Genomic DNA, 54,886 nt, shown 5'->3' on the forward strand with positions numbered 1-54,886 from the left:
TGGGACCCGGCGGCGGCGACCTCCAGGGCACGGCGGGCCTGGAACTGGCCACGCACCTCGGCGAGATCGGGCAGCGGCTGGGTGGCTGCGGGTGGGCGCGATAGCCGGTGGGGAGGGATGGGGGCCTGGCCCAGCAGGTGGGCGACTACCTCCAGCAGGTGGTCGGCGGGCAGCACCTCGAGCTCGCCGGCCAGGGCAGCCTCGTCGGCATTGGCCCGGGGCACGATCAGTTGCCGCCCGGCGCGCCGCGCGGCCAAGGCCAGCGGCAGAACACCCTCCACCGGGCGCAGGGCACCGTCCAGCGCCAGTTCACCGACACTCTCGGTCGCTTCCAGGCAACCGGGCGGCAGCTGGCCGGAAGCGAGCAGCAGCCCCAGGGCGATGGGCAGGTCGAAGCGGCCACCCTCCTTGGGCAGGTCGGCGGGGGCCAGGTTGAGGGTGATGCGCCGCAGCGGGTACTCGAAGCCGGCGTTGACCAGGGCGCTACGCACCCGCTCACGGCTCTCCTTGACCGCCGTCTCCGGTAACCCGACCAGCGTCATGCTGGGCAGGCCATTGGAGAGGTGCACCTCCACCTGCACCTCGGGTGCCTCCAGGCCGAGACCGGCCCGGGTGTGCACGATCGCCAGCGTCATGGGCGCTCCCTCGCGAATGGACTGCTCTCAGGCTAGTCCAGAGCGCGGCGAGGCGCCCGACGCGACCTCAGGAGGCGGCGTCCTCGCCCTTGTGCTCGTCGCGCTTGCCTTCACCGCTCGGGTCGCTCTCCGCCGGGGCGTCGGCGCCCTCGGCCGCTGCCGCGGTGCCGCCGGTCTGGGCTTCCACCAGCGCCTCCAGGGAGGCGACCTGCTTCTCCAGAGCCTCGACCCGTGACCGGGTGCGCTGCAGTACGTCCATCAGGATGTCGAAGTCCTCGCGGGAGACCAGTTCGAGACGGTCGAAGGCTCCCCTTACCACCTGCTGGATACCCTTCTGCACCTCTTCGGGGGCCTGGGAGGCGCCCTGCAGGCGCTCGCCGATCTGCTGGGCCAACCGACCGATTCTATCGTGGGTCACCATGACGCTTCTCCTGGTTGGGGATGACGACCTACAGGATACGCGTGGCACCCATGAGACGCATGCCCTCTTGCAGGGCGCGTGGGACGTGCACAGGCACCATCGGAGTGCATGGAGCCTGACAGCAAGCCGATGCAGGAGCTGTTCCCATCCAGGAAAAGTAGCTCAAGGCTCAGATATCAAAGGGTTTTTCTCATCACTGGCACGCCGCGCGCATTGTGCAGGTCAGCCGCCCCATCGGGTCGCCTCCCATCGCAACGAGGAGACAGGACATGAAGCTGATCACCGCCATCATCAAGCCCTTCAAGCTGGACGACGTCCGCGAGGCGCTGGCCGACAACGGCGTGCAGGGCATCACCGTCACCGAGGTCAAGGGTTTCGGCCGCCAGAAGGGCCACACCGAGCTCTACCGCGGCGCCGAGTACGTCGTCGACTTCCTGCCCAAGGTCAAGGTCGAGATCGCCGTGGACGACGGCCGCCTGGAGAGCGTGCTGGACGCCATCTGCGAAGCCGCCGGCAGCGGCAAGATCGGCGACGGCAAGGTATTCGTCACGGCCCTCGAGGACGTGATCCGTATCCGCACCGGCGAGCGCGGCGCCGATGCCGTCTGAGCCATGACCGACTGCCGCTTCCCCGACTGGAGACTCCACCATGAGTGAACTGACCGAACTGAGCTATGCGCTCGATACCTTCTACTTCCTGATCTGCGGCGTACTGGTGATGTGGATGGCCGCCGGCTTCGCCATGCTCGAGGCGGGCCTGGTGCGCGCCAAGAACACCGCCGAGATCCTCACCAAGAACATCGCCCTGTTCGCCATCGCCTGCACCATGTACCTGCTGGTGGGCTACTACCTGATGTACTCGAGCCCCGAGGGCGGCATCCTGCCCAACCTCGGCGTGCTGCTGGGCAGCGAGAACGGCATCGACGCCGTGCTGGCCGGCGGTGACGACGCCCCCTACTACTCCATGCGCGCCGACTACTTCTTCCAGGTGGTGTTCGTGGCGACCGCCATGTCCATCGTCTCCGGGGCGGTGGCCGAGCGCATGAAGCTGTGGGCTTTCCTGGCCTTCGCGGTGGTGATGACCGGCCTGATCTACCCGGTCTCCGGCTACTGGACCTGGGGCGGCGGCTGGCTCTCCGCGGCCGGCTTCTCCGACTACGCCGGCTCCGGCATCGTGCACATGGCCGGTGCGGCTGCGGCACTCGCCGGCGTGCTGGTCCTCGGCCCACGCAAGGGCAAGTACGGCAAGGACGGCAGCATCTACGCCATCCCCGGCGCCAATCTGCCGCTGGCGACCCTGGGCACCTTCATCCTGTGGATGGGCTGGTTCGGCTTCAACGGCGGCTCAGAGCTCAAGGTCTCCGACGTCGCCTCCGCCAACAACATGGCCCAGGTGCTGGTCAACACCAATGCCGCCGCCGCCGGCGGGGTAATCGCCGCCTTGGTGATTGCCAAGCTGTGGTTCCGCAAGGCCGACCTGACCATGACCCTCAACGGCGCCCTGGCCGGCCTGGTGGCGATCACCGCCGACCCGCTCTCCCCCTCCGCCCCGGGCGCGGCGCTGATCGGCGCCATGGGTGGTGTCATCGTGGTGGCCGCCATCGTCGGCCTGGACAAGCTGAAGATCGATGACCCGGTGGGTGCCATCTCGGTGCACGGTGTGGTCGGTATCTGGGGCCTGCTGGCTGTGCCGCTGACCAACGGCGACGCTACCTTCGGCGCCCAGCTGCTCGGCATCGTCGGCATCTTCGCCTGGGTCTTCCTGGCCAGCCTGATCGTCTGGGGCATCCTCAAGGCGGTGATGGGCATTCGTGTCAGCGAGGAGGAAGAGTACGAGGGGGTCGACCTGACCGAATGCGGCATGGAGGCCTACCCCGAGTTCAGCGTCGCCAAGAAATGAAGGCAACGCGTAACGAGTGAGCTGGCGTGCTCCACTTGGCCCCCGCAAGGGGGCCTTTTTTCTTCCCCGCCGGCGGGGTGTATCCTAGGGACAATCCGCCTATCGCCGGCGGCATGCCCGCCCCAGAATCGACGAGGAACCGACCATGAAACTGGTGACCGCCATCATCAAGCCCTTCAAGCTCGACGACGTGAGGGAGTCCCTCTCGGAGATCGGCGTGCAGGGTATCACCGTGACCGAGGTGAAGGGCTTCGGCCGTCAGAAGGGCCACACCGAGCTCTACCGTGGCGCCGAGTATGTAGTGGACTTCCTGCCCAAGGTGAAGCTCGAGGTCGCCGTGGACGACGAGATGGCCGAGAAGGTGATCGATGCCATCACCAGCGTCGCCAATACCGGCAAGATCGGTGACGGCAAGATCTTCGTCACCCCGCTGGAGCAGGTGATCCGCATCCGTACCGGCGAGACCGGCAAGGATGCGGTATAGCAGCCGTAAGCCATAAGCGCCGAGCTCGGCTCGGCAGCTGATCCAGACAAGGAAACCCCATCCGACGGAAGCCGGATGGGGTTTCTCTTATCGCTTAAGGCTTACGGCTTAGAGCTCCGGGCGCAGCCCGGTCACTTCTCGACGAAGGCCCGCTCGATCACATAGTCCCCGGGCTCGCCCATGCGCGGCGAGATCTTGAAGCCCAGTTCATCGAGCAGTTCGCTGGTGCTCTCCAGCATCGCCGGGCTGCCGCAGATCATGGCGCGATCCTGCTTGGGGTCCAGCGCCGGCAGGCCGGTGTCCTCGGCGAGCTTGCCGCTGCGGATATGGTCGGTCAGGCGGCCCATGGTGTGGAACTCCTCACGGGTCACGGTGGGGTAGTAGACCAGCTTCTCGCTGATCTCCTCGCCCAGGTACTCGTGGGCCGGCAGCTCCGTCTGGATGAAGTCGGCATAGGCCAGCTCGCTGACGTTGCGCACGCCGTGCACCAGCACCACCTTCTCGAAGCGCTCGTAGACCTCGGGGTCCTGGATCAGGCTCATGAAGGGCGCCAGGCCGGTGCCGGTGGAGAGCAGGTAGAGGTTGCGCCCCGGCAGCAGGTCGTCGGTGACCAGGGTGCCGGTGGGCTTGCGACTGACCATGATCTGGTCGCCCACCTGGAGATGCTGCAGACGCGAGGTCAAGGGGCCATCCGGCACCTTGATGCTGAAGAACTCAAGGTGATCCTCGTAGTTGGGGCTGGCGATGGAGTAGGCACGCATCAGCGGCTTGCCGTTCACCTCCAGGCCGATCATCACGAACTGACCGTTCTTGAAGCGCAGGCTGCGCTCGCGGGTGGTGCGGAAACTGAACAGGGTGTCGTTCCAGTGGTGGACGCTGAGCACCTCTTCCAGGGCAAACTTGCTCATGCCGGCTCCTCTATGCGGTCGAAGGCTTTATATGCCTAAAAAGAATAAAAGCGATTCCAAGATTTGCATTGAATTCTAAGCCAGGAGGCGTTATCTGTTAAATGGATTGTATGGATAACCGTTATCCATAGTCTTGATATACGTCATCGGAGTTCGCCCTCATGCGCTTCACCCTGCGCCAGCTGGAGGTCTTCGTGGCGGTAGCCCAGCACGAAAGTGTGTCACGGGCGGCTCGCGCCCTGGCACTCTCCCAGTCGGCCGCCAGCAGCGCCCTCGCCGAACTGGAGCGCCAGTTCGACTGCCAGCTGCTGGACCGCCACGGCAAGCGACTGCGCCTCAACGCCCTGGGCTTCCAGCTGCTGCCCAAGGCGGTGGCACTGCTCGACCGCGCCGAGGAGGTGGAGGAGCTGCTCCACGGCCAGCAAGGCATCGGAGTGCTGGACGTCGGCGCCACCCTGACCATCGGCAACTATCTGGCCACCCTGCTGATCAGCGACTTCATGCAGCGCTACCCGGGCAGCCGGGTGCGCCTGGCGGTGCGCAATACCCGCGCCATCGTCGAGAGCGTGCGCCACCATCGGCTGGACCTGGGGTTGATCGAGGGGCAGTGCGAGGAGGAGGACGTGGTCACCCAGCCCTGGGTAGAGGATGAGCTGGTGGTGTTCTGCTCGCCCCGCCACCCCCTGGCCGGGGCCGGCGAGGTGGAGCTCAGCCGCCTGCTGCGCGAGGCGTGGATCATGCGCGAAGAGGGCTCGGGCACGCGACTGACCCTGGAGCAGGCAGCACGCCACCGGCGCGGGCGCTTCAACGTGCTGCTGGAGCTGGAGCACACCGAGGGGATCAAGCGCGCGGTGGAGTCGGGGCTGGGCATCGGCTGCGTCTCGCGCCTGGCGCTGCGTGACGCCTTCCGCCGCGGCAGCCTGGTGCCCATCGCCACCCCGGAATTGGACCTGAGCCGTCAGTTCACCTTCATCTGGCACCGCCACAAGTATCTCGCCACCGGCATGCGCGAGTTCCTCAAGCTGTGCCGGCAGATGACCGAGGGCGTGACCCGCAGCGACCAGATCGACCTGCCGCCGGTGCCCTGACGACGTGGCACGAAGCTGGCTCCGAACGGCATCGGGCCCGGCAGTGCCGGGCCCGATGCCGAAGGGAAAGCCAACCCGTCAGCGCATATCGCTGACCGCCTCCTGGATCTCCTCGAGGCTCGCCTTGGTGAGGTCCTTGGTCAGGGAGTGGATCACCAGCTTCGCGGTGGGGCCGTCGAGCTTGTCGCGCAGCTGGCCGAGGAAGCGGGCCGGGGCGACCAGGATCAGCTTCTCCATGCTGTTGTCGATGCGGGCCTGATAGAGACGATCGGTCACCTCCTTGGCGAACACCTGCTCCTCATGGGTGCGCGCCGTGCTCTCGCCACCGGAGGAGCGCGAGCTGTTCGACGTCGACTCATGCACATCGGAACCGCGATCCGTCACCAGGTCGCCCTCGTGCAGCCGACTCGCCGAATGCACCAGGCTATCCTGTTCGACCAGCTTGAGTGCGTCGCGGGTGAAGATCCGCGCCCGCGCCGCATCCGCCACCACGATATAGGTTGTCATAGCCACTCCTCGATACCGGTGGTACGGCGGCCGGCGATGCGCCGGCCGCTTCTGGATCAACCATGGCAAGTGCCTTGACGCGGGTCAACCCGCTACCGACGTCGATCGGCGACAACTGCAGGGAAGCTTGATCTGGGGTAGCATCCCAGCTGGCCGGCAGGGATGTCGGCACGTCTCATCTCCACGATGTGCCCCCCGGGAGGACCCCGATGCGTCAGTTACTGTTTCCCCGCCGCCCGTTGTCACGCGGCACCCTGCTCACCTGCCACCTGCTGCTGCAGGTCGGCCTCGCGGCGGGTGCGGCACTATGGCTTGCTCCGCGCACGCCATGGCTGGCGGCCACCACCTGGCAGGCGGCCTGGCCCAGCCTGGCGCTGGGCGGTGGTCTGTGGCTGCTGGCCGCCATGCTGCTGCGCCTGATGGCCGAGCTGTGGCTGCTGCCCCACCACCTGGCCGGCCAGCTGGGCGCCGGGCCGGTGATCACCCGCTCCTGGGAGCGCCGCCCGGCGGTGCATGACCCCCAGGCCGCCTGGACCAGCGAGGCGCGCCCCCTGTCCAGCGAGGGCGAGGCGGTAGGCAGCGCCCGGGTAACTCGTCCCGCCGAACCGCTGCGCTCCCGCGGCGGCCGCGAGCCCTCCCTGGACCTCGCCGGCGCCTCCCCTGCCGAACCGAGGGCCGGGGAGCCACGCCTCTAGGAGACTGCCCCTTCGCGGCGGAGAAGCCTGGCGTCAGGCGCGGCGAGGGAAACGCATGAGCCGACGCAGGCCGGCCAGCAGCAGCACGGCGGCGCCGGCGCCGAGGCCGTTGGCCAGGATATCGGCCCAGTCACCGCCACTACGCCCCGGCACCGGAACCTGGGCGAACTCGACCATGCCGCCGTAGCCCGCCGCGAGCAGGAAGGCCAGCGGCAGGCGGACTCCGGCCAGGCCGATCAGGCCGCCGAGGCCGGCATAGCCGACGAAGTGATTGAGTTTGTCCCAGGGCAACTGGCTGGGCATCTCGTCACCCGGGGTCAGACTGCCCAGGGCGATGACCAGGGCCGCCACAACGGCCAGCGCCGCCCACAGGCGGCGCCGGTCGTGCAGGCGTTGCAGCCAAGCGAGCCCGAGCCATTCAGGCATGGGCGATATTGCGGTGATAGGCCGGGCTCAGGTCATGCAGCGCCTCCATGAAGGCGGTGACATGATCGGGATCGGTGAACTGGCTGATGCCATGCCCCAGGTTGAAGACGTGACCGGGGCCCTCGCCATAGCTCTCCAGGATGCGCGCTACCTCGGCACGAATCGCCGCCGGGCGGGCGAACAGCACGTTGGGGTCGAGGTTGCCCTGCAGCGCCACCTTGTGACCCACCCGGGCGCGGGCATCGGACAGCTCGGTGCTCCAGTCCAGTCCCACGGCGTCGGAACCCGCCAGGGCGATGTCCTCGAGCCACTGGCCGCCGTTCTTGGTGAACAGGATCACCGGCACACGTCGCCCCTCGTGCTCGCGGATCAGGCCGGCGACGATCTGCTCCATGTAGCGCAGCGAGAACTCCAGGTAGGCCGGCGTGGTGAGGGCGCCACCCCAGGTGTCGAAGATCTGCACCGCCTGGGCGCCGGCACGGATCTGGGCGTTCAGGTAGTCGGTTACCGCCGTGGCCAGGGTGTCGAGCAGGTCATGCATCACGCTGGGCGTGTCGTAGAGCATGGTCTTGATATGCCGGAAGTCCTTGCTGGAGCTGCCCTCGACCATGTAGGTCGCCAGCGTCCAGGGGCTGCCGGAGAAGCCGATCAGCGGCACGCGTCCGTTCAACTCGCGGCGGATCGTCGAGACCGCGCGCATCACGTAGTCGAGGTCGCGCTCGGCATCGGGAGCACTCAGCGCCGCTACCTCCTCGGCCGTGCGCACCGGCTTGCGGAACTTGGGCCCCTCGCCGGTCTCGAAGTAGAGCCCCAGCCCCATGGCATCGGGGATGGTGAGGATATCCGAGAACAGGATCGCCGCATCCAGCGGATAGCGCTCCAGGGGCTGCAGGGTCACCTCGCAGGCCAGCTCCTGGTTGCGACACAGGTCCATGAAGTTGCCGGCCACGGCGCGGGTGGCGCGATACTCCGGCAGGTAGCGTCCGGCCTGGCGCATCATCCAGACCGGGGTGCGGTCCACCGGCTGACGCGCCAGGGCGCGCAGAAAGCGATCGTTCTTGAGTTCCATGCAGGCGGTCATCCACGGGAAATGTGTCCGCCATTGTACCCGATGCTTGCGTCCCGGTCGTGAGCCTCGCCGGCCTTCCTGATAGAATACCGCCCACTCCTGCGGCGCCGCCCGCGGCCTGATACCGAGGTAACCCGTGACGATTCGCTTTATCGCCGCCTCCCGTCTGCCCACCCCCTGGGCCACCTTCACCATGCACGGCTTCGAGGACGAGGCCACCGGCAAGGACCATATCGCCCTGACCCTGGGCGACGTGGCCGACGGCGAGCCGGTACTGGGACGGGTGCACTCGGAGTGCCTGACCGGCGATGCGCTCTTCTCGATGCGCTGCGACTGCGGCTATCAGCTCCAGGAGGCCCTCAAGCGTATCGCCGAGGAGGGCCGCGGGGTGCTGCTCTACCTGCGCCAGGAGGGGCGCGGCATCGGGCTCCTCAACAAGATCCGCGCCTATCACCTCCAGGATCAGGGCGCCGATACCGTGGAGGCCAACGAGCAGCTGGGCTTCGCCGCCGACCTTCGCCGCTACGACCTCTGCGTGCCGATGCTCGAGCACCTGGGCATCGCGGGCCTGCGCCTGATGACCAATAACCCGCGCAAGGTCGACGCCCTGACCCAGGCAGGCGTCAATGTCGTGGAACGCGTACCACTGACCACCGGTCTCAATCCCCACAATGAGCACTATCTTTCTACCAAGGCCGGCAAGCTCGGCCACATGATGGTGCTGGGCGATTTCACCCAGGCCGACGATGTGGATATCGAACGCAAGCCCTGAGGACGGGAGCCCCCATCCCTCGATCGGGGAGGCTCCTGGACAGGGGAGAGACCCGATGACCCAGCCATCCCGCGACAGGGAAAGCTTCAGTGCCACCGAGGAGTGGCTGCACAGCATCAGCCACGGAATCGGTGTGCTGCTGAGCCTGGCCGGGATCACGGTACTGCTGGTGATGGCCAGCCTGGCGCCCCACCTCGACCCCTGGAAGCTGGCCGGGGTCGGCCTCTACGGCACCAGCCTCGTGCTGCTCTATACCGCCTCGACGCTCTACCACGGCGTGCGCGACTCGCGCCGCAAGCGGCTGTTCCAGCTGCTGGATCACTGCGCGATCTATCTGCTGATCGCCGGTACCTACACGCCCTTCCTGCTGGTCAACCTGCGCGGCCCCACCGGCTGGGCGCTGTTCGTCACCGTCTGGGGGCTGGCGCTGGTGGGTATCGCCTGCAAGCTGGCCTGGCCCCACCGCTTCGCGGCGTTACGCGTCGGCATCTACCTGCTGATGGGCTGGCTGATCCTCTTCGCCGGCGGCGAGATGGTCGAGCGGCTGTCGTCCGCGGGACTTACCCTGCTGGTGGCCGGCGGCCTCACCTATACCCTCGGCGTGCTCTTCTATGCCGTGCGCGCGATTCCCTTCAACCACGTCATCTGGCACCTGTTCGTGCTGGGCGGCAGCATCCTCCACTACTTCGCCGTCTACAGCGCCGTGCTGCCCTTCGCGGCCTGAGCCCGAGGCTTGCGCCCCGGGTCAGGTATCGCGCGCCTTGCGGATGCGCTCATAGGCGTTGCCGATCTCGCTGGTGCGCTCGCGGGCGACCTCGCGCATGCTCTCGGGCAGCCCCTTGGCGGCGAGCTTGTCGGGGTGGTTCTGGCTCATCAGGCGCCGATAGGCCTTCTTGATCTCGGCATCGCTGGCGTCCTCCTCGACCCCCAGCACCAGGTAGGCATCGGCCAGGGAGGGGCCGCTGGCCACACCACCCCCGGCCTGCTCTCCGCTACCGTGCAGCATGGCCTCGACCTGGGCGATCTCCGCCTCGGAGCAGCCCAGTCCGCGCACCACCCGCATCAGCATCTCACGCTCGGCGGGATGCAGCTGGCCATCGGCGGCGATCGCCGCCAGCTGCACCTGCAGGAAGACCTGGCGCAGGGCGGGCTGCGGGCCCAGCAGCGGGCGCAGCCTGGCAAGCTCCGCGTCCAGGTCGAAGTCCGGCGCCTTGCCGCGGTTGAAGTCGGCCCGGGCCCGGGCGCGCTGGGCCTCGTTGAGGCGCAGGCGGTCCCACAGCACGCGCGAGGCGTCCAGCTCATCCTCGGTGACCTGGCCATCGGCCTTGCACAGACACCCCATGACCGCGAAGGTCGATTCGAGGAATTGCGTCTGGGATGCGGCCAGCTTGCCCAGCAGGCTGCGGCGCAGGCGCTTGACGAGCCAGTAACCGAGCCCGCCACCGACCAGCGCGCCCACGGGCCCGCCGATCATGAACCCCAGGCCGGCGCCGATCAGTACGACGATCCACATCAGCGAGCCTCCCCTGTCATCGCGGCATCGTCGCCACCCTCCAGGCGGCGACGGATGGCGGCCTCGATGCCATCCGCATCCAGGCCGCACTCGGCGAGCAGCTCGGCGGGCTTGCCGTGCTCGACGAAGGCGTCGGGCAGCCCCAGATTGAGCACCGCCCCCCGCACACCCTCGGTGGCCAGCAGCTCGTTGACCGCGCTGCCGGCACCACCGGCCACCACGTTCTCCTCCAGGGTCACCAGCAGGTCGTGGTCGGCCGCCGCGGCCAGCACCGCATCACGATCCAGGGGCTTTACCGAACGCATGTTGAGGTGGCTGGCATCGAGCCGCTCCGCCACCTCGGCGGCCGGCGTGTTGAGGCTGCCGAAGGCCAACAGGGCGACGCGCCGCCCTGCCTCGGCGCCGCTCTCGCGACGCACCTGCGCCCGCCCGATGGGGGCCGGCTCGAGATGCGCGGGAATCTCGACACCCGGCCCGCTGCCCCGCGGATAGCGCACCGCGGCGGGGCCCGGGTGGTGGTAGGCGGCGCTCAGCATGGCGCGGCACTCCGCCTCGTCGGCTGGCGCCAGCACCACCATGCCGGGCACGCAACGCAGGTAGGAGAGGTCGAGGCTGCCGTGGTGGGTGGGGCCGTCCTCGCCCACCAGGCCGGCGCGGTCGATGGCGAAGGTGACGTCGAGGTCCTGCACCGCCACGTCATGGATCAGCTGGTCGTAGCCGCGCTGCAGGAAGGTGGAGTAGATCGCCACCACCGGCTTCATGGCCTCGCAGGCCATGCCCGCGGCCAGGGTCACCGCATGCTGCTCGGCGATGGCCACATCGAAGTAGCGCTCGGGATACTGCTGCGAGAAGCGCACCAGGTCGGAGCCCTCGCGCATCGCCGGCGTGATGCCGATCAGCCGTTCATCGGCGGCGGCCATGTCACACAGCCAGTCGCCGAAGACATTGCAGTACTTCTTCTTCGGCGGCGCAGGCGTGGCCGGCTTGAGCGGCGGCGGGGCGCCGTTCTTCTCCAGCTTGGTGATGGCATGGTAGCCGATGGGGTCGGCCTCGGCGGGCAGGAAGCCCTTGCCCTTGCAGGTCTTGACGTGAAGGAACTGCGGCCCCTCCAGGTCACGCATGTTGCGCAGGGTCTGTACCAGCAGCGGCAGGTCATGACCGTCGATGGGGCCGATATAGTTGAAGCCCATCTCCTCGAACAGGGTGGCCGGGCTGACCATGCCCTTCATGTGCTCCTCGGTGCGCCGGGCCAGCTCCAGCGCCCCAGGCAGGTGCGAAAGCACCTTCTTGCCGCTCTCGCGCATGGTGGTATAGGGCTTGCTGGTCAGGATGCGCGCCAGGTAGCTGGCCATGCCGCCGACATTCTCGGAGATCGACATCTCGTTGTCGTTGAGCACCACCAGCAGGTTGGCGTCGACGTGACCGGCATGGGCCAGGGCCTCGAAGGCCATCCCGGCGGTCAGGGCACCATCGCCGATCACCGCGCAGACGCGACGCTGCTCGCCTCGGGTGCGGGCGGCCAGCGCCATGCCCAGCGCCGCCGAGATCGAGGTGCTGGAGTGACCCACGCCGAAGGTGTCGTACGCCGACTCGGCACGCCGCGGGAAGGCCGCCAGCCCGCCATGGTGGCGGATATTGGGCATCGCCTCGCGGCGCCCGGTAAGGATCTTGTGGGGGTAGGCCTGGTGGCCGACATCCCACACCAGGCGATCATGGGGGGTCTCCAACGCCTGGTGCAGGGCCACGGTGAGCTCCACGACGCCGAGGCCGGCTCCGAAGTGCCCTCCGGAGACCCCCACGCTGTAGAGCAGGTAGGCGCGCAGCTCGTCGGCCACCTGCGCCAGCTGCGCGGTGGTCATGGCGCGCAGCGCCGCCGGGGTATCCAGGGTGTCGAGCAGCGGCGTGGCCGGACGCTCGACGGGAATGTCATCGAACAGCTTCATGTGGGCATCTGTCGTGTCAGTGGTCACGCTCGATCATGTATCGGGCCAGCGCCGCCAGCGGCAATCCGGCCTCGCCCAGCGGCGCCAGGGCGGCGACGGCCTCCTCGACCAGCCCCGCCGCCCGGGAGCGGGCGCCCTCGAGACCCAGCAGGGTCGGATAGGTGGGCTTGTCGCGGGCGGCGTCGGCTCCCGAGGCCTTGCCCAGGATGGCGGTGTCACCGATCACATCGAGTACGTCGTCGTGGATCTGGAAGGCCAGGCCGATGGCTCGGGCATAGGCATCCAGGGCCGCCAGGCGGGCATCCTCCTCGGCTACCGCGGCCAGCCCGCCCAGGCGCACCGCGGCACGGATCAGCGCCCCGGTCTTGTGGGCGTGCATGGTGGCCAGGGCATTCACATCGGGGTGGCCGCCCACGGCATCGAGGTCCAGCGCCTGGCCGGCCACCATGCCGTCGCGCCCCGCCGCCTCGGCGAGGCTGGCGATCATTGCCGCCAGGCGGGGGTGTCGGGCACGGGCAACCACCTCGAAGGCCAGCGACTGCAGCGCATCGCCGGCGAGGATCGCGGTGGCCTCGTCGTAGGCACGGTGCACGGTGGGCTGCCCGCGGCGCAGGTCGTCATCGTCCATGGCCGGCAGGTCATCGTGGACCAGCGAGTAGGCATGGATCAGTTCGATGGCCATGGCCGGGGCGTCGAGGGTAGCGTCATCGGCCCCCAGAGCGCGGCCGGCGGCATACACCAGCAGCGGACGCAGCCGCTTACCGCCCACCAGCACGCCGTGACGCATGGCGGCCTCGAGGCGCGGCGCGGGAGCGGTGCGCTCGACAAACAGCGCCTCGAGGCGGGCATCCACCCGGGCGCGATCGGCGGCCAGCAGGGTGGTCAGGGTGTCAGCGTTCACCATCACTCTCCGACGGGGGCACAAAGGGCTCGAGCTCGATGCCACCCTGGGTGCCTTCGGTCAGGGTGCGCACCTTGAGCTCCGCCTCGTCGAGGCGGCGCTGGGCATCACGGGTCAGCCTCACTCCCTCCTCGAAGGCGGCAAGCGAGTCCTCCAGCGACAGCTCGCCGGACTCCAGTCGTGCCACCAGGCCCTCGAGCCGCTCGACGGTGGCGGCGAAGTCACCTGACGCAGTGTCGTCGGCCTGCGGCTCACGGGACCGCTCGTTGCGCTCTGCCATGCTGCTCCTTTAAACCGCCCCGATAGTCAGAAAGAGATCATTCAAGGGGCCACAGTATACACGCTCCCCCCGGGGGGTCGTCTGCCCCGCCGCCTGCTGGCCTCTGTGACGCCCTAAACTTGCATGTGGCTCATATGAGCAGCGCAGCATTTTCATCCTGGCTCATTTTCCGCTGTGATAAGATGGTGGCCTCACCAGTTTCTGACACTGCATGCGGCTCGCGCCGGAAGGGGTTGATTCGACCATGGCAAAGACGTCCCTGGACAAGAGCAAGATCAAGATCCTGCTGCTCGAGGGCATCCACCAGACCGCGGTGGACAATCTTCGCAACGCCGGGTACTCGAACATCGAGCACCTGCCCACCTCGCTGGATGAAGCCGCGCTGATCGAGAAGATCCGCGACGTCCACTTCATCGGCATCCGCTCGCGGACCCAGCTCAACGAGCGGGTATTCGATGCCGCAGAGAAGCTGGTGGCCGTGGGCTGCTTCTGCATCGGCACCAATCAGGTCGACCTCGACGCTGCCCTGATTCGCGGCATCCCGGTGTTCAATGCGCCCTACTCCAACACCCGCTCAGTGGCCGAGCTGGTATTGGCCGAGGCGATCATGCTGCTGCGCGGCATTCCCGAGAAGAACGCCCGCGCCCACCAGGGCGGCTGGCTGAAGAGCGCCAAGAACTCCCACGAGGCCCGCGGCAAGACCCTGGGGATCGTCGGCTACGGCAGCATCGGCTCGCAGCTCTCGGTGCTCGCCGAGTCGCTGGGCTTCGACGTCATCTACTACGACGTGGTCGCCAAGCTGGGCATGGGCAACGCCCGCCAGGTGGGCAGCCTCGACGAGCTTCTCGGCCGCGCCGACGTGGTCAGCCTGCACGTTCCCGATCTGCCGTCGACGCGCTGGATGATCGGCGCCGAGCAGATCGCGCGAATGAAGCCGGGCGCCATCCTGATCAATGCCTCCCGCGGCAGCGTGGTGGTGATCGAGCCCCTGGCCGAGGCGATCCGCGAGGGGCGCCTCAACGGCGCCGCGGTGGACGTCTTCCCGGTGGAGCCCAAGGGTAACGACGAGGAGTTCGAGAGCCCGCTGCGCGGCCTGGAAAACGTCATCCTCACCCCGCACATCGGCGGCTCCACCCTGGAGGCCCAGGAGAACATCGGCATCGAGGTCTCCGAGAAGCTGGCCACCTACTCCGACAACGGCACCACCGTCACCTCGGTCAATTTCCCCGAGGTGGCACTGCCGTCCCACCCGGGCAAGCACCGCCTGCTGCACATTCACGAGAACGTGCCGGGGGTGCTCTCCGAGATCAACCGGGTGCTCTCCGAGAACGGCATCAACATCGCCGGCCAGTACCTGCAGACCAACGAGAAGGTCGGCTACGTGGTGATCGATGTCGACAAGGCCTACGGCCCCCAGGCGCTGGACGCCCTGCGCCAGGTGACACACACCCTCAAGGTGCGCGTGCTCTACTCCGACGGTGGCCAGGACGCCTGATCCCGCCACCCAGGTTCAGTACTGAAAGCCTCGCCGCCGCGTCTCTCCGACGCGGCGGCTTGCGTTCGGGAGCCGGCAGGGCGAACGCCCCCTTGGTCGCAGTGCACGGGGATGGCCTGGCGCGCTAGGCTGTGGCATCGATGAGACAAGGCCTGAACAACAACCAGGAGCCCCAGATGAGCGAGACCACCCCACCGGTACGGCGCCATGACGCCGACGGCGTGACCACCCTGACCCTGAACCGCCCGGCGAGCTTCAACGCCCTCTCCGAGGAGATGCTCGAGGCGCTGGGCGCCGAGCTCGCGAGACTCGCCGACGACGGCAACGTGCGCTGCGTGGTGCTCGCCGCCGAGGGTCGCGCCTTCTGCGCCGGCCACGACCTCAAGCAGATGCGCGCCCATGACGACGACCGCGACTACTTCCAGGCACTCTTCGCCCGCTGCGCCGGGGTGATGCAGGCCATCGTCGAACTGCCGGTGCCGGTGATCGCCCGGGTCCAGGGCATCGCCACCGCCGCCGGGTGCCAGCTGGTGGCCAGTTGCGACCTGGCGGTGGCCGCCCGTTCGGCGCGCTTCGCCGTCTCCGGCATCAACGCAGGCCTGTTCTGCTCCACCCCGGCGGTGGCGCTGTCACGCAACGTGGCCCGCAAGCGCGCCATGGAGATGCTGTTCACCGGCGAGTTCATCGATGCAGACACCGCCCGCGACTGGGGACTGGTCAACCGCGTCGCCGACGATGAGCAGCTGGACGAGGCGGTGGCCGAGCTCGCTGCCAGCATCTGCGCCAAGAGCGCGGTGGCGGTGCGCACCGGCAAGGCGATGTTCCAGCGCCAGCTGCGCATGCCGCTGGACGAGGCCTACGCCTTCGCCGGCGAGGTGATGGCGGGCAACATGCTGGCCGAGGACGTGGCCGAAGGCATCGACGCCTTCATCGAGAAGCGTCGCCCCGTATGGAAAGACCGTTGAGGGGGGAAGGACCGCTGAGCACCCAAGGAGCCGCGCAAATGGGTTAGTGGAAGCGATTTCCGCAGACGCGACAGGCGCGCGCCGACAAGGTATCCTGTGCCAGCGAAGCCAAGGCAAAAGGAGCAACAGGGTGAGTGAAGTCAAGCGCAGGACGGCGGGGCGCCCCGCGGGATCGGGCAAGGCCAGCGGCGGCCACAGCCAGTCGCTGGTGCGCGGCCTCAACCTGCTGGAGCGCCTGGCCGGCCACCCCGGGGGCCTGGCCCTTTCCGAGCTCGCCGAGCAGGCCGACCTGGCCCCCTCCACCACCCACCGCCTGCTGCAGGCGCTGCAGAGCCAGGGCTTCGTCACCCAGGACAGCGAGCTAGGTGTCTGGAAAATCGACGTCAAGACCTTCCGGATCGGCAACAGCTTCCTCGAGGCCCGTGATTTCGTGGGCACCAGCCGCCCCTTCCTGCGCCGCCTTACCGCCCAGACCGGCGAGACCGCCAACCTCGGCATCCGCGATGACGGCACCGCGGTGTTCCTGGCACAGAGCGAATCGCCGCAGATGATGCGCATGATCACCCGGCTGGGCTCGCGTGCCCCGCTGCACGCCTCCGGCGTAGGCAAGGCGCTGATGGCCTGGCTACCCGAGGACGAGCTCGAGCGCATCCTCGCCGAGCAGGGGCTTTCTCGCGTCACCGAAAACACCCTGCACACCCCTGAGACGCTGCGCGAGGGGCTGGCCGAGATCCGCCGCCAGGGCTTCGCCTGCGATCGCGAGGAGCACGCCATCGGCCTGCACTGCGTGGCCGCCTGCATCCACGACGAGCACGGCACCCCACTGGCCGCCATCTCGGTCTCCGGCCCGGTGGCGCGCATCCCCGAGACGCGCCTGCTGGAACTCGGCGAGCTGGTGCGCGATACCGCCGCCGAGATCACCGCCCGGCTGGGGGGGCGCACCCCGCAGGCGTGGTAGCGGCGCCGGGCCGTGAAGCGATCAGCGCGACGGAGTACACTGGCGGCCGTCCATTCGCCCCAGCCGAGGCCACGCCGATGAGTCACCACCTGCTCTCCGTCGATTCCCTGTCCCGCGACGATGTCGATCACCTGATGCGGGTCGCCGCCCGCATGGAGCCCATCGCCCAGCGGCGCCAGGTCAGCCGGGTGCTGGAAGGGGCGGTGCTCGGCAACCTGTTCTTCGAGGCCAGTACCCGCACCCGGGTCAGCTTCAACGCCGCCTTCTGCCGGCTGGGCGGCAGCGTCTGCGACACCACCGGCTTCACCTTCTCCTCCATGGCCAAGGGCGAGTCGCTCTACGACACCAGCCGGGTGATGAGCGGCTACTGCGACGCCATCGTGATGCGCCACCCGGAGCTCGGGTCGGTGGCAGAGTTCGCCGCCGCCACCCATGTGCCGGTGATCAATGGCGGCGACGGCCCCGGCGAGCACCCCAGCCAGGCATTGCTCGACTTCTACACCATCGACAAGGAATTCAGCCGCCTGGGCAAGGGCCTGGCCGGCGCCCACGTGCTGATGACCGGCGACCTCAAGTACGGGCGCACCGTGCACTCGCTGATCAAACTGCTGTCGCTCTATGCCCCCATGCGCATCACCCTGGTGGCCCCGCCGGGGCTGGAGATGCCCGGCCACCTGGTCGACCTGGTCGCCTCCCGGGGGCATCGCATCGAGCAGCGCGACAGCCTGGCCCAGGACTATGCCGACGTGGACGTGGTCTACACCACGCGCATCCAGAAGGAGCGCTTCACCGCCGAGATGAGCGAGGGCTTCAGCCTCTCCCGGGACTTCACCGTGGACCGCGCCTTCCTCGACGCCCGCTGCGGGCGCGACACCCTGGTCATGCACCCGCTGCCCCGCGACAGCCGACCCGAGGCCAACGACCTCGACGTCGACCTCAACGGCGACCCGCGCCTGGCGATCTTCCGCCAGACCGACAACGGCATCCCGGTGCGCATGGCGATCTTCGCCACCCTCCTGGAGGTGGACGACCTGATCGAGCAGGAGCTGCGCCCGGTACGCTGGTTCGTGCCGCCGCGCGTGGGCGTTGACGACCCGGCACTGTAAGCAACGCGCACTTTCGCCGCTCTCGCCTATGCTGAGGGATGATCCTTCCCCCTGGCGGCAAGAGGCACCACGACATGAACCTGCACCGCGCCTATCGGCTCCTGGCACTCTTCTACACCGTGCTGCTGCTGGTCGGGGCCATCGCCCTGCTGGCCGGCGGCGGCACCGCGCTGTCGCTGGCTCAGCTGGCCCTGGGGGCCATCGCGGTCGTGGGGTTGTGGGGCTATATCCTCAAGCGCGGCTTCATGAATCCACGCATGTGGCGCCCCCTGGCGGCGCTGCTGGCGGTGGCGGCCGTGGTGCAGCTGTGGGCGGTGCTCAACCTGTCGCTCTCCGGCGAGCTGCTCACCTGGATGCTGGCCAGCGCGATCTTCTCGGTACTGCTGGTGGTGATCCTGTATCGCTACGGCGACCGCGACCAGGCCCTCTGGGCCACGCCCGAGGAGCTCGAGGCCGCCCGGCGGCTGGAGGCGCTGCTGGAGGAGGGTGACGGCCCGCTGCAGGCCGAGGCAAGTGACGGGCAGCGCGAGTCGCGGGTCACGGTGACCCGAGACGGCGACGGGTTCCGCGCCAGCGTGACTCGCCGCCGCCACGCCGAGCGCGAGAGCTTCGAGGAGCGCTTCCACCACCCCGCCACCCTGGTGTTCTTCCTGGAGAAGTTCGCCGGCGTCTCGGTACAGGACTTCACGCGTCCCGACGCCGCCTGAGGCGTCAGCGCTGCACCGGCCCTTGGCCGGGCAGCCCCTCCCGGGCGGCAAACCAGCGCTCGACGATCAGCACCGCGCTGATGCCATCGACCCCCTCATCGCGCCAGCTGCCGCGATGGCCGCGTTCCCGGGCGATCAGCTTGGCCTCGCCGGTGGAGCCGCGCTCGTCGACCATCTCGCAGGGTACCCCGTAGCGGCCGAACAGGCGCTTGCCGAACTTGCGGGCGCGCGTGCTCATCTCCTGCTCCTCCCCCGCCGCGGTGAGCGGCAGGCCCACCACGAAGAGGTCCGGCTGCCACTCCTCCACCAGCCGAGCGACCCACGACCAGTCGGGAATTCCCTCCCGGGCCGGCAGCGGCTCCAGCTCCCGGGCGCTGCCCAGCAGTTCGTTGCCGACCGCCACGCCGATACGCCGGGTGCCGAAGTCGAAGCCCAGGATCAACCGCTCGCCCTGCCTGGCCATCAACGCCCTCCTGCCATCCGTCGCGTCCGGTTCACGAATGCCCCGCCTCACGGGTCATCAGGTTGAGGTCGATACCGAGGATCCCGGCGGCGGCGCCCAGGCGCTGCTCCGGCGGCACCTCGAAGAGGATGTCGCTGCGCCCCTCCACGGTGAGCCAGGCGTTGTCGAGCAGCTCGGCCTCGAGCTGGCCCGACTCCCAGCCGGCACAGCCCAGGCACACCAGGAAGTGCTCGGGGCCGCGGCCGGCGGCCAGCGCCTGGAGCATGTCCATGGAGGTGGTCAGGGCGATCTCCTCGGTGACCTGGATGCTGGAATCCCAGTCGGCGCTCGAGCCGCGGTGCAGGATGAAGCCGCGGTCCTTGTGCACCGGACCACCGTAGTAGACCGGCGCGTTGCGGTGCGGGCTCTCCTCGCCGCCCAGCTCCAGTTGTTCGAAGAGCGCCTCCAGGGTCAGCTCGAGGGGGCGGTTGATGATCACCCCCATGGTGCCCTTCTCGTCATGGTCGCACAGGTAGGCGAGGCTGCCGGCGAAGTTGGGATCTTCCAGGTGCGGCATCGCCAGCAGGAAGTGATCTTTCAGGCCGAAGTTTTCCACGGATTGCATGAGACTCCCCGGCGGTCCTAACGCACGCCGAAATTGTTGCCTTGGCCGAACCGCCAGACGCGGGTGATGGAGAGCGAGTCCAGGTTGCCCATGCCCGCATCGAAGGGACGATAGGGGCCGGCACCGTTAACGGTATCCAACGCCGCCTGGTCGAGTTCGGAATGTCCCGACGATTGTATCACCTCCGCCTGGCGCAACTCGCCGTCGCGGCCGATCACCACCCGAATGCGCAGCTGCCCCTGGAGATGACGCGGCGCCGGATGCACGCGATTGCCGTAGGCCTCGACGCGACGGGTCCAGTCGTCGATATAGCGCGCCTCGGCGGCACGCTGGGCGGCCTGGCGGGGGGCACCGGTCTCGCCGGGCGACTCCGGAGCGAGACCCTGCTCACGGATGCTGCGAGTGGCGTCGGCAAGCAGGTCACGTCCCGAGGCGGTGGGGGCCGCCACTTGGGGCTCGGCCTCGGCGTCCGCCGCCTGGGGCGCCTCGCGGGGCGTGGGCGGCATCGGGTTCTCGGCCTCGGCTTCCGCCGCCGGGGGCGCCTCCTCGACGGGGCGCGCCTCGGGGGCGACGCGTTCGGCCGCTTCGGGCTCCGCCGGCGTGGCGGGGTCGACATCCGTAGCCCCCTGCTGTGAGGCAGCGGGGGCTTCCACCGGGGCGGAGCGCGACTCCGCCGGTGCCTCCTCCTGCTCGCTACCGGCAGCCTGCTGGTCGACCTCGGCGATGGCCTCGGCCTCCACCGGTGCCTCGCTTTCGCGGGTCACCAGCACTACATCGAGGCTTTTCCGCTCGGCCGGCGGGGTGGAGAACTGCCAGCTGGCCACCACGCCGATCACCGCCAGGTGCAGCAGCAGTGCCAGCGACCAGGCCAGCCAGCGCCGATAGGGCCGGGTGACCGGGGCATACTGGATGGGGTCGCCGGCGATCAGGGACATGGCGGCCTCGCCTCTCAGCCCCGCGCCGTTGCCAGGCGACGCTCGATGGCATCCATCAGCAGGCCGGCGATATCGGTGCCGCGCTGATCATCGATCTCGCGCACGCAGGTGGGGCTGGTCACGTTGATTTCGGTGATGTAGTCGCCGATCACGTCGAGGCCCACGAACATCAGGCCCTTGTCGCGGATCATCGGCTGCACCTGGCGGATCAGCCAGTGGTCACGCTCGGTGAGCTCACGGCTCACCCCGGTACCACCGGCGGCCAGGTTGCCGCGGGTTTCGCCGGCCATGGGCACCCGGGCCAGGCCATAGGGTACCGGCTCACCATCCACCAGCAGGATGCGGGTGTCGCCATCCCTGATCTCGGGCAGGTAGCGCTGGGCCATGATCTGACGCTGGCCGCGCTCGGTGAGTGTCTCGATCACCGCGCCCAGGTTGCGCCCCTCGGGGCCGACGTGGAAGATCCCGCTGCCGCCCATGCCATCCAGCGGCTTGAGGATGACGTCGCCGTGCTCGGCGTGGAAGGCGCGCAGCTCGGGCTCGCTGCAGGAGACCAGCGTCGGTGCGCAGCACTGCGGGAACTGCTGGGCGAAGAGCTTCTCGTTGCACTCCAGCAGCGCCCGGGTGGGGTTGACCACCAGCACGCCCTCGCGCTCCGCGAAGCCCAGCAGGTGCACGGCATTGAGGAAGTGGGTATCGACCGGCGGATCCTGACGCATCAGGATTACATCGAGTTCGGCCAGGGGCCGCGGCTCGGGTTCACCCAGGTCGAACCAGTGGCCGGGGTCGCGATGCACCTCGAGGTCGCGCAGGCGGCCGTAGGCGCGGCCATCGCGCAGGAAGAGGTCGCCGGGCTCGAGATAGTGCAGCGAGGCGCCGCGATCCCGGGCGGCCCACAGCAGGGCCAGGGAGGTGTCCTTCTTGTAGGTGATGTCCGCGATGGGGTCCATCACCACGCCGATCTTCAGCGCGCGTTCACTCATGGGTCGGATTCCGGTCAAGAGTATGGATGGGGCCAGTATGCCGGCTACTCGCCGCCGGGCGCCAGCCGGATGCCGGTGGGCGAAAGGCTGATCAGTCGGCGCTTGTAGAGGCGGCCGATGGCCTGCTTGAAGGCGTTCTTGCTGACCCCCAGGCGCGCCTTGATCTCGGCGGCGTCGCTCTTGTCGCCCAGCGGCAGGTAGCCGCCACTCTCGCGCAGTGCCTTGAGCACGGCCTCGCCCACCACGTCCAGGCGCGCCTCGCCGGGGGGCAGCAGCGAGAGGTCCAGGCGGCCATCGTCACGCAGGCGCTTGATGTAGCCGGTAACGCGCTGGCCACGGCGCAGCGGCCGGGTCAGGTCATCACGATAGAGCACGCCCCAGAAGCGATGGTTGACCACCGCCTTGAGGCCGAGGTCGGTCTGCTCGGCGATCACCAGGATCACCTCATCGCCGGCGGCGAGCCCCTCGGCCTCATCGGCGACGAAGCGCTCCAGCTTCTGGGAGGCCACCGGCCGTCCCTGCTGGTCCGTGTAGATTCGCACCAGCACCCGCTTGCCGACGCTGGGGCGGAAGCGCTGCTCCCCGTAGGGCAACAGCAGGTCGCGGGGCTGCCCCCAGTCGAGGAAGGCGCCGGTGTCGTTGACGGTGACCACCTCCAGGTAGGCCACCTCGCCCACGTCACACCTCGGCGCCCGGTAGCGTCGCCCGGCGGCGGGGTGCGGCGTGCGCGGTTCACGTGAATCGGACATGAGGGGGCTCCCTGAAAAATGGATGATGCCGCCGGGGTCTGACCGGCGGAGGATGGGCGGCGTCGAGCGGTGGCGAAGAGGGGGACGGCAGCGTCAGCCGTTCCCGTCGAGGTCCCCGAAACGGTACTGCAGCAGGCTGAGTGCCACCACCGGGGCGGTCTCGGTACGCAGGATGCGCGGCCCCAGGCAGAGCGGTGCGAAGCCGGCCTCGCGGGCGGCCACGACCTCGCCCTCGGCCAGCCCACCCTCGGGGCCGATCAGCAGCGCCACGCTCGCGGGCGCCGACTGCTGCGCCAGCGCCCCGGCGCTATCCGGATGCAGTACCAGGCGCAGCGTCTCGTCGCGCCCGGCCAGCCACTCGGCCAGGGCGAGTGGCGGGTTCACCGCTGGCACCACGGCGCGTCCGCACTGCTCGCAGGCGCTGGCCGCCACCGCCTGCCAGTGGGCGAGTTTCTTCGCCTCCCGCTCCCCCTTGAGGCGCACGTCACCATGCTCGGTGTAGAGCGGCGTGATGGCGGCCACGCCGAGCTCCACGGCCTTCTGGATGGCATAGTCCATGCGATCGCCCTTGGAGATCGCCTGGCCAAGGTGCACCGCCAACGGCGACTCGGCGGTACCGGGCGCCACCGACTCGATACGCGCCACCACCCGCTTGCGCGAGGCCTCCACCAGCACCGCACTGGCCTCGAGGCCCGCACCGTCGAACAGCCGCAACGCGGCCCCCTCGCCCAGGCGCAGCACGCGTGCCACATGGCGGGCCGGCCCCTCGGGCAGAACGACGTCGCCGCCGACACGAAGGTCGGCGGCGACGTGGATACGCGGCGATCTCTTGATCATGGCTTGATCTTCACTTCAGGGCCACGGTGCTGCGTTATTGGGTCGTCTCGGCGCCCTGGGCCTGCTCGGCCTCGCGCTGCTTCTTGCGCGCATAGATCGCCTCGAAGTTGACCGGCGCCAGCATCAGCGGCGGGAAGCCGCCACGGTTGACCAGGTTATCGATGCACTCGCGGGCATAGGGGAAGAGCACATTGGGGCAGAAGGCGCCCAGGGTGTGGTCGAGCTGCTCGCCCTCGATGCCGGTGATGCGGAACAGGCCGGCCTGCTCGAGCTCGGCCAGGAAGGAAGTGGTTCCCTCCTCGCTGTGGGTCACCTGGGCGGTGACCTTGATCACCACCTCATAGAGGCCATCACCCACCTTCTCGCTGGTGGTATCCAGGTTCAGGCCCACCTTGGGCTTGAAGGGCTGCTGGAACACCGACGGCGAGTTGGGTGCCTCGAAGGAGATATCCTTGACGTAGATGCGCTGCACGGCGAACTGCAGCTGCGGCTTGTCCTGCTGGCCGGCGGCCTGGCCGTCGGCGCCCGGGTTGTTCTCTTCCGCCATGGGAAAGGTCCTTTTGTACGATAGGAAATGCTACTTCTTGACGACCGGCAGGCCATCGGCCTGCCACTGCATCATGCCGCCCTTGAGCTTGAGCACCCGAGAGTAACCGGCCTTGGAAAGCTTGGCCACGGTCACGCCCGCGGACTGGCCCGTCTTGCAGGCCACGATAATCGGTTTGTCCTTGAGCTTCTCGAGTTCGCCCATGCGCTCGTCGATGCGGCTCTGGGGAATGTTGCGGGCGCCGGCGATATGTCCGGCCTTGAAGTCGCCGGCCTCGCGGGTATCCAGCACCACCGCGTCCTCGCGGTTGATCAGCTGGGTCGCCTCGCCGGAGGTCACGCCGTTGGAGGCGCTGTTGCGCGCCTCGTAGAGGACCCAGGCAGTCAGCACCAGGAGGAAGGCGCCCACCAGCAGCGGGTGGTTCTGCACGAATTCAAACAGCTGATCGATCATGGGTGCGAAAACTCTCGTCTCGGTGCACGGAAACAGGGGCGCGATTGGCGCACAGCGGGCGCCAGTATACACGAGGTGGGCGCCGACAAATCAGGCCATCCGCAGCGATTCGCCACGGATGTCGAGCGCCGTGGAGCCATGACGCACGATGCCGCCTGCGATATGATGCCGCAACACGATTCCTGCCGCGACCCCGAACGCCCGGCGCGAGATCTTCCGGTTACAGCCGCCAACCGGGCCGGGTCGCGTCTATCCAGCTTCGAGGACACTCGCCATGACCGCCACTCCCCCGCGCCCCGTCGCCCTGATCATCCTCGACGGCTACGGCCACAACCCCGACCCGGCCAACAACGCCGTGGAAGCCGCCAATACGCCGGTGATGGACCGCCTGTGGGCCGAGCACCCCCATACCCTGATCCATACCGACGGCCGCCACGTCGGCCTTCCCGACGGCCAGATGGGCAACTCCGAGGTGGGCCACATGAACCTCGGCGCGGGGCGAGTCGTCTATCAGGACTTCACGCGCATCACCAAGGCCATCGAGGATGGCGACCTGGACACCAACGCCATCCTGACCGCGCCCATCGACGCGGCCGTGGCCGCGGGCCGGGCGGTGCACCTGCTGGGCCTGCTCTCGCCGGGCGGCGTGCACAGCCACGAGGAGCATATCCTTGCCGTTGCCGAGCTGGCGGCCCGCCGCGGCGCCACCCGCATCTTCGTGCACGCCTTCCTGGATGGCCGCGACATGCCGCCCCAGAGCGCCCTGGCCTCCATCGAACGCACCAATGCGCGCCTGGCCGAACTGGTCGGCGCCGACAACGGCTTCGTGGCCTCGATCATCGGCCGCTACTTCGCCATGGATCGTGACAACCGCTGGGATCGTGTCGAGAAGGCCTACCGCCTGCTCACCGAGGGCGTAGGCGAGCACGTGGTTGCCGGCGCCGAGGCGGGGCTGCGCGCCGCCTACGAGCGCGGCGAGACCGACGAGTTCGTGGCCGCCACCAGCGTGCGCCCGGCGGGCGTGCCGATCACCCTCGAGGAGGGCGACGCCGCCCTGTTCATGAACTTCCGCGCCGACCGGGCCCGGGAGCTGACCCGGGCCTTCGTCGATGAGGCCTTCGATGGCTTCACGCGCCGCGTGCATCCCCGGCTCGCCGCCGAGGGCCTGGTCACCCTGACCCGCTACGCCGCCGACATCCCCGCACCGGCGGCCTTCCCGCCGGTGGCGCTGCACAACACCCTGGGCGAGGTCATGGAGAGCCGCGGACTGACCCAGCTGCGCATCGCCGAGACCGAGAAGTATCCCCACGTCACCTTCTTCTTCTCCGGCGGGCGCGAGGCCGAGTACCGGGGCGAGGAGCGCATCCTGGTGCCCTCGCCCCGGGACGTGAAGACCTACGACGAGAAGCCCGAGATGAGCGCCCACGAGGTGACCGACCGCCTGGTGGAGGCCATCGACTCGGGCCGCTTTGACCTGATCGTGTGCAACTACGCCAACGGCGACATGGTCGGCCACACCGGCGACTTCGACGCCGCCGTCAAGGCCATCGAGACCGTCGACGGCTGCGTGGGCCGGGTGGTGGAGGCGATCCAGCGTGCCGGCGGGGCCTGCCTGGTCACTGCCGACCATGGCAACGCCGAGCAGATGGTCAATCCCGAGACCGGCGCCCCCCAGACCGCCCACACCACCTTCGAGGTGCCGCTGATCCATGTCGGCGAGCGTCCGGTGCGGCTGATCGACGACGGCAGCCTGTGCGACATCGCCCCGACCCTGCTGGCGATGATGGACCAGCCGATTCCCGAGGAGATGAGCGGCCACGCCCTTATCGAGTTCGACTGAGCGGACGGATGGCCAGGCCTGCCGCCCCCCTCGGCACGCTGCTGCTGATGCTCTGCCTGGCGGGCCCGCTTGCGGCCCAGCCCAGCGAAGAGGCCGTGCAGGAGCGTCTCGATGCCATCGGTGAGGCCATCGAGGAGGCCGGCCAGCGCGTATCGGCGACCCGCGAGGCCCGCGACGAGGCGGCGCGCCAGCTGGAGGCGATCGAGACGTCGCTGGCCGCCACCCACCGGCGACTCGATGAACTCCAGGCCGAGCGACGCGAGCTGGGTGCCGAGATGGAGACCCTCCAGGCGCGCCGCGACGAACTCGAGACCGAGCGCGCCGCCCAGCTCGAGGCCATCCATACCCAGCTCGACGCCCTCTACCGCCTGGGCCGCTCGCCCCAGCTCAAGCTGCTGCTCAATCAGGACGATCCGGCGCGGCTGGATCGCCTCCAGCACTACCTGAACGACCTGGCCCGGGCCCGCCGCGAGCGACTCGACGAGCTGGCGCGCCTCGATGCGGCCCTGGCCGAGACCCGCCGCGAGCTCGAGGCTCGCGGCGAGCGCCTCGACGCCCTCGCCGCGGAACTGGCCGAGCGCAGCACCCAGCTGGCCGAGCAGATGCGTGAACGCGCCACCCTGGTCGAGGAGCTGGACAGCCGTCACAGCGGCGAGGCGGCGCGGCTCGCCTCCCTTGAGCAGGACCGCGAGCGCGCCGAACAGGTGCTGCGCGAGGTGCAGGAGCAGCTGGCCCGCCTGCAGCGACCGCCGCCCTCCACCGCCATCGAGCGCACCCGCGGCGAGCTGCCCTGGCCGATCCAGGGCAACATCGCCTCGCGTTTCGGCGCCGGCGATGCGGTGCACCGCAACGGCATCCTGATCCTCGCCGCCGAGGGCAGCCCGGTGCGCGCCGTGCACGCCGGCCGGGTGGTCTTCGCCGACTGGCTGCGCGGCTTCGGCAACCTGCTGATCATCGACCACGGCGACGGGGTGATGACCCTCCACGCCCACCTGCAGCACTTCACGGCTCAGGTTGGCCGCCCGGTCTCACGCGGCGAGGTGATCGGAGCCGTGGGCATGAGCGGCGGTCAGCAACGCCCGGCGCTCTACTTCGAGGTACGCCGCGGCGGCGACCCCATCGACCCCCAGTCATGGATCGCCCGCCGCTGAGCGTCGCTTTCCATGCACGCCGGCGGCGGGCTATGCTGGTCGCTCACCGTTTCGGAACAGCGGAGTTCGCATGCACCCAGCGCTTCCTCACTCGGGCAGGTCTCCCCGCTCACGTTCCCCCAGGCGCCTGCTGACCGGGCTGCTGCCCTTGGCCCTGCTGGCGCTGCCCCTGGCCCTGCTGTCACTGCCGGCACCGGCCCAGAGTGTCGATGACGAGCTGCCGGTGGCCGAGATCCAGACCTTCGCCGAGGTATTCGAGCGCATCAAGCGCGCCTACGTCGAGGAGGTCGATGACACCAGCCTGCTGCGCAACGCCATGCGCGGCATGCTCAGCGAGCTCGATCCGCACTCCGCCTACCTCGACCGTGAGGCGTTCCAGAGCCTGCGCGAGTCGACAGAGGGGGAGTTCGGCGGCATCGGCATCGAGGTGGGCATGGAGGATGACCAGCTGACGGTGATCACCCCCATCGACGATACCCCGGCCTCGCGTGCCGGCCTGCAGGCCCGGGACCTGATCCTGCGCATCGACGACACCCCCACCGAGCGCATGTCGCTGCAGGAGGCGGTGGAGCTGATGCGCGGCGAACCGGGCAGCGAGATCGAGCTGACCATCATGCGCCAGGGCGAGAGCTCGCCGCGCAGCGTCACCCTGACGCGCGAGAACATCCGCACCGAGAGCGTTAAGAGCGAGCTGCTGGCACCCGGCTTCGGCTACCTGCGCGTCAGCCAGTTCCAGACCCGAACCGGCGACCAGGTGAGCGAACACATCCGCCAGCTGGAGCGCGACGGCGACCTCGACGGCCTGGTGCTGGACCTGCGCAACAACCCCGGCGGCGTGCTGCAGGCCGCAGTAGCGGTGGCCGACGCCTTCCTCGACGAGGGGCTGATCGTCTATACCGAGGGCCGCCTGCCGGATACCGAGATGCGCTTCTCGGCGAACGCCAGGACCGCGGCCCCCGATGTCCCCCTGGTGGTGCTGATCAACGGCGGCAGCGCCTCGGCGGCGGAGATCGTCGCCGGCGCCCTCCAGGACCAGCGCCGCGGCGTGGTGATGGGCACCGAGAGTTTCGGCAAGGGGTCGGTGCAACAGATCATGCCGCTGGGCAACGGCGAGGGGCTCAAGCTCACCACGGCGCTCTACTTCACCCCCGGCGGCCGCTCCATCCAGGCCCAGGGCATCGAGCCGGATGTCCGCGTGGTGCGGGGGCGAGTGGAGGTGACCGAGAATGGCCGTGGGGTCCGCGAGGCCGATCTGGAGGGCCACCTCGGCTCGCGGGACGCCCCACGGGAGAGGGCCGAACTGAGCGAGCGGCTACGCGATGACTACCAGCTCGGCGAGGCCCTCAACCTGCTCAAGGCCCTCGACGTGATTCGCCAGCGCGACCGCTGAACGGCTTCCCCGGTCAGCGGCAACTGGCAGGCAGCCGGCCACGCTGGCCGGTGGCCTGCTGCAGCAGCAGCCGCTTGAGCGGGACCAACCGATCCACGCCACTCAGCCCCAGGTTGCGCGCCAGTGACAGGGCCGGGTGGCGCGCCCCGAACAGCAGGCGGAAGCCGTCCATCAGCGCCAGCATGCCGGCGTTGTCGCCGCGGCGGCGGCGGGCATAGCGCGCCAGCACCCGCTCGTCACCCAGCAGCACGCCGCGCTGGCGTGCCGCCAGCAGCTCCTCGGCCAGCACCGCGGCATCCATCAGCCCCAGGTTGACGCCCTGGCCGGCCAGGGGATGGATGCCGTGGGCGGCGTCGCCCACCAGGGCGAAGCCGGGCAGGGTGTAGCGCTCGGCGTGGCGCTGCACCAGCGGGAAGCCCACCGCCTCATCCAGCACCGTCACCTCCCCCAGGCGGTGGTCGATGGCCGCCGCCAGCGCCTCCCCCAGCGCCTCGCGTTCGAGGCCGGCCAGGCGCTCGGCCTCGGCGGGTGACGTGGACCAGACGATGGAGCAGTGCTGCTCGTCCCCGTCCACCGCCAGCGGCAGGAAGGCCAGCGGTCCGCCGGGCAGGAAGGCCTGCCGCGCCACTTCGCCATGGGGCGCCGCGACGCGCACCGTGGTCACCAGGCCCACGTGGCCGGTGTCGCGCTCGCTGACGGCGATGCCCGCCAGGTTGCGCAGCGGCGAGCGGGCGCCATCCGCGGCCACCACCAGGGGGGCATTCAAACGCCGACCGTCGGCCAGCAGGACGCGCCGTTCCCCGGCGCCGCCCTCCAGCCCTTCGACCCGGGCCCCCAGGCAGAGATGAACCGAGGGCAGCGCCACCAGGCGCCGCTCCAGGGCCGCCAGGGTGACGTCGTTCTCGACGATATGCCCGAGCACCGGCAGGCCGGCCTGGTCGGCGGAGAAATCGACCTCGCCGCTGCCCTCGGCGTCCCACACCTGCATGTAGCGATAGGGACTGACCCGCCGCGCGGCCATCCACGACCAGGCACCCAGACCCTCCAACAGCCGCTGCGAGACCGGCGTCAATGCGCTCACGCGGCGCGCCGGTCGGCCACGCCCCACGGCCTCGGGGTCCAGCAGGGCCGGCCTGGCATCCACCAGGGCCACCTTGACCCCCGCCTCGCCGAGCAGCACCGCCAGCGCGGCCCCCACCATCCCCCCGCCGACGACGATCACCTCATGGTGGTCTTCCCCCGGGCCGGTTGTCCTCTCCTCGCCTTCATCCCTCATGCCTTCGCTCCCTCTCGCATCCTTATGCTCCTGCTGTGCGGCACTCATCTCTCCAACCCTCACCTCTCCAGCCCCATGGCGCGCCTGGCCAGGTCACGTCGCAGTGGGCCGGCCAGGTTGAGGCCGATCAGCCCGGCGGCTCGCGCATGGCCGAGGAGCCGGCTGTCGATGCCGAACAGTCTCACCAGGCCGTCGCTGAAGCGGATCACGTTGCGACGGTCGGCGTCGCGCCGGGCATCGAACGCCTCGAGCACCCCGGCATCACCGACCGGCCGTCCCGCCGCCAGCCCCGCCTCCAGTGAGGCCACCAGGTCCATGACCCCGCGCAGCGCCAGGTTGAAACCCTGGCCGGCCACCGGGTGCAGGGCATGGGCGGCATTGCCCAGCACCGCAAGCCCCGGCCGGGTCGTCTCACGCGCCGTGACCAGGCTCAGCGGATAGGCGTGGCGGCTGCCCACGCGCCGAAAGCGACCCGCGCGATCGCCGAAGGCGGCCTGCAGCTCGGCCAGGAAGTCGCCCTCCGCGAGGGCCAGGCGTCGCCTTTCCTCGCCCGCGGCGTGGGTCCACACCAGCTCCATGGTCTGCCCGCGCAGCGGCAGCAGGGCGATCGGCCCCTCGCGGGTGAAACGCTCCCAGGCGACCCCCTGGTGGGGGCGGCTCATCTCGACACTGGCGATCAGCGCCACCTGGTCATAGGGCCGGGCATCGCTGGCGATGCCCAGGCGCTCCTTGAGCCCCGAGCGCCCGCCATCGGCCAGCACCGTGAGACGGGCCTGGAGGTTGGCACCAGAGTCGAGCGTCAGGCGATATCCCCCCTCGGCCGGCTCGATCGTCTCCACCCGGTCCGGGCAGTACCAGGCCAGCGGCAATCCCGTGAGGCGCCGGTGCAACACACGCCCCATCCAGGCATTGGGGACCACATGGCCCAGCGCCTCCACGCTCAGCTCCCGGGCATCGAGGCGGGTGGCACCGAAGTGACCGCGCTCGCTGACATGGATGCGGCGGATCGCGGCGGCCTCCTCGGCCATCTCCGGCCACACCCCCATGTCGGTGAAGTGCAGGGCGGTCCCCAGGGAGATCGCGCTGGCCCGGGCATCGAAGCTGGGCTGCCAGGGGGCGGAGGCCAGGTCGAGGATGGGCGACGCCTCGATCACCGCCACCGATAGCCCGTGCCGCTCGATCAGCGGTGCCAGTGCACAGGCCAGGCTGGCCCCCACCAGTCCGCCACCGACGATGGCGATATCCACCGTCTTCGTGTCCGATGCTGTACCAGGAGATGTTGTACCGGGGCTCATGGCGCCACCTCAGCTGAATATTTCATAATGTACATTACATAAAGAAAGCAACAGACCTGATGAAGCGATCACTTACCAGCCATCAGCGCCTCTATAGCCTCTACCGATTTCGGGACGGAGGCGGTCAGTACCTCGTGTCCCTCGTCGGTCACCACGACATCGTCCTCGATGCGGATGCCGATGCCACGCAAGGCCTCGGGTATGTCGTCGTCGGCGGGTATGTAGAGCCCCGGTTCCACGGTGAGCACCATGCCCGGGACCAGCGGCCGGGGTTCACCATCGCGGCGATAGAGCCCCACATCATGGACATCCAGCCCCAGCCAGTGGGAGGTAGAGTGCAGGTAGAAGCGCCGGTAGCTCTCGTCATCGATGCGCGCCTGCACCTCGCCCTCGAGCAGCCCCAGGTGGATCAGCCCCTCGGTCAGGCCGCGGACCACCTCGGTGTGGATCGCCGCCAGGGTGGTGCCGGGGCGCACCGCGGCCACCGCACGCTCCTGGACCCCCAGCACCACCGCGTAGAGCGCCCGCTGGGCATCGCTGAAACGGCCATTGACCGGAAAGGTGCGCGTGATGTCGCCGGCATACAGCTCGAACTCGGCCCCGGCATCGATCAGCACCAGGTCACCGTCGTTGAGCGGGGCGCGATTCTCGATGTAGTGCAGCACACAGGCATTGGCGCCGCCACCGACGATGCTGGCATAGGCGGGACCGCTGCCACCCTGCCAGCGGAACTCATGCTCCAGCTCCGCCTGTAGCTGGTACTCCGCGAGTCCGGGGCGCGACGCACGCATGGCGCGCAGGTGACCACGCGCCGAGATCTCCGCGGCATGCCGCAGCAGGGCCAGCTCCGCCGGACTCTTGACCAGCCGCGCCTCATGGAGCAGCGGTGCCACATCGGCGAAGGCCTCGGGGGGGCGCGCCCCGCGCCGCACCCGCGACACCAGCTCGGCGCGTACCTCCTCGGCCAGGGCCAGCGCCTGCTCGTTGTCCAGCGCCAGGTAGAGCGTGCGGCGACCATCGAGCAGGGCCGCGAGGCGCTCGCCGCGCTCGGCGTTCTCGAAGGCCTGGTCGACGCCGTGCTCACGGACGGCTCCTTCGGCGCCCAGCCGGATGCCGGTCCAGGCCTCCAGCGTCGGGTCACGATCCTGGCAGAACAGCACGCTCTCGCCCTCGTCACGCCCCGGGAGCAGCAGCAGCAGGGCATCGGGCTCGGGGAAGCCGGTGAGGTAGTGGAAGTCGCTGTCCTGGCGGAAGGGGAACTCGCTGTCCCGCGAGCGGGTGACCAGGGAGGCACCGGGCAGCAGCACGGCGCTGTCGGCGGGGAGGGCGGCCATCAACGCCTGGCGGCGCAGTCGATAGTCGGCATTGGCGATCGGCGCCGGGCGCGGCAGGGTCTCGGGCAGCATGGGGACTCCTTGTCGATGATGGTGTTTCAGTGGCGGGTGGGGGTTTCGGCATCCTCGACCTGGGGCCTGCCGGGATGCTGCTCGGTGTATAACAGCATGGCCGCCATGCGGGCGTGCTCGGCCAGGGCGAAGAGGTCGCCCTCGTTCTCGGCGCTCTCCTCGAGATCGGCGGGCATGGCGGCGATCCCCTCCAGGTCCTCCAGCGCCTCGCGCAGTGCCGTGGACCATGCCTCCCGGGGCGCCTCGCCGGCATCCTCGATCACCTCCAGGAAGCCCTGGGTCCACTCCTTGAGACCGCGGGCACGCTCGGCCAGCGAGAAGAGTTCATCGGGCAGCAGCGGTTCGTAGCCGAGCTCGCCTCCGGAGAGGGCATCCAGGGTCTGGCGGCGCCAGGCCAGGAAGCGCTCCGCGGAGGGCTCGTCACGCGGCTGCTCGACGCCCAGCACCAGGCACACCTCCTCCAGCCAGGCAGCGGGGTCGATATCGTGCATTGCGAGCCGGGCACACAGCCGCCCGTCGAGGAAGGCCGGTGACTGCATGCTGCCGTGGAGCAGGAAGAGGTCGGCGATGGTGGAAAAGTCCTGGCGTTCGTCGATCAGTGACATGGGGGCTCCTGGTGCCTGTATGAATGGTGTCCGAATAGACGGTGGCTGGCCGGGCGGGGACGGGTCGCTAATCGACACCGCGCGTTGACCGCTCGAGAAGGCCTCTCTTATAGTGGCTGGCCATGCGGTATTGACTGGATGTTAACGCATCGGCCCCCAGGGACGCGCGGCCCGCGTGGCCTGCCGGGTCGATCCGGAGCCCCCCGATGAGCGATGCAACACGGCCGACCGCCGAGATCACCCTGCTGGGACGCAGCTACGTCATCGCCTGCGCCCCCGAGGAAGAGCCCAAGCTGGAGCGTGCGGCCCGCTACCTGGATCGCGCCATGACCGGCATCCACGCCCAGAACAACCTGTTGGGCAGCGAGCGCATCGCCATCATGGCGGCGCTCAATATCACCCATGAGCTGCTCGAGACGCTGGAGAACCAGCGCGAGGGGGAGCGCAGCCTGGATGCCCTGAGCGAGCGCCTGGAACAGGCCCTGGCCGGCACCCCGGAGCCGCGCTGAGCCCGGTCCCCGGAATCCATTGGCCGCCCCTCACCGGCTCTGGTACGATGAAGTCGTTCCCTGGGGTGTTTGCCAGTCGTTATCGTCCCTCGAGCCTATGCGCAGTACCCAGGGGGCCATATGCTAGCCGGACCCGTGTGCATGTCCGTGCGTCGGAAAGCCTGACGGTTCGGCTGCGGCCACCCACCTTGAACCACTGGGTTCAAGGGCCAGAACGACAGCGGCACTCTGGGGAACCTCGTCCACATGACACGACTCATGCCGACACCCGCCGCACCCCTTTCTCTCGAGAGCTTCGATGGCTCACGCCGTGAGTTGCGTCGCGAACTGCGCCGCCGCCGCCGCGCCCTGACGCCCGAACAGCGTCGACGTGCCAGCGAACACCTGTGCCTCAGGCTGAGCCGCCTGCCCGAAGTGCAACGTGCCCGCCGCGTGGCGCTCTACCTGCCCAACGACGGCGAGATCGACCCCACCCCCCTGATCGACTGGTTCCGGCACCGTGGCGCCCGGGTTCATCTGCCGGTGCTCAAGCCGCTGTCACGCAATCGCCTGTGGTTCGTGCACTACCATGCCGATACGCCCATGGTCCGCAACCGCTTCGGCATCCCCGAGCCCGAGACCCGTCATGGCGCCCATCGCGCCCGGCGCCTGGCGGCCTGGGCCCTGGACCTGATCCTGCTGCCGCTGGTGGGCTTCGACGACGCCGGCCAGCGCATGGGCATGGGTGGCGGCTTCTACGACCGCACCCTGGCCTTTACCCGTCACCCGGGGCCGCGCCCGCGACTGGTCGGCCTGGCCCATGACTGTCAGCGGGTCGACTCGCTGCCGGTGGAGCCGTGGGACGTGCCGCTGGACGCCATCGTCAGCGACGCTCGGCTGGTACGGCCTTGAGACCAGAATACGAACGGGCCGATGCCAGCTGGCATCGGCCCGTTGCATGCGGACAGGGGTCGGCAATTCGCGATCAGTTTCCTACCAGGGCCTGGGCATAACCGGTTGCCACGACACCAACACCGAACAGCAGCACCAGGGCCATGACCACATCGGGCTTGCGCTTCATCGTCGACTCCGGGTAATGAGAAATTTAACGCCGCAGACTATAGGCCGACTCTGCCGCCAAGACAACCGTCGAGCCTCAACGTTCATATCGTGAAACCGCCGGTTGACAAGCCTCCCGGCGTGAGTCAGCGCTTACCCGCGCCTTCGCAGAGGCTTCAGGCCATGAACAGCCGATAGGCGGGGTTGTCCGACTCCTTCCAGTAGCGGTAGCCGATGGCGTCGAAGTACTCCTCGACATGGGAGCGGTCGCCATTGGGCACCTGCATGCCCACCAGCACACGGCCGTAGGCGGCGCCATGGTTGCGGTAGTGGAACAGCGAGATGTTCCAGTCATGGGGCAGGTGGGTAAGGAAGTTCATCAGCGCTCCGGGACGCTCCGGGAACTCGAAGCGGTAGACCTCCTCGTCGAACTGCTGCTTGGGACGACCGCCGCCCAGGTGGCGGATATGCAGCTTGGCCAGCTCGTTGTCGGTGAGGTCCTCCACCGGGTAGCCGGCATCGCGTAGCCTGTCGATCACCGCCTGGCGGTCCTCGCCACCGGGTTTCACCTGCACCCCGACGAAGATATGCGCGTTGTCGGGGTCGGCGTAGCGGTAATTGAACTCGGTGACCATGCGCTTGCCGATGGTGCGACAGAACTTCTTGAAGCTCCCCGGCCGCTCGGGGATGGTCACCGCCAGGATCGCCTCGCGCTGCTCGCCGAGTTCGGTGCGCTCGGCGATATGCTGCAGGCGGTCGAAGTTGGTATTGGCCCCGGAATTGATGCACAGCAGGGTCTGCCCCTCGGCACCGGTCTGCTGGATATACTTCTTGAGGCCGGCCAGTGAGAGCGCGCCGGAAGTCTCGGAGACCGCCCGGGTGTCCTCGAAGATGTCCTTCACCGCCGCACACATCTCGTCGGTATTGACGGTGATGACCTCGTCGACCAGGTCCCGGGCGATATCGAAGGGCACCTTGCCGACCTGAGCCACGGCGACCCCCTCGGCAAACACCCCCACCTGATCCAGGGTCACCCGCTTGCCCGCCTCCAGTGCCGCCTTGAAGCAGGCGCTGTCCTCGGCCTCGACGCCGATCACCTTGATATCCGGGCGCAGGTACTTGACGTAGGCGGCCACGCCGGCGATCAGGCCGCCGCCGCCCACCGGCACGAAGATGGCGTCCAGCGGGCCGCCGTGCTGACGCAGGATCTCCACGGCGATGGTGCCCTGACCCGCCACCACGTCGATATCATCGAAGGGCGGGATATAGGTGTAGCCGTGCTCCTCGATCAGCGTCTGGGCATGCGCGGCGGCCTCGGCGAAGGCGTCGCCCTTGAGCACCACCTTGGCACCCCGGGCACGCACCGCGGCCACCTTGATCTCCGGGGTAATGCGCGGCATCACGATGATCGCCTTGACGCCCATCTGCTTCGCCGCCATCGCCAGGCCCTGGGCGTGGTTGCCCGCCGAAGCCGCGATCACGCCCTTGGCCTTCTGCGCCTCGCTGAGCTGGGCCATCTTGTTGTAGGCGCCGCGAATCTTGAAGGAGTAGACCGGCTGCAGGTCCTCGCGCTTGATCAGAATGGTGTTGTTGAAGCGACGGGAGAGGAAGGGGGCCGGCGAGATCGGCGTTTCCCGAGCGGCTTCATAGACCCGGGCCTGGAGAATCTTCTTGACGGTAGCTTCGAGCATCCTGATATCCCAGAGGCGTGACGCGAGAGGAGGCAACGCGAATGCTGCGCTGCGAGGCAACCCCTATTGGTAGCATTCCGGCAGCCTTGGCGTCCAGCCGCCGGCATCGGCAGGCGAGCCCCGCTGGCCTATAATGACGCCCCACCGCATTCCCACCCATCCCGCCGATTCACGCCACCCAAGGAGAGTGCCCCATGACCCAGGCCGGCCTATCCCAAGACCAGCTCAAGGACGCCGTCGCCGCGGCCGCCATCGCCGAGGTTCGCCCCCAGCTGCATCGCGACACCGTGCTCGGCATCGGTACCGGCTCCACCGCCAACCTCTTCATCGACCGCCTGGCCGAGCTGCGCCACGACTTCGCCGGCGCCGTGGCCAGCTCCGAGGCCAGCGCCGAGCGGCTGCGCGGCCACGGCATCGAGGTATTCGAGCTCAACTCCGTGGGCACGGTGCCCTTCTACATCGACGGTGCCGACGAAGTGAACGCTCACTTGCATATGATCAAGGGCGGTGGCGCGGCCCTGACCCGCGAGAAGGTGGTGGCCGCCTGTGCCGAGACGTTCATCTGCATCGCCGACGCCTCCAAGCGGGTCGAGCGCCTCGGCGCCTTCCCGCTACCGGTGGAGGTGATTCCCATGGCCCGCTCCTATGTGGCCCGGGAGCTGGTCAAGCTGGGTGCCGACCCGGTCTACCGCGAGGGGGTGGTCACCGACAACGGCAACCAGATCATCGACTGCTACGATTTCATGATCGACGACCCGCTGGCCATGGAGGTCCGCCTCAACGCCATCGTCGGCGTGGTGACCAACGGCCTGTTCGCCGCCCGCGGCGCCGATGTGCTGCTGCTCGGCACCGCCCAGGGAGTGGAGCGCCTGACACCGGCCTGATGGCCCTGCAATCGAAGTAAGCACTTACTTCGTCGGTAGCAGCCTGTCCAGGCCCTTCAGGGTACGTTCAAGCGCGCCGCGGTTGGCCATCACCACGCCGCGCCCCGCCTCACCGAGACGACGCCGCTCGACCGTGTCGGCAAACAGCGCGACCAGCGCCTCGGCGAGGCGCTTCTCGTCGGCCACTTCCACCAGGGCATCGGCGCCGCGCAGAGCCTCGGCCACATCGGCGAAGTTGGCCAACTCCGGCCCGGTGAGCACCGGTATGCCCAGGGCGGCGGGCTCCAGCAGGTTGTGGCCGCCCACCGGCACCAGGCTGCCACCGACGAAGGCCAGGTCGGCGGCGCCATAGAGCGCCAGCAGCTCGCCCATGGTGTCTGCCAGGTAGACCGCAGTGCCATCCTCGGGCCTCTCTCCCCGGGAGCGCCTGGCCGGTGCCTGGCCGGCCTGTTCGCACAGGCTCGCCACCGCCTCGAAGCGCTGGGGATGGCGCGGCACCAGCACCAGCAGCGCCTCGGGATAGCTCTCGCGCAGCAGCCCATGGGCGGCCAGCAGCAGCGCTTCCTCGCCCTCGTGGGTGGAGCCCGCCACCCATACCTGGCGGCGCCCCAGTAGTGTGCGCAAGCGCTCACTTACCTTCTGCACGCCATCTTCCGGTGCGATGTCAAACTTCAGCGAGCCCACCACGCTGGTGCGCTCAGCCGCCATGCCGAGCTCGGCGAAGCGCGCGGCATCCTCATCGGACTTGGCCGCCAGCCAGTCGACGCAGCCCAGGGCCTCGCGCAGCAGCGGGCGCAACCGGCGGTAGCCGCGCAGGGCTCGCGGGGAGAGGCGCCCGTTGAGCACCGCCACCGGTACGCCGCGGGTGCGGCAGGCATGGAGCAGGTTGGGCCACAGCTCGGTCTCGAAGAACAGCGCGATCTCCGGGCGCAGGCGCTCGACGAAGCGTGCCGCAGCGTGGGGGAAGTCCAGGGGCACGAAGTGATGGACCAGCCGGCCATCCTGGCGCCCGTCTGCCAGCGCACGCACGCGTTCGGCGCCGGTGGCGGTCATGGTAGTCACGGTCAGCGAGTGGCCGGGATAGCGCTCGAGCAGCGCCTCGATCAGCGGGCGGGCCGCCTGCACTTCGCCCACCGAGGCGCAGTGCAGCCATAGCATGTGTGTGTCGGGAGGGGTCTCGGGAATCCTCCCCAGGCGCAATGGCCTGGGGTCGGTGAGTCCATGCTCACGGCGCAGGCGCCGCCAGAGCAGGCGAGCGAGCAGGTGCAGCGCCGTGGAGTAGGCGAGCCGGGGCCAGCCCATCAGCTCTCGCGGTCGAGGATGGTGGAGATCATCGCCGTGGTGGAGACGCCATCCTCGAAGCCCAGCACCCGAACCTCACCACCGGCGTCGCGCACTGCCTGACCGCCGGCGATCTGCTCCGGTTGGTAGTCACCCCCCTTGACCAGCACGTCGGGCAGCACCGCCTCGATCAGTCGCTGCGGGGTGTCCTCGGCGAAGGGTACCACCCAGTCCACGGCACCGAGCCCGGCGAGTACCTGCATGCGCCGCGCCAGGGGGTTGATGGGCCGCTTGGGGCCCTTTAGCCGGGCGATGGAGGCGTCGTCGTTGACCGCCACGATCAGCCGGTCGCCGAGCCGGCGCGCCTGTTCCAGGTAGGCGACGTGGCCGGCGTGGAGGATATCGAAGCAGCCGTTGGTCATCACTACCCGCTCGCCGCGGGCCTGGGCGGCGCGTACCGCCTCGATCAGCGCCGGCTCCTCGATCACCCCGAACTCTGCCAGCTTGTCGCCGTGCAGGGCGGTGTAGAGCTCGGCGATGGAGAGGGTCGCGGTGCCCGGCTTGGCCACCACCAGGCCGGCGGCCAGGTTGGCCAGGGTCATCGCCTCGGGGAAGCCGTGGCCGGCAGCCAGGGCCAGGCCCAGCACGCCGATCACGGTATCGCCGGCGCCGGTGACGTCGTAGACCTCACGGGCACGGGTCGGCAGATGCAACGGCTCGTGCCCCTCGCGGATCAGGGTCATGCCCTTCTCGCTGCGGGTGATCAGCAACGCCTCCAGCTCGAGCTCGGCGCGCAGGGCCTCACCACGCTCGGCCAGCTCGGCGTCGTCGCGGCAGTGTCCCATCACCGCCTCGAACTCCGTCAGATTGGGGGTGATCACGCTGGCGCCGCGATAACGCGAGAAGTCGCTACCCTTGGGGTCCACCAGCACCCGCTTGCCGCTGGCACGCACCAGGCGGATCAGCTCCTCGACGCGGTTCAGCGTGCCCTTGCCGTAGTCGGAGAGGATCACCAGGTCGCACTCCGGCAGCGCGGCTTCTACCCGCGCCAGCAGCCCGGAGGTGTCCGCCTCGCCGAGCCCCTCCTCGAAGTCGAGACGAATCAGCTGCTGGTTGCGGCTCATCACCCGCAGCTTGGTGATGGTTGGCACGCCGGGGCTGCGCTGGAAGTGAGTACTCACTCCGGCATCCTCCAGGCGGCTTACCAGGCGGTCGGCGTTATCGTCGTCGCCGACCAGCCCCGACAGCGCCGCATGGGCACCCAGCGAGGAGATGTTCAGCGCCACGTTGGCGGCACCACCGGGGCGATCCTCGCTCTCCTCGACGCGCACCACTGGCACCGGCGCCTCGGGGGAGATGCGCGAGGTGCCGCCGTGCCAGTAGCGGTCAAGCATGACATCGCCCACCACCAGCAGGTGGGAGTGCTCCAGGGCGGTCAGGTCGAGTCTCATCGTCAGGCGTCCTTGGCTGGAGGATGGTCGATGGCGTGCTGCAGTGCCGCCTCGAGGCGCTCGATCACGTCGTCGGCGCGGATCAGTGACATGGCATCCGGATGGCGGACACGCTGGCCCCAGGGTATCTCCTCGGGCTCCTTGTGCAGGTAGCTGCGCACCGCTTCGGGATAGCGATTGACCACGAAGTCGCGCCAGCGATAGGGCGCGGCACGGTCGGGGTTGGTGGTGGCGAAGAGCCCCACGGTGGGCGTGTTCAGGGCGTTGGCCATATGCACGGGGCCCGAGTCCGGCGCGATCACCGCCTGGGCCGCATCGATCAGCGCCAGCAGCCCCTTGAGCGAGGTGCCACCGATGGCGTCGATCACCGCCTCGGGAGGACACAGGGCCTGGATGCGCTCACCCATCTCCCGTTCCTGGGTGCTGCCCCCCCCTGTCAGCACCGTGCACAGGCCATGCTGCTCCCAGGCGTGCTGGACCACGGCGGCATAGCCTTCGGCGGACCAGTTGCGGAAGTTGCGCAGCCGCGGATTGGCACACGGGCTCATCAGCAGGTAGCGGGAATCACCGGTGAGGGCACGCGCCTCGTCACGGGCGGCGGAAGGGATCGCCAGGTTCCACTCGAGGCTCAAATCCTCGACCCCCATCAGCCGGGCGAAGTCCAGAAAGGACTCCAGCACATGGGCGTTCGGGTGGGGCGCCAACCGGCGATGGGTAAACCAGTGCTGGGCATCCTTGGCGCGCGCCTTGTCATAGCCCACCCGGACATCGGCCTTGAGCCCCAGGGAGAGCGCACTGGCGCGCAGCGCCTGCTGCATGTGCAGCAGTACATCGAAGCGGGTATCGGCCAGCTCGCGCCACAGGGCGCGCATGCCCGCGAGGCCAGTGGACTTGTCATAGACCACGAACTCGACCCCGGAGAGGCCCGCCAGTAGACTGTGCTCGGCCTTGCCGACGATCCAGGTGATGCGTGCCTCGGGCCACTGGCGCTGCAGGGCGCGAATCGTCGGCACCAGGTTACAGACATCGCCCAGGGCGGAGAGTCGCAGCACGCCGATGTGGCGCGGTTGGGCGGGCAGAGGATGCTTCATGCGCTTGGCAACATTGAGAGCGGGAAAGTCCCATATTCTATATGATGCGGACAGTTTATGTGACGCCGGCAAGGCGCCACAAATCGGCCCGTCAACCTTCGACCCCGACTGGTGGCAGGCGCAGGGAAGGATCACCGGCCAGGCCCCGGGACGCGGCGCCAGCCTGTTCCTGAATGCCGGTAACGGCGAGGAGTGGGTACTGCGCCCTTACCGCCGCGGCGGGCTGGTGGCGCGGCTCAGTGAAGCCCGCTATCTATGGACCGGCCTGGAGCGCACCCGCGCCTTCCGCGAACTGCGCCTCACCGCCGACCTGCATGCCCGCGGCCTGCCGGTGCCCCGCCCGGTGGCCGCCGACGTCACCCATCATGGCCTGACCTACTCAGCCGCCCTGATCACCGTGCGCATTCCCGGTGCCCGCGCCCTGGCCAGCCTGCTGGAGAACGGCGAAGCCGATGACGACCTGCTGCAACGCGTCGGTGCTACCATCCGCCGCTTCCATGACGTCGGCCTCGACCATGTCGACCTCAACGCCCGCAACCTGCTGGTGGGCGAAGGAGGCAAGGTATGGCTGATCGACCTCGACCGCTGCCGGCTGCGCCACGATGGCGCCTGGAAAGGACGCAACCTCGAGCGACTAGAGCGCTCACTGGTAAAATTTGGCGCTCCTGACACCATGACAGCGATTCGAAAGGGCTACGCGCTCGGCTAAGAATTTGTTCACACCAAGAATCGAAAAATCATAAGTTCAGGGTATCTACCCGGCTGAAACCTGAGGTTATCGTGAAAAAAATTTTGATCGTCGCCACCAGCCGTTTAATCAAGCTGACGGCCAACATTACCAAGGTACTCAGTTATCCCTACCACTGGGTCCTGCCCGACAAGCGCTTCACACTACCGGAGTGCGCCGCTCCGTTGCTGGAAAACAGCAAGCCGAGCCGCATACCACGTATTATCTGGCAGACCAACTTCACCAACCGAGTCACACTACCGGTGTACCTGAACTACCTGTTCAACCGGATTATGGCGCCGCGCTTCGAATACCGCTTCATGATCACCGAGGCTCGGCGGGAGTTCATCGCCGAGCACTACCCTGATGTCCTTCCACACTATGATCGGCTGCAGATTGGTGCCGCCCAAGCTGACCTGTGGCGCCTGCTGGTGCTGCACAAGTTTGGAGGCGTCTATCTGGACATCGACGCCCACCAGGTCTGGCCGCTCTCTCGGGTGATTGGCAACGAACGCGAGGAGCTCTACGTGACCACCCGCCGCGGCGAGCTCAGCAATTACTTCATCGCCAGCAAGCCGGAGAATCCTCGGCTTCAGGCCCTGATCGACCAGATCACCGCCAACATCACTGGGGATATTGTCGACGGCGTATTCAATACCACAGGCCCTGGTGTCTTCAATCAGGTTCTCGACAAGGCAGTAATTCCAACGGTCTCTTACCGCCATGCGATCCATCAGGGTAGCTTTACCAACGAGCACTTCCAGTACATCGACAAACCGGAAGGAAAATGGACGAAGCAGCAACATAGAATCGCGGTGGTAGGCGACGCCCCTGAACCCAGACCTGAGAATAAAGAGCGCTAAGCGGGCTTCAGAAACCGACTGACCACTCTGTCGGGCTGGAAGTCATCGAGCCATTCACTCTTGACTGGTGGCTTCGGCCCCTTAACGGCAGCACGCATTCCTTCCGCCAACGCCTCTTCGCTATGAGGTACCACGCAGCTTTCCAACTCACCCTTGAGGATCTCACGGATTCCCCCTGGACAATCCACGCTAAGCACTGGCGTGCCACAGGCTAGAGCCTCGAACAGCACGATTCCCATTCCCTCGAAGTGTGAACTGAGTACGAAAAGCCTGGCATGTTGCATCCACGGGTAGGGATTGGATCGCTGGCCGGCAAAGACCACGCGCTCCCGAATGCCCAGCTCGTCTGCCAGTGACTCCAGCCGAGGCCTCTCCTTGCCATCCCCAACAAGCACCACTTTCTCTGATATACCGGAACGCGCATAAGCTCGAAGCAACAATGCCTGATCCTTGGCGGGCACCAGCCGTGCAACGGTCACGATATAGGGTTCAGTAGGAAGATCCGGCTCATCTTCCAGCATTTGCCGATGAATGCTGGCAAATGGGCAGGGATTCACTATCACTCGAAGGGAGGCAGGCGTTGTTTCCCATGCTGATAGCTGCTGCATCACGCTGTCCTTTACTCCGTTGGACACCGCTACCAGGTGTCGCTGGTGGTATAGGCAGCGACCGACCAGCCAACGCCGCCAGTGCGGCCCGCCTTCTTGGAGGATATTCTCCAGCACATAGCAGGCGCGACTATCACGAAAGCTCCACACTAGCTCGAAGGTGCCCACCCCTCGGAAGATCAGACGATCCACTCGGCCATGACGTGCCTCGAATCGCTTGAGCCACAATCGAAATACCACGCCACCCATGATGCCAGTACCTAGAAACAGCGCACGCTTCAATAAAGGGTTCAGAATCAGCCGCGCCACCAACTCAAGCAGGAATCCGACGCCCGTCAGCCGTGCCCAATGCTTGAGCCGCAGTTCATGGCAACTGACGCCTGGCTCCTCCGGCCTCAGAGGTTCTTTGACGCTAGACAGACTTAATAGATGGCTATCATGCCCCTCTTGAGCAAAGGCATCTGCCAAGTTGACCGCCACCCTCTCCATCCCACCCATCTTGAGCGAGCGCACTACTATCAGGGTACGCAATGAGACGTTGCCCGTTTTAGCTGTCGAACTTTGGTCAGTCGAGGTAGCCACGCAAAACCTCCATCTCATGTTGCGTAGAAAACAGTATTCTGCAGAGCTCGATATTGTCACGAGGTTGCGGTTCACGGCGCTCCCATACCCCGATAACCTCGTCGGCTAGGGCCCGATAGTCCTTGTTGGGTACCATATGGAAACGCAGCCCCTGCTTGCGAAATTCCGGAAATACCGTGTTGGAGTAGCAGAAGCAGTGCATGCCGGTCGCCAATGCTTCGGCAAAAGCATTTCCAAACCCTTCACCATAACTGGGATAGATAAACCCATGGAAATCAGAAAAATAGTGATAGGGATGAGCCACATAACCGGCAAAGCTGACCACAGCCTCGAGACCAAGCTCTTTCACCAGGTCCTCGAGATATGCCTGATCCCCTCCACCACCGAACAATGTGAGGGTAACTGGAACACCATGCTCGTGGGCTCTTTTCACCGCCCTGATGGCATCCCGCTGCCCCTTGCCCGGCACCAAGCGTCCTACATGAGCAAGACGCAAGCCGCTCTCCTCTGCCGTCAGAGGGCTCGCTTCGGGCAGGTAGTCTAGCTTGCCCTCCAGCCCCACATAGTCGACGAACACCTCGGCGTTCTCCAGCGGAAAAAGCGACATGACATTGCGCTTTAGATGCTCGCTGATACACCAGTGGGCCGTCACCCGCGACCAGGTTAGCCGGTGGACGAAATCCTTCTTCGGCGAGCTCTTGGTGGTGCCGTGCCTAACGATAAAGCGCCTGACTGGCGGGCCGATGGAGAAGTGGATCGAGTGGATCTCTGAAGCCCCAAGGAAAATGACGTTACGGATATCGTGCTTCCGCCATAATCTTCGCATTTCACGTATCGCCTTGATGCTAAAGCTGCCGCTAAATCCTACTGCCGCATGGGGGATGCCATGTCGCTTGGCATAGCCTTCCAGCCAAGCTCCCTTTCGGATGACCAGCAGGCATCTCCCTAGATAAGCGGAAATTTTCTGAGTCATGAAGGCTGCATCATGCTCCATACCCCCATCATTTGGGGAGAAGCACAACACGGCTGTATTGCCTAGCCTACCTTCTTGTTCAGGCATATCGACTCACTATGATCACCTCGATTCCCCCGTACCTGCCAATACCAAATGTGGGATACCAGTCCACCCAGTACCAGGTTGAACAGATATGTCCCCGACCAGAAGGAGAGATAGGATTCAAACTGGTTGACCACCACGAAAAAGATCAAGAACCCGAGACCAAAGAGGGCCATGTCCCCCGGCATCACCCCGGCTCGCCAGGCCCGCCAAGTGCCCATGGCCACCCAGGCGGTAAGCAACAGCATCACACCCAGGCCGAGCACCCCATAGGCCACCAGAATTTCGAGAGTCGTATTATGAAGATGCCCGAATTGCTGGCGAACATGATCGGGCAGCCAATCGGTATTCTTTATCACCAGGCCGCGCGCCTCATCTCCCCAGCCTACCAGTGGGCGCTCCACGAACCATTGCCCTGCCGCCCGCCAGGTGTGGAAGCGAACCCCCACGCTGGAATAGGGCACACTCGCCACGTCGCCCGAGAGGATATTGGCTATGGCCTCGTTCTCCTTGGCAAGACGCCGCTCCACCGTATCGTGAAAAGCTACTCCTGCCACGGCCCCCACGAGGACCAGGCCCACTAGTCCCAGCGCCATCCACCGCATCAGATGTCGAGGATGACGGTAATGCCATAGCCACAGCAGCGCCGCCATTGCCACGGCGCTACCAGCCAGGAGAAGGCCGAGCCAGATACCGCGAGTCTGGGTTACCGCAACACCGCACAGCAGCACGCTGAAGAGCACCAGCCAGACCAACCGACGCAGCCAGGCATATGAACCGATGTGCCAGCAGCGACCCGCGAAGACAATCAGACCTAGCAGGCCAGCACCAAAGAATAGAGCCGCATGCTGGGCATTCTGAATTCCGAATGCGGGCCGGTACCACGACTTAGTCAACGCCCGTTGCCACTCTGGCCAGGCCTGCTCGCCAATCGTTACCATCAACAATAAACCGAACAAGGCGAGGCCCCATAACAGCAATGTATGGCGCGTGCTGCCCCCTAGCCACCAGGCAACCCCGATGAACAGGAACCACTTGGCCATACGATCGAGCTTGGGGTTGGAAGCGGCCCAGTCGGGGTGCTGCCAGGCGATCAATACCCAACTGAGCAGTTGCACCAGCACTGCGGCCAGCAGCAGCCAGAGTGGCGCGCTCCCACGAATGCCACGTCCCCATACCAGAACGGCCATAAGACCGGTGAGCGCCACCAGTGATCCACCAGCTTCACCAATGGCAGGCTGATAGATCCTGAGCCCACCATAGAGCAGGGTACACACTACCCCCAGCCACCAGAGTGCCTGTGGGGTATACCAGGGCGCTGGGTGCGTCCATCGGTCAAGGGGATGCCACATGTTAGTCAGGCCCTCAGATACGAAAAAAAGCGCCCGAAAGCGCTTTTAGAATGCTATCACGTCAACCCCTTACAGGACCTTGCCAAGATAGCGCGAACACAGACACTCGCCATCTGACAGCCAGAAACACGACTGATTCACTACGCGAGACACAACCCCTGGTTGCTCCGTTCGGGCAATGCTCTGCATTACTGGACAACTCGACGGCAGCCTAGACCGAATACTCTTCGACTAGGTGAGCGACATGGCCTGACAGAGTAAAGTCCTTCAACACTTTCTCGCGTGCAGCCCCTCCCAGTCGCGAGCGGAGCGTGGCGTCCGCGGCCAGCTCGGCCATCACCTCCGCCCAGCACTGAGGATCATCGGGTGCGGCCAACCGGCCGGTCGAGCCATCAAGGAGCTCGGGGATAGCTCCGCTGTTGCTGCCCACGACTGCCTTGCCGGCGGCCATGGCCTCGATCACGGTAAGCCCGAAGGCCTCGTTCCGCGAGGGCACACAGAGGATATCCAGCGCCTCGAACAGCCTCGGCAGGTCGCGTCGAAAGCCAGCGAAGGTGATACGCGGTTCGAGACCCAACGCGACCACGCGCTGGCGAAGCTCGGCCACGTACTCTTCATTACTGCCCTCCGCGGCCATCACGCCGCCAATCAGCACTCCCTGCCAAGCGATACCGGGGTGCATCTCGTCCAGCCGAGCCAACGCCTCGAGCCAGACGCGCTGTCCCTTGCCCGGTGTCAGCCGGCCAGGCAGGCCGATGGCCACAGCGCCATCGGTCACGCCCAGCTCCCGGCGCAGCGCAAGGCGCGTCCCGCCGTCGAGACTAGGCGCATAGGGGGCCGGATCGATACCCAGATAGAGACGACGGATGCGCTCCGGAGGAAGAGGAAAGGCCGCAAGGTTGCGGGCCCGGGTCGCCTCGCTGATCGAGAAGAGCCGGCTGACCCTGCCGTAGGCCCAGCGGTGATAGGGGTCCTTCTTGGGCCGAGTAACGCCCATATGGTCTGTGAAGAAGAGCCGCAGCGAGGGTCTAAGCGTCACCAGCAGCGCACCCAGGCGCAGGTCACTGGACTTGTGGCAGTGGAGCACGCCGATATCATGCTCCTTCAGATAGCGCAGCAGACGCGGCAAGGCCAGCAAGGCACGTCCTTTAGAGGACACGACCAGAGGCTCGAGGCCAACCTCCCTCAGGCTGCTGGCAACCCTCGAGCCCGACAGCGCCAGCCCGTATGCCTGCCAGCCCTGGCGAACCAGCTCGGGTATAATCCGAGAAGGATACATTTCCAGTCCGCCCCAGCCGCGGGAGAGACAGATCTGCAGGACTCTGTGCGACAAGGATCGACTCCTTTGGTGTTGTGGGGCTCGGGAGCCCGAATGACCGCAAATTTTACTGCCTCGGGCGCATCACCGCATCTGCTGGTGGTTCGCAATGACAAGCTCGGTGACTTTATGCTTGCCTGGCCGGCGCTGGCTAGTCTGAAACAGGCCAGCCCGACGCCCCGAATCAGCGTAATGGTGCCAGCCTATACGGCTCCTATGGCCCGACTCTGTCCCTGGATCGATGAGGTATTGATCGACCCGGGCGAGAATGCAGACCGCGCAGCTCACCAGGCGCTACTACGGAAGGCGAAGGCGGCAGATTTCGATGCGCTGCTCACCCTCTACTCCACCCCGCGCATTGGCTGGCTGGGCTGGCGAGCCGGTATCCCTCTACGCATGGCCCCCGCTACGAAATGGGCGCAGATATTTTACAACTGCCGAATCACCCAGCGCAGGTCACGCTCGGATAAGCCCGAGTACCGCTACAATCAGGAACTCGCCGAAGCGTTACTGGAGCGGCTCGATCTGGTAGGAGGCTCGACACCACAGCCTCCTTTTTGGCCGCTTGCTGCGCAGACACGCAAGACCCAACGTTACCGCCTCGCGAAGGAGCTCGATCTCCCTGCCGATCGTCCATGGTGCTTCCTGCATGGTGGCAGCGGAGGGTCGGCCGTCAACCTCACACCAGCACGTTATGCTGAACTGGTCCAGAGGATCGAAGCGAGACAGGAAGGTCCCCTGCGGCCGTTGTGGATCCTGACCGCCGGCCCCGGTGAGGAAGCGACGGCTGAAGCGATCCTCCGCCCCCTCACAGAAGCAGGACTAGAGGTCTACCATCTACCGCCGCGTGATGGGCTTGACGACTTCGCCATAACGCTTGCCGCGGCTGACCTCTTTATTGCTGGCTCTACCGGTCCGTTGCATATCGCCGGTTGCCTGGATATCGCCACCGCAGGGTTCTATCCAGCCCGCCGCTCGGCCACTCCGCTGCGCTGGCAGACCTGCAACCGGGCCGAGCACCGGCTGGCCTTCTGTCCACCCGAGGGCTGCGGCGAGCGTGACATGGACAGCATCGACCTTGATGACGCAGCAACACGTATAGCCAACCTGCTGAAGTCGCTTACCCGCCAGGAGTTTTCGTCATGACGCCCATTACCGGCATAGTGATCACTCTCAACGAACAGGAACGAATCGGCGAGTGCATCGACTCCCTGATGCCCCTATGTGATGAGGTAATCGTCGTGGATTCATTGAGCCAGGATGACACCGTTGCGATTGCCGAGCTGAAAGGGGCCACAGTGCTGCAACAAGCCTATCTCGGTGATGGGCCCCAGAAGGCCTTTGGCGTTCCCCATGCCAGGAACGACTGGATTCTGGCGCTGGATGCCGACGAGCGTCTTGACGAGGATGCGATTGCTTATATACGCAACTTGTCATTAGATAATCCGTCCATGGCCTATAGTTTCAACCGTCGAAATTTCTGTGGTAACCATTGGGTCAAGGCCGCCGGCTTCTACCCCGACAAAGTCGTCAGGCTCTACAACCGGACAACCTCAGGCTACCTGCCCAAGAAGGCTCACTCTTCGGTTCAAGCTCCCCTGGTGAAGGATACTGGTACCCATATTCGCCACTTCACCTACGAAAGCCTCTCGCACTGGATCCAACGCATCGACCAGCTCTCGACTCGGGATGCCTGGGCCATGAAGGAGCGCGGCGTCACTCCTTCCACCCTGCGCCCGACACTTCATGCCATCAGTGCCACTTTTCGCAAGCTGATATTAAAAGGCGGTATTTTTCAGGGGGTTGACGGTTTTACCGTTGCCATGACGACAGCCTTTCATGCCTACATGAAGTACGCCAAGCTAAACGAGCTCCATGAGGAAGACGCTCATTCTGATACGCCATGACTGCTGCACCACTCTGCTCCAGCCCCCCTCGCTTGGTAATTTGTGAGGGGTATTAACGGATAAAGACATGACTCGCACAGGACAGATATCCCCTTGCCACCATCCCCGCTGGTGGGCTCTGCTCGTGATCGGGCTCTGCCTTGGCTACGCCATCGTCACCGTGGCGGTGCTGCCGGTATGGAGCCTGGTGCCCATCGCCGGTGCCTGGCTGGGCCTGGGCTGGCTACTGCGTTGGGGCGAGCCGCCGAACCCCAGGCCACCAGTCAGGGTCTGGCCCTGGTCGCTGGTGCCACTCTGCCTGTGGGGCGTCTACGTCTATCTGGCCGAGAGCTTCGGCATCGTGGAGATCGGGGCGATCTTCTTCCACCTGCAGGCCGGAATCGCCGAGCACGGCGGTAGCGGCCGCCTGGTGGCGGCGGTGCTCTATACCCTGACGATGCTGGCCCTGCTGGCTGCCTTCACCTGGCTGGCGCGCCGCGACCATCGCTGGCGACTCGCGGATCGCCTGCTGGCACTGGTGCTGGTGGCCAGCAACCCGCTGTTCTACAGCATGGGGCAGCGCAGTGCGGCCATCGTCACCGATGACGGGGCCTGGCTGGACCGCCGCTACGTGGCCCCCACGGTCGAACAGGCTCCGGCGGAACCTCCCAACCTGCTGCTGCTCTACCTGGAGAGCATCGAGCGCACCTATGCCGATCGCGAACGCTTCGGTGATGCCTATGCCTTCCTCGATGCCCTGGGCCGGCGTGGGCATGTCTTCGAGGGCGTACGCCAGCTGGAGAATACCGGCTGGACCATGGCCGGCATGATCGCCAGCCAGTGCGGCACCCCGCTGATGCCGGCGGGGCTGCTCCACGACAACCAGTTCGAGCCGCTGGGCCGTGTGGTGCCCGGCATTCGCTGCCTGGGCGATGTACTGGATGAACAGGGCTACCGACTCAGCTTCCTGGGCGGGGCCAGTACCGAGTTTGCCGGCAAGGGCATCTTCTACGAGGACCACGGGGTCGACACGGTCATGGGCCGGGCGGAGCTCGAGCCGCGCCTGGAGGACCCGGAGTACGTCAACGATTGGGGACTCTTTGATGACAGCCTCTATGACTTCACCGTCGAGGAGATTCGCCGTCTGGAAGCCGAAGACGCAGGCCCCTGGGGCGTGATCAATCTGAGCATCACCGGTCACGCGCCCAACGGCTATCCGGCCCAGGCCTGCCTGAAGCGCCAGGGCGAGTTCGACGGCGAGGATATCCTCTACTCGGTAGAGTGCTCGGCCTGGCTCGCCTTCGATCTGATCGACCGACTCGAGCACGAAGGACTGCTCGAGAATACCCTGGTCGTGATCGCCAGCGACCACCTGACGATGCGTGTGTCGGCCTGGGAGCAACTGATCGCAGGCGAGCGTGACAACACCTTCATGCTGCTGGGCGAAGGTATCGAGGCCGGTGCCCGCACCCAACGCGAGGCCGCCAGCATCGACCTCTTTCCTACCATCCTGGAGGCCATGGGCTTCAGCATCGAGGACCACCGGGCGGGGCTGGGGGCTTCCCTGCTCTCCGCGGAGCCGACCCTGGTGGAGCAGCACGGTCTGGCCGACCTGTCGGCCCGCATGCACGAGGAGACGGCCCTGCAACAGCGCCTGTGGGAGGGCCTGGTACCCGATGGCAGAGAACAGGAGAACGGGCAGGCTGCCCCCCGTCAGGTCCTGGAGGCACCCGGGAATGGGGCCGAGGAAGCGGCCCCGGCCATGCAGTAGCCGGTTCAGGCCTTGGCGATGGTCGCGCGCCCCGCGAGGATCGCCTGGAGCAGGCGCTGCGGGGTGATTTCCGTCAGGCAACGGGTATGGCCCAGCGGGCAGACGCGCTCGAAGCAGGGCGAGCACTCCACGGCCAGGTAGTGGATCTCGGCGTTGTCGGTCAGCGGCGGCGTGTAGGCCGGCGAGGAGGAGCCGTAGATCGCCTGCACCCGGGTCCCCACCGCTGCCGCCACATGCATCAGGCCCGAGTCGTTGGTGACCACCTGCTCGCAGTCGGCCAGCAGGTCCACGGCATCGGCCAGCCGTGTCTTGCCGCACAGGTTATGGGCGCCCTCCAGGCCCTCGGCAATGGCATCTCCCGCCTCGACGTCCTTGGGCCCACCCAGTACGCGCACTTCGAAGCCGTCGGCCACCAGGCGCTCGGCCAGCACACGGAAGTGTTCCAGCGGCCACTGCTTGGCGGGGCCGTACTCGGCTCCGGGCATCATGCCGATGGTCGGGCCCGAGGAGAGGCCCAGTCGCTCGCGCAGGTCGGCCTGGTTGGCCGCATCCACCTCCAGCCGGGGCTGGGGTATCGCGAAGCTGCCCGTGGCCGCCTCATCGGCGGCCAGCCCTAGGGAGACGAAACGCTTCACCGTCTGGTCGAGCACGCGCTTGTCGAGACGGCAACGCTGGTTGAGCAGCCCAAAGCGCTGCTCACCGTGAAAGCCGACGCGATAGGGAATGCCCGCCAGGAAGGGCACCAGCGCCGACTTCCAGGAGCGCGGCAGCACGATAGCCCGGTCGAAGCGACCGCGCAGCCCACGCGCCACCTCACGGCGGACGGACCAGCCAAACTGGCCATGGGCGACGTCCAGGGCGATCGCCTCATCCACCTCGGGCATGCGCTCAAGGATCGGCAGCGACCAGCCCGGCGCCACCACCGCGAGGGTGCAGCCGGGATGGCGAGCGCGCAGCGTCATCAGCAGGCTCTGGGCCATCACCATGTCGCCGACCCAGGAGGGACCGACCACCAGGATGCGCTCACCGCCTTCCCCGCCCTGCGCGGCCGAATCAACCATTCAGCCACTCCAGGTAGTCGCGCACACCCTCGGCCACGGTGCGGAATTCGCGATCATAACCGGCCTCGCGCAGCCGCGAGATATCGGCCCGGGTGTAGCTCTGGTAGCGCCCCTTCAGCTCTTCGGGAAAGTCGATGTATTCGATGGCCCCTCGGCCGTAGTAATCGATCACCGCCTCTCCGATGGCCTTGAAGGGCTCGGCGCGCCCGCTGCCCAGGTTGAAGATGCCGGACTCTTCGGGGTGGTCGAGGAACCAGAGGTTCACGTCCACGACGTCCCCCACGTAGACGAAGTCGCGGCTCTGCATGCCCGCCTCGTAACCATCCCAGGCACCAAACAGCTTGACGTCCTGGCCGGCGCTGATCTGGGTATGGTGGTGATAGGCAACGCTGGCCATCTTGCCCTTGTGCTGCTCCCTGGGGCCGTAGACGTTGAAGTAGCGGAAGCCTACTACCTGGCTGCGGAACGCATCATGGTGGGCACGCACGTACTGGTCGAACAGCAACTTGGAGTAGCCGTAGACGTTGAGCGGCTTCTCGTGCTCCGGTGCCTCCATGAACACCTCGCTGCCGCCGTAGGTGGCCGCCGAGGAGGCATAGAGGAAGGGAATGCCGCGCTGCTGGCAGAAGTGCAGCAGCACCTTGGAGTACTCGAAATTGTTGTCGAGCATGAAGCGGCCATCCCACTCGGTGGTATCCGAGCAGGCCCCCTCATGGAAGATCGCCTCGATCTTCGGCAACTGCGAGTGCTCGCCGCGCAGCTCGGCCTCCACCCGGCGGCGGAAGTCGTCCTTGTCCAGATAGTCGCCGAGGGTGCAGTCGGCCAGGTTGACGAACTTGGTTCCGTCACGCAGGTCGTCGACCACCATCACGTCCTGGTGGCCGCGCTGATTGAGTGCCTTGACCAGATTCGAGCCGATGAAGCCGGCCCCGCCTGTCACTACGATCATGGAGAGAATCCTCTGTCTCGGGGCGTGCGCCTATAACCGATCTTCCGGTGATTGTATACTTGACGCCCTGTGAATTCATGGCCAACGGTGCTTTTCCCAATGACACTCTCGACACCTACGTCGACCTCGGCCCCCGGGTCGGCGGCAGACGTCTCGACCTTTCAGGGGTTGATCCTGGCCCTCCAGCAGTACTGGGCCGAACAGGGCTGCGTGGTGATGCAGCCGCTGGACATGGAGGTCGGTGCCGGCACCTTCCATCCGTCGACCTTCCTGCGCTCCATCGGCCCCGAGACCTGGAACGCCGCCTACGTGCAGCCCTCGCGTCGCCCTACCGACGGCCGCTACGGAGAGAACCCCAACCGCCTGCAGCACTACTACCAGTTCCAGGTGGTGATGAAACCCTCCCCCGCCGAGTTCCAGGAGCTCTACCTCGGCTCCCTCAAGCGCCTGGGCCTCGACCCGCTGGTCCATGACATCCGCTTCGTCGAGGACAACTGGGAGTCTCCTACCCTGGGCGCCTGGGGGCTGGGCTGGGAAATCTGGCTCAACGGCATGGAGGTGACCCAGTTCACCTACTTCCAGCAGGCCGGTGGCATCGAGTGCTACCCCGTGACCGGCGAACTGACCTACGGCCTCGAGCGGATCGCCATGTATCTGCAGGACGTGGACAGCGTCTACGACCTGGTATGGACCATTGCCCCGGATGGCTCCCGGGTCACCTACGGTGACGTCTACCTGCAGAATGAGCGTGAGCAGTCCGCCTACAACTTCGAGCACGCCGACGTCGACTTCCTGTTCGGTGCCTTCGACCAGCAGGAGCGCGACTGCTCTCGCCTGCTCGAGGCCAACCTGCCGCTGCCCGCCTATGAACAGGTACTCAAGGCCTCCCACACCTTCAACCTGCTCGACGCCCGTCACGCCATCTCGGTGACCGAACGCCAGCGCTACATCCTGCGCGTACGCACCATGGCGCGTGACGTGGCCCACGCCTATTTCGAGTCGCGCAAGGCCGCCGGCTTCCCGCTGGCTCCCGAGGCGCTGCGCCGCGAACTGCTTGAACAGGGAGACACTTGAGCATGGCTGCCAACACCCTACTGGTTGAACTGGGCGTCGAGGAACTTCCCCCGAACGCCATCGACACCCTCTCCGACGCCCTGGCCGAGGGCCTGCATCGCGGCCTGCGTGACGCCGATGTCGCCCATGGCGAGGTGTATGCCTACGCCACCCCCCGCCGACTGGCGGTCCGCATCGAGGCGCTGAACGACAAGCAACCCGATCGCGAGGTGGAGAAGCGTGGCCCGGCACTGGCGGCCGCCTTCAAGGACGGCCAGCCCACCAAGGCCGCCGAGGGCTTCGCCCGCTCCTGCGGCGTCGGCGTGGACCAGCTGATCCACCTGGAAACCGACAAGGGCACCTGGCTCGGTTACCGTGAACAGCAGAAGGGCGAGAGCATCGCCGCCC

57 protein-coding genes and 1 other RNA gene (2 of these 58 only partly in view) are annotated in these 54,886 nt (G+C 67.2%); 26 read left to right on the forward strand and 32 right to left on the reverse strand.

Annotated features, from left to right (window positions below):
* Positions 1-635 carry the beginning of a YifB family Mg chelatase-like AAA ATPase gene (locus tag GRB96_RS08315; RefSeq protein ID WP_161431711.1) on the reverse strand. It extends 868 nt beyond the left edge of the window, so 635 of the gene's 1,503 nt are visible here — the first part of the coding sequence; its start codon is at positions 633-635; its stop codon lies beyond the left edge, outside the window.
* A 67-nt stretch (positions 636-702) separates the two neighbouring features.
* A complete protein-coding gene (locus tag GRB96_RS08320; protein WP_161431712.1) occupies positions 703-1,056 on the reverse strand; it encodes an accessory factor UbiK family protein in 354 nt (117 codons plus the stop codon).
* 269 nt (positions 1,057-1,325) lie between these two features.
* On the opposite strand from GRB96_RS08320, the gene GRB96_RS08325 reads away from it, so the two are divergent.
* The 3 genes from GRB96_RS08325 to glnK all read left to right on the forward strand — a co-directional run bounded on the left by GRB96_RS08325 (position 1,326) and on the right by glnK (position 3,439).
* Positions 1,326-1,664 carry a P-II family nitrogen regulator gene (locus tag GRB96_RS08325; RefSeq protein WP_161431713.1) on the forward strand — a complete coding sequence of 113 codons (339 nt, stop codon included), beginning with the start codon at positions 1,326-1,328 and terminating at the stop codon, positions 1,662-1,664.
* A gap of 40 nt (positions 1,665-1,704) precedes the next feature.
* Entirely contained in the window at positions 1,705-2,955 is a 1,251-nt protein-coding gene (locus tag GRB96_RS08330) for an ammonium transporter (RefSeq protein ID WP_161431714.1), read from the forward strand.
* Between the two features lie 145 nt (positions 2,956-3,100).
* Positions 3,101-3,439 carry a P-II family nitrogen regulator gene (glnK, locus tag GRB96_RS08335; RefSeq protein ID WP_023004277.1) on the forward strand — a complete coding sequence of 113 codons (339 nt, stop codon included), beginning with the start codon at positions 3,101-3,103 and terminating at the stop codon, positions 3,437-3,439.
* Between the two features lie 131 nt (positions 3,440-3,570).
* On the opposite strand, the gene GRB96_RS08340 is transcribed toward glnK, so the two are convergent.
* On the reverse strand, positions 3,571-4,347 hold the full coding sequence (locus GRB96_RS08340) for a ferredoxin--NADP reductase (RefSeq protein ID WP_161431715.1): 777 nt from the start codon (positions 4,345-4,347) through the stop codon (positions 3,571-3,573).
* 161 nt (positions 4,348-4,508) lie between these two features.
* On the opposite strand from GRB96_RS08340, the gene GRB96_RS08345 reads away from it, so the two are divergent.
* Positions 4,509-5,435 (forward strand): LysR family transcriptional regulator, encoded by a 927-nt coding sequence (locus tag GRB96_RS08345; RefSeq protein ID WP_161431716.1) that lies wholly within the window; start codon positions 4,509-4,511, stop codon positions 5,433-5,435.
* Positions 5,436-5,513: 78 nt separating this feature from the next.
* Here the strand turns inward: GRB96_RS08345 and GRB96_RS08350 are convergent, their stop codons facing one another.
* Positions 5,514-5,942 carry a host attachment protein gene (locus GRB96_RS08350; protein ID WP_161431717.1) on the reverse strand — a complete coding sequence of 143 codons (429 nt, stop codon included), beginning with the start codon at positions 5,940-5,942 and terminating at the stop codon, positions 5,514-5,516.
* 209 nt (positions 5,943-6,151) lie between these two features.
* Here GRB96_RS08350 and GRB96_RS08355 point away from each other — a divergent pair, with 209 nt between their 5' ends.
* Positions 6,152-6,637, forward strand: a complete 486-nt coding sequence (locus GRB96_RS08355) for a hypothetical protein (protein WP_161431718.1) — start codon at positions 6,152-6,154, stop codon at positions 6,635-6,637.
* Positions 6,638-6,670: 33 nt separating this feature from the next.
* Here GRB96_RS08355 and GRB96_RS08360 read toward each other — a convergent pair whose 3' ends face one another.
* Both GRB96_RS08360 and hemE read right to left on the reverse strand, forming a co-directional pair.
* Positions 6,671-7,063 (reverse strand): VanZ family protein, encoded by a 393-nt coding sequence (locus tag GRB96_RS08360; protein WP_161431719.1) that lies wholly within the window; start codon positions 7,061-7,063, stop codon positions 6,671-6,673.
* Entirely contained in the window at positions 7,056-8,132 is a 1,077-nt protein-coding gene (hemE, locus tag GRB96_RS08365; RefSeq protein WP_161431720.1) for a uroporphyrinogen decarboxylase, read from the reverse strand. The genes GRB96_RS08360 and hemE overlap by 8 nt, the downstream gene beginning before the upstream one ends.
* Positions 8,133-8,268: 136 nt before the next feature.
* Here hemE and ribA point away from each other — a divergent pair, with 136 nt between their 5' ends.
* Complete coding sequence (gene ribA, locus GRB96_RS08370; RefSeq protein ID WP_161431721.1) at positions 8,269-8,904, forward strand: GTP cyclohydrolase II; 636 nt, start codon at positions 8,269-8,271, stop codon at positions 8,902-8,904.
* A gap of 55 nt (positions 8,905-8,959) precedes the next feature.
* Complete coding sequence (gene trhA, locus GRB96_RS08375; protein WP_161431722.1) at positions 8,960-9,628, forward strand: PAQR family membrane homeostasis protein TrhA; 669 nt, start codon at positions 8,960-8,962, stop codon at positions 9,626-9,628.
* Positions 9,629-9,649: 21 nt separating this feature from the next.
* Here trhA and djlA read toward each other — a convergent pair whose 3' ends face one another.
* The 4 genes from djlA to GRB96_RS08395 are packed head-to-tail and all read right to left on the reverse strand — an operon-like array spanning position 9,650 to position 13,541.
* Positions 9,650-10,417 (reverse strand): co-chaperone DjlA, encoded by a 768-nt coding sequence (djlA, locus tag GRB96_RS08380; RefSeq protein ID WP_161431723.1) that lies wholly within the window; start codon positions 10,415-10,417, stop codon positions 9,650-9,652.
* A complete protein-coding gene (dxs, locus tag GRB96_RS08385) occupies positions 10,417-12,360 on the reverse strand; it encodes a 1-deoxy-D-xylulose-5-phosphate synthase (RefSeq protein WP_161431724.1) in 1,944 nt (647 codons plus the stop codon). The genes djlA and dxs overlap by 1 nt, the downstream gene beginning before the upstream one ends.
* A 16-nt stretch (positions 12,361-12,376) precedes the next feature.
* On the reverse strand, positions 12,377-13,264 hold the full coding sequence (gene ispA, locus GRB96_RS08390; protein WP_161431725.1) for a (2E,6E)-farnesyl diphosphate synthase: 888 nt from the start codon (positions 13,262-13,264) through the stop codon (positions 12,377-12,379).
* Positions 13,251-13,541: an exodeoxyribonuclease VII small subunit gene (locus GRB96_RS08395; protein WP_161431726.1), complete on the reverse strand. Its 291-nt coding sequence runs from the start codon at positions 13,539-13,541 to the stop codon at positions 13,251-13,253. Before GRB96_RS08395 ends, ispA begins: the two co-directional genes overlap by 14 nt.
* A 244-nt stretch (positions 13,542-13,785) precedes the next feature.
* Between GRB96_RS08395 and serA the strand changes: the two genes are divergently transcribed.
* The 5 genes from serA to GRB96_RS08420 all read left to right on the forward strand — a co-directional run bounded on the left by serA (position 13,786) and on the right by GRB96_RS08420 (position 18,772).
* A complete protein-coding gene (gene serA, locus GRB96_RS08400; RefSeq protein WP_161431727.1) occupies positions 13,786-15,036 on the forward strand; it encodes a phosphoglycerate dehydrogenase in 1,251 nt (416 codons plus the stop codon).
* A 176-nt stretch (positions 15,037-15,212) separates the two neighbouring features.
* Positions 15,213-16,001 (forward strand): enoyl-CoA hydratase, encoded by a 789-nt coding sequence (locus GRB96_RS08405; protein ID WP_161431728.1) that lies wholly within the window; start codon positions 15,213-15,215, stop codon positions 15,999-16,001.
* 130 nt (positions 16,002-16,131) lie between these two features.
* Complete coding sequence (gene bhcR / locus GRB96_RS08410; RefSeq protein ID WP_161431729.1) at positions 16,132-16,959, forward strand: HTH-type transcriptional regulator BhcR; 828 nt, start codon at positions 16,132-16,134, stop codon at positions 16,957-16,959.
* Between the two features lie 77 nt (positions 16,960-17,036).
* Positions 17,037-18,065, forward strand: coding sequence for an aspartate carbamoyltransferase (locus GRB96_RS08415; protein ID WP_161431730.1), 1,029 nt, complete (start codon positions 17,037-17,039; stop codon positions 18,063-18,065).
* Positions 18,066-18,139: 74 nt separating this feature from the next.
* A complete protein-coding gene (locus GRB96_RS08420; RefSeq protein WP_161431731.1) occupies positions 18,140-18,772 on the forward strand; it encodes a hypothetical protein in 633 nt (210 codons plus the stop codon).
* 4 nt (positions 18,773-18,776) lie between these two features.
* On the opposite strand, the gene ruvX is transcribed toward GRB96_RS08420, so the two are convergent.
* From ruvX to GRB96_RS08460, 8 genes are all read right to left on the reverse strand, one after another.
* On the reverse strand, positions 18,777-19,235 hold the full coding sequence (gene ruvX, locus GRB96_RS08425) for a Holliday junction resolvase RuvX (protein ID WP_161431732.1): 459 nt from the start codon (positions 19,233-19,235) through the stop codon (positions 18,777-18,779).
* A gap of 31 nt (positions 19,236-19,266) precedes the next feature.
* On the reverse strand, positions 19,267-19,839 hold the full coding sequence (locus GRB96_RS08430; protein WP_161431733.1) for a YqgE/AlgH family protein: 573 nt from the start codon (positions 19,837-19,839) through the stop codon (positions 19,267-19,269).
* 17 nt (positions 19,840-19,856) lie between these two features.
* On the reverse strand, positions 19,857-20,774 hold the full coding sequence (locus GRB96_RS08435) for an energy transducer TonB (RefSeq protein WP_161431734.1): 918 nt from the start codon (positions 20,772-20,774) through the stop codon (positions 19,857-19,859).
* 14 nt (positions 20,775-20,788) lie between these two features.
* Positions 20,789-21,757, reverse strand: a complete 969-nt coding sequence (gene gshB, locus GRB96_RS08440; protein ID WP_161431735.1) for a glutathione synthase — start codon at positions 21,755-21,757, stop codon at positions 20,789-20,791.
* Between the two features lie 44 nt (positions 21,758-21,801).
* Positions 21,802-22,506: a CvfB family protein gene (locus tag GRB96_RS08445; protein ID WP_161431736.1), complete on the reverse strand. Its 705-nt coding sequence runs from the start codon at positions 22,504-22,506 to the stop codon at positions 21,802-21,804.
* 93 nt (positions 22,507-22,599) lie between these two features.
* Complete coding sequence (locus GRB96_RS08450; protein ID WP_161431737.1) at positions 22,600-23,343, reverse strand: 16S rRNA (uracil(1498)-N(3))-methyltransferase; 744 nt, start codon at positions 23,341-23,343, stop codon at positions 22,600-22,602.
* 34 nt (positions 23,344-23,377) lie between these two features.
* A complete protein-coding gene (gene secB / locus GRB96_RS08455; protein ID WP_161431738.1) occupies positions 23,378-23,890 on the reverse strand; it encodes a protein-export chaperone SecB in 513 nt (170 codons plus the stop codon).
* Between the two features lie 30 nt (positions 23,891-23,920).
* The gene (locus GRB96_RS08460; protein ID WP_161431739.1) at positions 23,921-24,343 is read right to left on the reverse strand and encodes a rhodanese-like domain-containing protein; all 423 of its coding nucleotides are present in this window, start codon (positions 24,341-24,343) and stop codon (positions 23,921-23,923) included.
* Between the two features lie 274 nt (positions 24,344-24,617).
* Here GRB96_RS08460 and gpmI point away from each other — a divergent pair, with 274 nt between their 5' ends.
* The 3 genes from gpmI (at position 24,618) to GRB96_RS08475 (ending at position 28,724) form a co-directional block, all read left to right on the forward strand.
* Complete coding sequence (gene gpmI, locus GRB96_RS08465; protein ID WP_161431740.1) at positions 24,618-26,183, forward strand: 2,3-bisphosphoglycerate-independent phosphoglycerate mutase; 1,566 nt, start codon at positions 24,618-24,620, stop codon at positions 26,181-26,183.
* Positions 26,184-26,191: 8 nt separating this feature from the next.
* Complete coding sequence (locus GRB96_RS08470) at positions 26,192-27,334, forward strand: murein hydrolase activator EnvC family protein (RefSeq protein WP_240894144.1); 1,143 nt, start codon at positions 26,192-26,194, stop codon at positions 27,332-27,334.
* A gap of 70 nt (positions 27,335-27,404) precedes the next feature.
* On the forward strand, positions 27,405-28,724 hold the full coding sequence (locus tag GRB96_RS08475) for a S41 family peptidase (RefSeq protein ID WP_161431741.1): 1,320 nt from the start codon (positions 27,405-27,407) through the stop codon (positions 28,722-28,724).
* Between the two features lie 13 nt (positions 28,725-28,737).
* Here the strand turns inward: GRB96_RS08475 and GRB96_RS08480 are convergent, their stop codons facing one another.
* The 4 genes from GRB96_RS08480 to GRB96_RS08495 form a co-directional block, all read right to left on the reverse strand.
* The gene (locus tag GRB96_RS08480; protein ID WP_161431742.1) at positions 28,738-30,000 is read right to left on the reverse strand and encodes a UbiH/UbiF/VisC/COQ6 family ubiquinone biosynthesis hydroxylase; all 1,263 of its coding nucleotides are present in this window, start codon (positions 29,998-30,000) and stop codon (positions 28,738-28,740) included.
* Positions 30,001-30,059: 59 nt separating this feature from the next.
* The gene (gene ubiH / locus GRB96_RS08485; RefSeq protein WP_161431743.1) at positions 30,060-31,295 is read right to left on the reverse strand and encodes a 2-octaprenyl-6-methoxyphenyl hydroxylase; all 1,236 of its coding nucleotides are present in this window, start codon (positions 31,293-31,295) and stop codon (positions 30,060-30,062) included.
* A 68-nt stretch (positions 31,296-31,363) separates the two neighbouring features.
* Positions 31,364-32,701, reverse strand: a complete 1,338-nt coding sequence (pepP, locus tag GRB96_RS08490; protein WP_161431744.1) for a Xaa-Pro aminopeptidase — start codon at positions 32,699-32,701, stop codon at positions 31,364-31,366.
* Positions 32,702-32,727: 26 nt separating this feature from the next.
* Entirely contained in the window at positions 32,728-33,306 is a 579-nt protein-coding gene (locus tag GRB96_RS08495) for a UPF0149 family protein (protein WP_161431745.1), read from the reverse strand.
* Positions 33,307-33,512: 206 nt separating this feature from the next.
* On the opposite strand from GRB96_RS08495, the gene GRB96_RS08500 reads away from it, so the two are divergent.
* From GRB96_RS08500 to GRB96_RS08510, 3 genes are all read left to right on the forward strand, one after another.
* The gene (locus GRB96_RS08500; protein WP_161431746.1) at positions 33,513-33,815 is read left to right on the forward strand and encodes a cell division protein ZapA; all 303 of its coding nucleotides are present in this window, start codon (positions 33,513-33,515) and stop codon (positions 33,813-33,815) included.
* Positions 33,816-33,869: 54 nt separating this feature from the next.
* Positions 33,870-34,054, forward strand: a non-coding RNA gene (gene ssrS / locus GRB96_RS08505) — 6S RNA.
* A gap of 7 nt (positions 34,055-34,061) precedes the next feature.
* Positions 34,062-34,706 (forward strand): 5-formyltetrahydrofolate cyclo-ligase, encoded by a 645-nt coding sequence (locus GRB96_RS08510; protein WP_240894145.1) that lies wholly within the window; start codon positions 34,062-34,064, stop codon positions 34,704-34,706.
* Between the two features lie 323 nt (positions 34,707-35,029).
* Here GRB96_RS08510 and ilvA read toward each other — a convergent pair whose 3' ends face one another.
* Positions 35,030-36,544 (reverse strand): threonine ammonia-lyase, biosynthetic, encoded by a 1,515-nt coding sequence (gene ilvA / locus GRB96_RS08515; RefSeq protein ID WP_161431747.1) that lies wholly within the window; start codon positions 36,542-36,544, stop codon positions 35,030-35,032.
* A 194-nt stretch (positions 36,545-36,738) separates the two neighbouring features.
* On the opposite strand from ilvA, the gene rpiA reads away from it, so the two are divergent.
* Positions 36,739-37,428, forward strand: coding sequence for a ribose-5-phosphate isomerase RpiA (gene rpiA / locus GRB96_RS08520; protein ID WP_161431748.1), 690 nt, complete (start codon positions 36,739-36,741; stop codon positions 37,426-37,428).
* 24 nt (positions 37,429-37,452) lie between these two features.
* On the opposite strand, the gene waaA is transcribed toward rpiA, so the two are convergent.
* Genes waaA through GRB96_RS08535 form a run of 3 tightly spaced genes read right to left on the reverse strand, consistent with a single transcriptional unit; the run spans position 37,453 to position 41,251 of the window.
* Positions 37,453-38,730 (reverse strand): lipid IV(A) 3-deoxy-D-manno-octulosonic acid transferase, encoded by a 1,278-nt coding sequence (gene waaA, locus GRB96_RS08525; protein WP_161431749.1) that lies wholly within the window; start codon positions 38,728-38,730, stop codon positions 37,453-37,455.
* Positions 38,730-40,160 carry a bifunctional D-glycero-beta-D-manno-heptose-7-phosphate kinase/D-glycero-beta-D-manno-heptose 1-phosphate adenylyltransferase HldE gene (gene hldE / locus GRB96_RS08530; RefSeq protein WP_161431750.1) on the reverse strand — a complete coding sequence of 477 codons (1,431 nt, stop codon included), beginning with the start codon at positions 40,158-40,160 and terminating at the stop codon, positions 38,730-38,732. Before hldE ends, waaA begins: the two co-directional genes overlap by 1 nt.
* A 2-nt stretch (positions 40,161-40,162) precedes the next feature.
* On the reverse strand, positions 40,163-41,251 hold the full coding sequence (locus GRB96_RS08535; RefSeq protein WP_161431751.1) for a glycosyltransferase family 9 protein: 1,089 nt from the start codon (positions 41,249-41,251) through the stop codon (positions 40,163-40,165).
* Here GRB96_RS08535 and GRB96_RS08540 point away from each other — a divergent pair.
* Together GRB96_RS08540 and GRB96_RS08545 are read left to right on the forward strand one after the other, a co-directional pair.
* Positions 41,250-41,960: a 3-deoxy-D-manno-octulosonic acid kinase gene (locus tag GRB96_RS08540; RefSeq protein WP_161431752.1), complete on the forward strand. Its 711-nt coding sequence runs from the start codon at positions 41,250-41,252 to the stop codon at positions 41,958-41,960. The two genes, GRB96_RS08535 and GRB96_RS08540, sit on opposite strands and share 2 nt — an antisense overlap.
* 71 nt (positions 41,961-42,031) lie before the next feature.
* Positions 42,032-42,841: a glycosyltransferase gene (locus tag GRB96_RS08545; RefSeq protein ID WP_161431753.1), complete on the forward strand. Its 810-nt coding sequence runs from the start codon at positions 42,032-42,034 to the stop codon at positions 42,839-42,841.
* On the opposite strand, the gene GRB96_RS08550 is transcribed toward GRB96_RS08545, so the two are convergent.
* From GRB96_RS08550 to GRB96_RS08565, 4 genes are all read right to left on the reverse strand, one after another.
* A complete protein-coding gene (locus tag GRB96_RS08550; RefSeq protein WP_338074017.1) occupies positions 42,838-44,031 on the reverse strand; it encodes a glycosyltransferase in 1,194 nt (397 codons plus the stop codon). The genes GRB96_RS08545 and GRB96_RS08550 overlap by 4 nt on opposite strands.
* Entirely contained in the window at positions 44,015-45,025 is a 1,011-nt protein-coding gene (locus GRB96_RS08555) for a glycosyltransferase (RefSeq protein ID WP_161431754.1), read from the reverse strand. Before GRB96_RS08555 ends, GRB96_RS08550 begins: the two co-directional genes overlap by 17 nt.
* Positions 45,026-45,066: 41 nt before the next feature.
* On the reverse strand, positions 45,067-46,365 hold the full coding sequence (locus GRB96_RS08560; protein ID WP_338074018.1) for an O-antigen ligase family protein: 1,299 nt from the start codon (positions 46,363-46,365) through the stop codon (positions 45,067-45,069).
* A 286-nt stretch (positions 46,366-46,651) separates the two neighbouring features.
* Complete coding sequence (locus tag GRB96_RS08565; RefSeq protein ID WP_276608738.1) at positions 46,652-47,773, reverse strand: glycosyltransferase family 4 protein; 1,122 nt, start codon at positions 47,771-47,773, stop codon at positions 46,652-46,654.
* Positions 47,774-47,812: 39 nt separating this feature from the next.
* On the opposite strand from GRB96_RS08565, the gene GRB96_RS08570 reads away from it, so the two are divergent.
* The 3 genes from GRB96_RS08570 to GRB96_RS08580 all read left to right on the forward strand — a co-directional run bounded on the left by GRB96_RS08570 (position 47,813) and on the right by GRB96_RS08580 (position 51,415).
* On the forward strand, positions 47,813-48,904 hold the full coding sequence (locus GRB96_RS08570) for a glycosyltransferase family 9 protein (protein WP_161431755.1): 1,092 nt from the start codon (positions 47,813-47,815) through the stop codon (positions 48,902-48,904).
* Positions 48,901-49,665: a glycosyltransferase family 2 protein gene (locus tag GRB96_RS08575; protein ID WP_161431756.1), complete on the forward strand. Its 765-nt coding sequence runs from the start codon at positions 48,901-48,903 to the stop codon at positions 49,663-49,665. The genes GRB96_RS08570 and GRB96_RS08575 overlap by 4 nt, the downstream gene beginning before the upstream one ends.
* 67 nt (positions 49,666-49,732) lie before the next feature.
* On the forward strand, positions 49,733-51,415 hold the full coding sequence (locus GRB96_RS08580; protein WP_161431757.1) for a sulfatase-like hydrolase/transferase: 1,683 nt from the start codon (positions 49,733-49,735) through the stop codon (positions 51,413-51,415).
* 5 nt (positions 51,416-51,420) lie between these two features.
* Here GRB96_RS08580 and waaF read toward each other — a convergent pair whose 3' ends face one another.
* Positions 51,421-52,476 (reverse strand): lipopolysaccharide heptosyltransferase II, encoded by a 1,056-nt coding sequence (waaF, locus tag GRB96_RS08585; RefSeq protein WP_161431758.1) that lies wholly within the window; start codon positions 52,474-52,476, stop codon positions 51,421-51,423.
* Positions 52,469-53,425: an ADP-glyceromanno-heptose 6-epimerase gene (gene rfaD, locus GRB96_RS08590; protein WP_161431759.1), complete on the reverse strand. Its 957-nt coding sequence runs from the start codon at positions 53,423-53,425 to the stop codon at positions 52,469-52,471. The genes waaF and rfaD overlap by 8 nt, the downstream gene beginning before the upstream one ends.
* A 99-nt stretch (positions 53,426-53,524) precedes the next feature.
* On the opposite strand from rfaD, the gene glyQ reads away from it, so the two are divergent.
* Positions 53,525-54,499, forward strand: coding sequence for a glycine--tRNA ligase subunit alpha (gene glyQ / locus GRB96_RS08595; RefSeq protein WP_161431760.1), 975 nt, complete (start codon positions 53,525-53,527; stop codon positions 54,497-54,499).
* A gap of 2 nt (positions 54,500-54,501) precedes the next feature.
* Positions 54,502-54,886 carry the start of a glycine--tRNA ligase subunit beta gene (gene glyS / locus GRB96_RS08600; RefSeq protein WP_161431761.1) on the forward strand. The gene runs 1,682 nt beyond the window's last position, so 385 of the gene's 2,067 nt are visible here — the first part of the coding sequence; its start codon is at positions 54,502-54,504; its stop codon lies beyond the right edge, outside the window.

It is taken from the genome of Halomonas alimentaria (assembly GCF_009902005.1).
GTDB classification, from domain to species: domain Bacteria; phylum Pseudomonadota; class Gammaproteobacteria; order Pseudomonadales; family Halomonadaceae; genus Halomonas; species Halomonas alimentaria.

Bases quoted from the DNA above. Each gene is read 5' to 3' on its own strand.
- GRB96_RS08320 (WP_161431712.1), bottom strand. From the start codon at position 1,056: ATGGTGACCCACGATAGAATCGGTCGGTTGGCCCAGCAGATCGGCGAG.
- GRB96_RS08325 (WP_161431713.1), top strand. From the start codon at position 1,326: ATGAAGCTGATCACCGCCATCATCAAGCCCTTCAAGCTGGACGACGTC.
- GRB96_RS08330 (WP_161431714.1), top strand. From the start codon at position 1,705: ATGAGTGAACTGACCGAACTGAGCTATGCGCTCGATACCTTCTACTTC.
- glnK (WP_023004277.1), top strand. From the start codon at position 3,101: ATGAAACTGGTGACCGCCATCATCAAGCCCTTCAAGCTCGACGACGTG.
- GRB96_RS08340 (WP_161431715.1), bottom strand. From the start codon at position 4,347: ATGAGCAAGTTTGCCCTGGAAGAGGTGCTCAGCGTCCACCACTGGAAC.
- GRB96_RS08345 (WP_161431716.1), top strand. From the start codon at position 4,509: ATGCGCTTCACCCTGCGCCAGCTGGAGGTCTTCGTGGCGGTAGCCCAG.
- GRB96_RS08350 (WP_161431717.1), bottom strand. From the start codon at position 5,942: ATGACAACCTATATCGTGGTGGCGGATGCGGCGCGGGCGCGGATCTTC.
- GRB96_RS08355 (WP_161431718.1), top strand. From the start codon at position 6,152: ATGCGTCAGTTACTGTTTCCCCGCCGCCCGTTGTCACGCGGCACCCTG.
- GRB96_RS08360 (WP_161431719.1), bottom strand. From the start codon at position 7,063: ATGCCTGAATGGCTCGGGCTCGCTTGGCTGCAACGCCTGCACGACCGG.
- hemE (WP_161431720.1), bottom strand. From the start codon at position 8,132: ATGGAACTCAAGAACGATCGCTTTCTGCGCGCCCTGGCGCGTCAGCCG.
- trhA (WP_161431722.1), top strand. From the start codon at position 8,960: ATGACCCAGCCATCCCGCGACAGGGAAAGCTTCAGTGCCACCGAGGAG.
- djlA (WP_161431723.1), bottom strand. From the start codon at position 10,417: ATGTGGATCGTCGTACTGATCGGCGCCGGCCTGGGGTTCATGATCGGC.
- dxs (WP_161431724.1), bottom strand. From the start codon at position 12,360: ATGAAGCTGTTCGATGACATTCCCGTCGAGCGTCCGGCCACGCCGCTG.
- ispA (WP_161431725.1), bottom strand. From the start codon at position 13,264: ATGGTGAACGCTGACACCCTGACCACCCTGCTGGCCGCCGATCGCGCC.
- GRB96_RS08395 (WP_161431726.1), bottom strand. From the start codon at position 13,541: ATGGCAGAGCGCAACGAGCGGTCCCGTGAGCCGCAGGCCGACGACACT.
- serA (WP_161431727.1), top strand. From the start codon at position 13,786: ATGGCAAAGACGTCCCTGGACAAGAGCAAGATCAAGATCCTGCTGCTC.
- GRB96_RS08405 (WP_161431728.1), top strand. From the start codon at position 15,213: ATGAGCGAGACCACCCCACCGGTACGGCGCCATGACGCCGACGGCGTG.
- GRB96_RS08415 (WP_161431730.1), top strand. From the start codon at position 17,037: ATGAGTCACCACCTGCTCTCCGTCGATTCCCTGTCCCGCGACGATGTC.
- GRB96_RS08420 (WP_161431731.1), top strand. From the start codon at position 18,140: ATGAACCTGCACCGCGCCTATCGGCTCCTGGCACTCTTCTACACCGTG.
- ruvX (WP_161431732.1), bottom strand. From the start codon at position 19,235: ATGGCCAGGCAGGGCGAGCGGTTGATCCTGGGCTTCGACTTCGGCACC.
- GRB96_RS08430 (WP_161431733.1), bottom strand. From the start codon at position 19,839: ATGCAATCCGTGGAAAACTTCGGCCTGAAAGATCACTTCCTGCTGGCG.
- GRB96_RS08435 (WP_161431734.1), bottom strand. From the start codon at position 20,774: ATGTCCCTGATCGCCGGCGACCCCATCCAGTATGCCCCGGTCACCCGG.
- gshB (WP_161431735.1), bottom strand. From the start codon at position 21,757: ATGAGTGAACGCGCGCTGAAGATCGGCGTGGTGATGGACCCCATCGCG.
- GRB96_RS08445 (WP_161431736.1), bottom strand. From the start codon at position 22,506: ATGTCCGATTCACGTGAACCGCGCACGCCGCACCCCGCCGCCGGGCGA.
- GRB96_RS08450 (WP_161431737.1), bottom strand. From the start codon at position 23,343: ATGATCAAGAGATCGCCGCGTATCCACGTCGCCGCCGACCTTCGTGTC.
- secB (WP_161431738.1), bottom strand. From the start codon at position 23,890: ATGGCGGAAGAGAACAACCCGGGCGCCGACGGCCAGGCCGCCGGCCAG.
- GRB96_RS08460 (WP_161431739.1), bottom strand. From the start codon at position 24,343: ATGATCGATCAGCTGTTTGAATTCGTGCAGAACCACCCGCTGCTGGTG.
- gpmI (WP_161431740.1), top strand. From the start codon at position 24,618: ATGACCGCCACTCCCCCGCGCCCCGTCGCCCTGATCATCCTCGACGGC.
- GRB96_RS08470 (WP_240894144.1), top strand. From the start codon at position 26,192: ATGGCCAGGCCTGCCGCCCCCCTCGGCACGCTGCTGCTGATGCTCTGC.
- GRB96_RS08475 (WP_161431741.1), top strand. From the start codon at position 27,405: ATGCACCCAGCGCTTCCTCACTCGGGCAGGTCTCCCCGCTCACGTTCC.
- GRB96_RS08480 (WP_161431742.1), bottom strand. From the start codon at position 30,000: ATGAGGGATGAAGGCGAGGAGAGGACAACCGGCCCGGGGGAAGACCAC.
- ubiH (WP_161431743.1), bottom strand. From the start codon at position 31,295: ATGAGCCCCGGTACAACATCTCCTGGTACAGCATCGGACACGAAGACG.
- pepP (WP_161431744.1), bottom strand. From the start codon at position 32,701: ATGCTGCCCGAGACCCTGCCGCGCCCGGCGCCGATCGCCAATGCCGAC.
- GRB96_RS08495 (WP_161431745.1), bottom strand. From the start codon at position 33,306: ATGTCACTGATCGACGAACGCCAGGACTTTTCCACCATCGCCGACCTC.
- GRB96_RS08500 (WP_161431746.1), top strand. From the start codon at position 33,513: ATGAGCGATGCAACACGGCCGACCGCCGAGATCACCCTGCTGGGACGC.
- GRB96_RS08510 (WP_240894145.1), top strand. From the start codon at position 34,062: ATGACACGACTCATGCCGACACCCGCCGCACCCCTTTCTCTCGAGAGC.
- ilvA (WP_161431747.1), bottom strand. From the start codon at position 36,544: ATGCTCGAAGCTACCGTCAAGAAGATTCTCCAGGCCCGGGTCTATGAA.
- rpiA (WP_161431748.1), top strand. From the start codon at position 36,739: ATGACCCAGGCCGGCCTATCCCAAGACCAGCTCAAGGACGCCGTCGCC.
- waaA (WP_161431749.1), bottom strand. From the start codon at position 38,730: ATGGGCTGGCCCCGGCTCGCCTACTCCACGGCGCTGCACCTGCTCGCT.
- hldE (WP_161431750.1), bottom strand. From the start codon at position 40,160: ATGAGACTCGACCTGACCGCCCTGGAGCACTCCCACCTGCTGGTGGTG.
- GRB96_RS08540 (WP_161431752.1), top strand. From the start codon at position 41,250: ATGCGCTTGGCAACATTGAGAGCGGGAAAGTCCCATATTCTATATGAT.
- GRB96_RS08535 (WP_161431751.1), bottom strand. From the start codon at position 41,251: ATGAAGCATCCTCTGCCCGCCCAACCGCGCCACATCGGCGTGCTGCGA.
- GRB96_RS08555 (WP_161431754.1), bottom strand. From the start codon at position 45,025: ATGGAGCATGATGCAGCCTTCATGACTCAGAAAATTTCCGCTTATCTA.
- GRB96_RS08570 (WP_161431755.1), top strand. From the start codon at position 47,813: ATGACCGCAAATTTTACTGCCTCGGGCGCATCACCGCATCTGCTGGTG.
- GRB96_RS08575 (WP_161431756.1), top strand. From the start codon at position 48,901: ATGACGCCCATTACCGGCATAGTGATCACTCTCAACGAACAGGAACGA.
- GRB96_RS08580 (WP_161431757.1), top strand. From the start codon at position 49,733: ATGACTCGCACAGGACAGATATCCCCTTGCCACCATCCCCGCTGGTGG.
- waaF (WP_161431758.1), bottom strand. From the start codon at position 52,476: ATGGTTGATTCGGCCGCGCAGGGCGGGGAAGGCGGTGAGCGCATCCTG.
- rfaD (WP_161431759.1), bottom strand. From the start codon at position 53,425: ATGATCGTAGTGACAGGCGGGGCCGGCTTCATCGGCTCGAATCTGGTC.
- glyQ (WP_161431760.1), top strand. From the start codon at position 53,525: ATGACACTCTCGACACCTACGTCGACCTCGGCCCCCGGGTCGGCGGCA.